Genomic DNA, 57671 nt, shown 5'->3' with positions numbered 1-57671 from the left:
GTCGGTCGTCAGCGCCTCGCGCAGCGTGTCCTGCATCTTGTCGACATCATAGGTGCGGTCGATGTGGCGCAACCATTTGACGCCCATGCCTTTCACCGCCTCGGTGATCGGATGCTTGGTCGACTTGGTTTTGTTGCCGGCGCGGGACGAGAGAATATCCTGTCCCCCCGTCGCAGCCGAATAAAAATTGTCGACGATGACGATGACGCCGTCATTCTTGTTGAACACCGCATTGCCGATCGAGGAAGTCAGGCCGTTGTGCCAGAAGCCGCCATCGCCGACGAAGGAGATCGAGCGGCGCTTGGCGTCAGGCGAATTGAAGGCCGAGGCCGAGGCCGGCCCCAGCCCATAGCCCATGGTGGTGGCGCCGAGCTCGAAGGGCGGCATGATCGAGAACAGATGGCAGCCGATGTCGGAAGCGATGTGATGCTTTCCAAGCTCCTGCTCGACCAGTTTTGTCGCGGCGAAGATCGGCCGCTCCGGGCAACCGATGCAGAAGCCGGGCGGACGGCCCGGAACGACGTTGATCAGGTCGGCGGTGTCGACGCCCTCGCCTGACTTGTTCGGCGCCCGTACCTCGCCCGGCAGCAGATACGGGGCTTCAGTGCGCAGGAAGGAGCCGATGCCGTCGAGCATGACCTGGCCGGTGTATTCGCCGGCCATCGGCAGGTGCTCCTTGCCGACGAGCCTGGTGCCGCGTCCGGCCTTGTGCAGCATCGCGGCAAAGGCCTGCTCGATATAGTTGGGCTGGCCTTCCTCGACGACGAGCACGGCGTCCTTGCCCTCGCAGAAGGACAGGAACTCGTCGTCGATCAGGGGATAGACCGCATTGAGCACATAAAGCGGCACGTCAGTGTCGCCATAGGTGTCGGCGAGGCAGAGACGCTGCAGGGCGCGGATGACCGCATTATACATGCCGCCCTGCATGACGATGCCGACCGAGCCATGATCCGAGCCGAAGAATTCGTTGATCTTGCGGCTCTTGATGAAATCCACCGCCGCCGGCCAGCGCTTCTGCACCTTCTCCTTCTCATGCAGGAAGGAGGCGGGCGGCAGCACGATGCGGCCAGTGTCGCGGCGCGGCGCGTCCAGCGCATCGGCTACCGACATTGGCGGCCGCCTGTTGTCCTTGGCGATGAAATGGCCGTGCACATGGCAGCAGCGGATGCGGACCTGCAACATGACTGGCGTGTTGGAGGCCTCGGAGAGCTCAAAACCGTCCTCCACCGCCTTGACGATCGACGGCAGATTGGGGCGCGGATCAAGCAGCCAGACCTGGCTCTTCATGGCGAAGGCATGGCTGCGCTCCTGCATGATCGAGGAGCCCTCGCCATAATCCTCGCCGACGATGATCAGCGCGCCGCCGGTGACACCGCCCGACGCCAGATTGGCCAGCGCATCGGAGGCGACATTGGTGCCGACCGTCGACTTGAAGGTGGCCGCACCACGGATCGGATAATGCACCGAGGCGGCCAGCATCGCCGTGGCGGTGGCTTCCGAGGCGCTGGCCTCGAAATGGACGCCGAGCTCGCCAAGGATATCCTGCGCGTCAGCCAGCACGTCCATCAGGTGGCTGATCGGCGCGCCCTGGTAGCCGCCGACATAGCCGACGCCGCATTGCAGCAGCGCCTTGGTAATGGCGAGGATGCCTTCGCCGGCAAACTCCTCGCCGGCGCCGAGCCGGAGTTTTTCGACTTCCTTGGCAAAAGACCGTTCGGCCATGGTGGCCTCCTTCCGTTGCCGCCCGGCAGGGCGGCGCGTACTTCAACTCAAATCTCGTGCTTTCGAATGTTTGTCAGCATCTTCAGCAGCGTGGCGATAAGGGCGGCGTATTCGGCATCGTCGATGCCATCGAACATCGCCTCGAACGCGTCATGCATGGCCGGCCAGGCGCGGGTGAACTCGGCGCGGCCATCGTCGGTCAGGAATACATGGCGAATGCGGCTGTCGGTGACGCCCTGCTCGCGGCGCACAAGGCCTTGCCCTTCCAGGGTGTCGAGCGTGCGGCTCAAGGTCGACTGCTCGATCACCGTATAGACCGAGAGGTCGTTGACGGTAACACCGTCGGTGACCGACAGCACGGCCAACGTGCGAACCTGCGGAATGGTCAGGCCCTGCTTGCGGAAATCGTCGCGCAGGGTGGCGTTGTAGCGGCCCATGATGCGGTTCATCAGATAGGGCGCGAATTGCTGCAGGCCGATCTGGCCGAGGGTCGAGATGCGCTGGCGTTTTTCGGGAACGCTCTGCTCCATCACAGCCTCCCCGCCAGCAGGAAGCCGGAGCCGCCGCCAAGCCCGGCGCCGGGATGGGTCGAGGCGCCGATATGGTAGAGGCCCTTGATGCCGGTGTCGTGATTGCGGCTCGCCTTGAACGGACGCCACAGAAACGACTGGTCGATGGTCGAGGAGCCGCCATAGGGATCGCCGCCGACCAGGTTGATGTTCATGGCTTCGAGATCGGCCGGCGAATAAGCGCGGCGCGCGATCACGCTGTCCTTGAAGCCATCGATATGGTTGCCGAGTATCGCTTCGACGCGATCGGCATAGGCCTCGCGCAGCTTCTCGGTCCATTGCCCGTCGGCCGGTGCCTCAAGTTTGCCGGCGGCATCGCCCTTGATGTGGCGTGGCGCCTCGGGCAGTTGCAGCCACAGAATCGCCTTGCCGTTGGGACAGCGCGACGGGTCGAGCGCATGCGGCTGGCCGACGCAGATGGTCGGCACCTCCGGCAACAGGCCGCGCACCGCCTCGTTGCAGGCCTTGGACACACCGTCGAGTCCCGGCGTCAGATGCAGCAGCGCGACATTACCCAGGCCGTTGCCGCGCCATGCGGGCGGCCGGTCCAGCGCATAGTGGATCTGGAAATTGCCCTTGCCGTAGCGGTATTTCCGGGTCGCCTCGACGGCAGCCGCCGGCGCGTCCTTGCCTAACAGCCGGCCGTAAAGCTGTGTCGGCGTGACCGAGCAGATGATGCTTTTTTTTGCCGTGACGATTTCGCCTGACGCAAGTCGCACGCCCGTGGCCCGGCCTTCACTCTGGACAATGGAGGCAACGTCGCCTTCAGTCCGGATCACGCCGCCGCGCTCCTTGATCAGTGCTTCGAAGGCAGAAAGCAGATTCCTGGCGCCGCCCTTGACGATCGGCGCGCCGGCAGCTTCCAGCGCGAAGGCGATAACCTTGGCGATCTGGCTGGAGAAGGCATCCTCCGGCCCGAGGCCGGCGTGCAGCACCCAGGGCGCCCAAAGCGCACGGACGGTTTCGGATTGGTAGCTGTTTTCAAGCCAGCCCCGCGCTGGCGCCAACGCGTCGCCGAGGAAGGCGGCGAGATTGCGCGGACCACGCCGCCAGGCCTCGCCTGCCATGAGCCTGGTTGTCGGATAGGACCATAGGCTGCCGCCGAGCAGGCCGAACAGCAGGCCGGCATTGCGTTCTATCTCGCTTACATCGTTTGCGTGCCTATCGCCATCACCGGACGCAATCTCATTGAGCGCGGCGACATTGGCGGCACGGTCGGTGCTAAGCACAGCATGGCTGCCATCTGGCCTGAGCACACCAGTAGGCGTGGCGGTGTGGCAGAACTCCAGCCCGTGGCGCGCCAGATCCTTGCCAAGTGCGGCAAAGGCCGGCGAGGTGATGAACAGGACAAAGGTCGTCGCCATCACATCATGGACGAAGCCCGGCGCGGTGATTTCCTCGGTGCGCATGCAGCCGCCAATGCGGTCGTTGCGCTCAAGCACCAGCACCTTCGCGCCCTTGCCGCCCAGCATCGCCGCGCAGACCAGCGCGTTGATGCCGCTGCCGACGATGATGTGATCGGGGGCGGTCATGGAGGGGTGCTCCTCGTCCCCGGAAGCTGAGATTCAATCGCGCGCGGTTGCGTTCCTTCGCGCCCCCCTCTGTCCTGCCGGACATCTCCCCCACGAGGGGGGAGATTGGCAGTTTCGGCGCCCGGCTCATTCCTGCGACGTTGGAGATTGGCGAAGGCGGCAGTGACGTCCGATCTCCCCCCTCGTGGGGGAGATGTCCGGCAGGACAGAGGGGGGCGCCGTAGAGCGCCGGCGTTGCAAGGCTGCCGCTCCCAATCCATCACTACAGCGTTGCCTGCGAGCATGATCTTCTCCCGAAGACCGCCAACTGCCCTATTTCCCTGGCACCAGCGCCAGCGCGCGGATCGGGCTGCCGGTGCCGTGCTCGATCTTGAGCGGCGCGGCGATCAGGATCGCGCCCTTGGGCGGCAGCCGGTCGAGATTGCAGAGGCTGGCCAGACCATAGCGGTTGGCCTTGTGCATCAAGGTGTGCGCCGGGAATGGCGGCTCCATGCCTCCGGCCTTGCCGGCATCGGTGCCGATCGTCTCGCTGCCCCAGCCCTTGATGTCCTTGCTGATCAGGAACTGGATGGCTTCCGCCGTCGGGCCGGGCGTGTGCGGGCCTGTCTCGTTGGCATTGAGGAATTCGGCTTCCGAGCCGTTGCGCTTGTACCAGTCGGTGCGCATCACCACCCATTCGCCGGCGTTGATCGCGCCATGCTTGGCTTCCCACGTCTTGATGTGATCGACGGTGAGCAGGAAATCGTGGTCGGCGGCGGCTTCCCCGGAGCAGTCGATGACATTGACCGGGCCGACGAAATTCTGCGCCGGAATGGTGTCGGTGGCGCCGTCGGGATAGTCCTTGCCGGTGATCCAGTGCTGCGGCGCGTCGAAATGCGTGCCCGAATGCTCGCCGAGCTTCAGCCAGTTCCAGGCCCACCACGGGCCGTTCTTGTCATAGCGGGAGATCGAGTGGATCTCGACCTTCGGCGTGTCGACGGCCAGCTCCGGCGGCAGCTTGATCAGCGGCGTGTCCGGCCCGAGCGGCGCCGACAGGTCGACAACCTGGATGGCGCCGGAAAGCAGCTGGCCGGCGACCTCGCCGAGGAGTTTTTGCGTGTCCATGGTCTCTGTTCCCTCTTTGTCGAAGATGCTGAAGGCTCGTTGCGGCCCTTAATATCCTACTAGACGAAAACATATGCATCTGCAATTATCTTTAAGCATAAAGGAAATGGGTTGGGTGGGCGTGAGCGAGTTTGACGCCATATTCGTCGGGGCGGGCCATAACAGTCTGGCTTGCGCCGCGCATCTGGCGCTCAAGGGTTGGAAAACGGGAGTTTTCGAGCGCAGCGAAACGATCGGCGGCGCCGTCCAGACCCGTGAATTCACGCTGCCCGGCTTCCGGCACGATTTCGGCGCGATGAATCTGAGCTTGTTCGCCGGCTCGGCCTTCCACCGGAAATATGCAAATGAATTGAAAAGCCACGGGCTGGAATTCTCACCAGTGGCCGATTGCTTTGCCAGCGCCTTTCCGGACGGGAAATGGTTCGGTGTCAGCAATGATCTTGACAAGACCGCCTCGCGTTTGGCGGCGTTTTCCGCGGCCGACGCCGCCACATGGCGCCGGTTGGTCGCGGGGTTCATGCCCGAGGCCGAGCATCTGTTCAGGCTGCTGGCTTCGCCGATGAGCGGCCGCGCTCTCGCCGGCACTGCGTGGAACCTGTGGCGCAAGAAGGGCATGTCCGGCGCTCTCGATACCGGCCGTCTGCTGCTGTCCTCGCCACGCGCCTGGCTTGAGGAGACCTTCGAGACGCCGCATGTCAGGACGACGCTCGCCGCCTGGGGCATGCATCTCGACTTCGCCCCCGATATCGCTGGCGGCGCCGTGTTCCCCTATCTGGAATCGATGGCCAACCAGTGCTTCGGCATGGTGCTCGGCAAGGGTGGCGCCGACACCATGATCCGCGCGCTCTCGGGCATGGTCACGGCAGCCGGCGGCAAGATCGTCACAAGCGCCGAGGTGGCCGAGATCACTGTTGCCGCCGGCAAGGCGACCGGCGTACGGCTTGCGTCAGGCGACTTCCATATCGCCAGCAAGGCAGTCATCGCCGGCGTTGCACCAGGGGCGCTGCCAGGCCGGCTTTTGCCCGATGGTTCCGGCGATGGCGGCTTTGACGCAGCGATGAAAAAATTCCGCCACGCGCCGGGCACGATGATGATCCACCTGGCGCTGGACGATTTGCCGGACTGGCGCGCCGGGACTGAGCTTCGGCAATTCGCCTATGTGCATCTGTCGCCATCGCTCGACGCGATGTCGCGCACCTATCAGCAGGCGATGGCGGGCATGTTGCCGGATGAGCCGGTGCTGGTCGTCGGCCAGCCGACCGCGATCGATCCATCACGGGCGCCTGGAGGCAAGCATGTGCTGTGGGTGCAGGTGCGCATGCTGCCGGCCGAAATATCGGGCGATGCGGCTGGCCAGATCGCCCCGGGACAGTGGGATTTAGTCAAGGAGCAATATGCCGAGCGCGTGCTCGACATCATCGAGCGCTACGCGCCCGACCTGCGCCAGAAGATCCTCGGCCGCGCCGTGTTCTCGCCGCTCGACCTCGAGCGGGAAAATCCCAACCTCGTCGGCGGCGACCAGGTCTGCGGCAGCCACCATCTGGCGCAGAATTTTTTGTTTCGCCCGGCACGTGGTTACGCCGGCTGGAAAACGCCGGTCGCCAAGCTGCATCTCACGGGCGCGGCGACTTGGCCGGGCGCCGGCACCGGTGCGGCCTCGGGCTACATGCTCGCGCAACAACTTGGCGGGAGGTAGAAACAGGATTCTTCCGGGTGAAGGAAACTTCTGGTGTGAAGGGGGGCGAGGCGCGGTCGCCCAAGGAGCCTGAACCCACTGACCAGTCACAGACGCCGCGCAAAGAAAATACAACCAACAGGGGAACGACCATGACAATCAACAGACGTGAATTGCTCGGATACAGTGCCGCAGCGCTTGGTGCGGCCGCCATCGGCCTGCCGCAGATCGCCAAGGCGGCGGGGGAACTGACCATCGCCTACAATGTCAACCTGCCATCCTGGGACCCGACCACGGGGCCTTCGGCGGTCAACCCGACCATTCAGGGTCTCTACCAGTCGGTGTTCGACCAGTTCATCCCGCAAAAGCCGGACCTGTCCTTCGCACCCGGCCTGCTTACAGAATGGGGCTGGAACGAGGACCGCACCAAGATCATGATGACGGTGCGCGAGGGCGTGACCTGGCATGACGGCTCGCCCTTCACGGCCGAGGACGTGGTGTGGTCGCTGCAGCGGGCCGGCGACGAAAAGACCGGAAACCCCATCCAGTTCGTCTGGAAGAACGTCAACAACTTCAAGATCGACGGCAACAAGATCACCGGCGACGTGGTGCAGTTCGACCCGGTCTATTTCAAGTGGATGTCGTTCCTGACCGGCTACATCATGCCGAAGGCCTATTACGAGAAGGTCGGCGCCGAGGGCTTCGAAAAGGCGCCGATCGGCACCGGCCCCTACATGGTCGACAAGTTCGAGCGCAACGCCTTCCTGCGGCTGAAGGCCAACCCGAACTATTGGGGCGGCAAGCCGGCCTTCGAGAATGTGACGATCAAGTTCGTCACCGACGCGGCGAGCCGTGTCGCCGAAATCGAATCCGGCTCCTCGCAGGTGACGCTCGAAATCCCCTATGAGGAGTATGACCGGCTGATCGCCAAGGACGGGCTGGCCGGCTCGTGCAAGAACGTCTCCGACATCGGCATGATCTTCTTCAACGACATCGAGGTGATGCTGGACAAGAATGTCCGTCAGGCCGCGGTGATGGCCGTCGACAAGAAGCTTTTGGTAGACCGGCTGCTGCGCGGCTACGGCCAGCCGATCGACACGCTGGAAACGCCGGAATACGCCGCCTACGATCCCTCCATCAAGGTCGAGCACAATCCGGAAAAGGCCAAGGAATTGCTCGCCGCATCCGGCTATTCGACGGAGAAGCCGGTCAAGTTCACGATCCAGACGACCAAAGGCTTCAAGCCCAAGGATTACGAGATGATCCAGGCGATCGTCGGCATGTGGCGCAAGGTCGGCATCGAGGCCACGATCGAGGTCTACGAGATCGCCAAGCACTATGAGTTGCGCGCCGCCGACAAGCTGGCGCCGGCCGCCTTCTACAATTGGGGCAATGCCATCGGCGATCCGACGACGTCGACCGGCTTTGCCATGTACGGGCCGAGCCCGCATTCGGTGTGGGACAGCCAGGACCTGATCGACATGATCAACCCGCTGTGGGGCGAGAAGGACGAGGCCAAGCGCATTGCCGGCTGGAAGGCGGTCGACAAATACATCGCCGAGCAGGCCTACGTGCTGCCGCTGATGCAATATGCGCAGCCGATCGTGCATGCCAAGGGCGTCAATGTGGTGCAGCATGTCTCCGGCGCGCTGCTGCCGGCGCTGATGACCCCGGCCTGATAGACTGCATGCGCGCCACCGCAAAAAGGTGGCGCGCCCCTTTTCGCCGGATGTACAGGCGACCATGCTTCTGCAAAGATTTCTGATCCGCCTGCTGACGATGGCGATCACGCTGTTTGGCGTGGCCGTCGTGGTCTTCGTCGTCATTCGCGTCGCGCCCGGCGACCCGATCGCGATGATGTTGCCGCCAGGCGCCACCGATGCCGACATTGCCCGGTTGCGCGCGCTTTATGGGCTCGACAAGACCATCGTGCAGCAATTCTTCATCTGGCTGTCCGGCGTCATCAGAGGCGATTTCGGCACATCGATCTCGCTGCGCCAGGATGTGCTGGGGCTGGTGTTCAACCGGCTGCCGGCGACGCTGGAGCTCGCCATCACAGCGCTTCTGATGGCAGTGGCGATCGGCGGCACTGCGGCGATCCTCGGCGCGCGCGAACGCGGCACCGCGGTCGAGGCCGGCATCGACATAGCCAGCGGGACGGCGCTTTCCATTCCCGACTTCCTGTGGGGCCTGGTGCTGATCCTGCTGTTCGGCGTGCTGATCCCGGTGTTCGACATTTCCGGCCGCGTGTCGCCGCAGCTCGACCTGCCCTTCGTCACCCAGTTTTATCTCTTTGAGAGCATTCTGCGGCTGCGCTTCGACCTGACATGGGATCTGTTGAAGCACATGCTGATGCCGGCAGTGGCCTTGGCGCTGCCGCTCGCGGCAATCATCGCGCAACTGCTGAAACAGTCGCTGAAGGAGGTGCTCGACCTCGACTATGTCGTGCTGGCGCGCGTGAAGGGATTCTCGGAAACGCAGGTGGTCCTGCGCGAGGCACTGAAGAACGCGGCGCTGCCGACACTCACCCTGGTCGGCGTGCAGTTCACTTTCCTCATCGGCGGCACCGTCATCGTCGAGCGGCTGTTTTCCTATGAGGGTCTCGGCAACATGGCGATCGACGCCGTGATCAACCGCGACCTGCCGCTGATCCAGGGCATCGTGCTGGTCTTCGCGCTGCTGTTCGTGCTGATCAACCTCACTGTGGACATGATGTACGCGCTGCTCAATCCGAGGCTGCGCCATGGATGAGGCACGCATCGCCAGGCGTGGCCTGGGGCCAAGGCTGTGGCTTGCCGGCGGCTGGTTGCTGCTCGCGCTTCTTGCAGCGATCTTCGCACCGCTGGTCGCGCCACAGGATCCGCTGGCGCAGGATCTGATGCTGGAGCGGCTGCCGCCGTTCTGGATGAGCGGCGCCGAGCCCGGCTATTGGCTCGGCGCCGACAGCCTCGGCCGCGATCTGCTGTCGCGACTGATTTTCGGCGGCCGCATCGCCTTTGTCGTCGCCTTCGCAGCGGCCATTGCCGCCTGCCTGGTCGGCTCGACGCTCGGGCTGATCGCCGGCTATTTCGGCGGCTGGGCCGACCGTATCATCTCGCGCATCGTCGACATCTGGATGGCGTTCCCGCCGGTGCTGTTCGCCATCCTTCTCGTCGCCGTGCTCGGTACCGGCCTGAGCTCCGTCATCATTGCCATCGCCGTCATCGACTGGACGCGCTTTTGCCGGGTGATCCGTGCCGAGGCGATGGGGCAGGCGCGCATGGACTATGTCGAGAATGCACGTATCGCCGGCTATGGCCGCATCGGCATCATGCTGCGCGAAGTGCTGCCCAATGTGGTGCCGTCGATCGTGGCGCTGCTGTCGCTGGAAATGGGCATTGCCGTGATCGTCGAGGCGATCCTGTCCTTCGTCAATCTGTCGATCTCGACCGACGATCCGACCTGGGGCGGCATCATCGCCGAGGGCCGGTTGTCGATCCATCAGGCCTGGTGGGTGCTGGTGTTTCCGCTGATCACGCTGATCCTGACCGTGCTGTCGTTCAGCCAGTTCGGCGAGGCGCTGAAGGCTCGTTTCGATCCGGTGCTGCGATGAGCGCCGCCTGCCTCGATATCCGAAATCTCAGCGCCGTGCTGGCGAACGGACAGCGCGTGCTGCGTTCGGTGTCGCTCGCCGTCCAGCCCGGCGAGGTGCGCGCGCTGGTCGGCGAGAGCGGCGCCGGCAAGACGATGATCGGCAAGGCGGTGCTCGGCGTGCTGCCGTCCAGCGTACGCATCGTCGAAGGCGAAATGCTGCTGGAAGGCGAGGATCTCGGCCGGCTTCAACCGAAGGCGCGGCGCACGCTGATCGGCGCCCGCACGGCGCTGATCCCGCAAGACCCGCTGACCGCGCTCAACCCGTCGCGCCGCATCGGCCCGCAGATGACCGACCGGCTGGTGCGCATCCTTGGCTGGAGCGGACAGAGGGCGGACGCCCGCATCCGCCAGTTGCTGGACGAGGTGCAGATCCGCGACCCGGACCGCGTGCTGAGAAGCTATCCGCACGAGCTTTCCGGCGGCATGCGCCAGCGCGTGCTGATCGCGGCTGCCTTTGCCGCCGAGCCCCGGCTGATCGTTGCCGACGAGCCGACGACGGCGCTCGACGTGACCGTGCAGAAACAGATTTTGCGGCTGATCGCGCAATTGCAGCGCGACCATGGCACGGCGATCCTGTTCGTCACCCATGATCTCGGCGTCGTCGCCAAAATCAGTCAGAAAGTGTCGGTGCTCTATGCCGGCAAGGTGGTCGAAGAAGCCGACACGGCGGCTCTGTTCGCAGCACCTCAACATCCCTATACGCGGGCGCTGATTGCGGCGACGCCGCGCTACACCGATCCGCTCGCCTCGCTGAAACCGGTGGATGAGGCGGTGCTGGCCGGACTGGCAGCGGAGATCGCCACCGCCGACCAGGCCTGGAGGCCGCCGCATGGCTGAACCGCTCATCTCCGTGCGCGGGCTGAAGGTCGCGCTGCCCGACATGACGCGCAAGCCGCTGATCGGCCGTGCGCCTTTGGCCGAAATCCTGAAAGGCCTGGATTTCGACCTGCCCAGCGGATCGGTGACCGGCATCGTTGGCGAATCCGGTTCGGGCAAATCGACGCTCGGCCGCGCCTTGGTGCGTCTTTTGGAACCCAGCGCCGGCAGCATCAGCTTCGACGGCCGCGACATAACGCATCTGCCGGAGGCGGAGCTCAGGCCGCTGCGCCGCGACCTGCAAATGATCTTCCAGGATCCGATGTCGTCGCTCAACCCGCGCCGCACCATTGCCAGCATCATTGCTGCACCGCTCAAACAGAACGGCCTTGGCGACAATCTGAAGACCCGCGTTGCCGACGCATTGCAGCGCGTCGGTCTGCCGCAGAGCTTCGCCAAACGCTACCGCCACGAACTTTCGGGCGGCCAGCGCCAGCGTGTCGGCATCGCACGCGCCTTGGCGCTGTCGCCAAAATTCGTGCTGGCCGACGAGATCGTCTCCGGCCTCGATGTGTCGACGCAGGCGCAGATCCTGACCTTGTTGGAGAAGCTGGCGGCAGAGATGAGCCTGACCGTTGCCTTCATCAGCCATGATCTGTCGGTGATCCGGCGGCTGTGCCAACAGGTGATCGTCATGCGCGAAGGCAGGATCGTCGAAGCCAGCGCCACCGATGTCTTGTTCGAAAATCCGCAGCAGGCCTACACGCGCGATCTCATCGCGGCCATTCCGCTGCCCGAGATCGATGCTGATTGGCTGCGACCAGCCGCGAAATCCTCGGCATGAGAAAGCTCAACGCATCCGCACGCCGAAAAAGCGGGCCCCGGACGTGCGCCGACAAGACAGCCCGCGAAACGGAGGGTGACTGGAATGAAATACGCGATCAGAAACACGATGCTTGTGGCCGCCTTGCTTGGCTCAATGAGTGCGGCCTCGGCTGATACGATACCCGGCATGCGCGGCCACGACCACACCGGCATCACCGTGCCCGACATGAAGCAGGCCGTCGACTTCTTCACCGAAGTGGTGGGTTGCAAAAAGGCGATGTCCTTCGGCCCGTTCGCCGACGACAAGGGCACGTTCATGCAGGATCTGCTTGGCGTCGACCCCAAGGCGGTGATCGAGGAGATCACCCTGGTGCGCTGCGGTTACGGATCGAACATCGAACTGTTCAAATACACCGCGCCGGACCAGAAGGACGCGACACCGAAGAACAGCGATATCGGTGGCTATCACATCGCCTTCTATGTCGATGACGTCGCTGCGGCCAAGGCATATCTCGACGCCAAGGGCGTGAAGACACGGATGGGGCCCCTGCCAGTCAAGGAGGGGCCCGCCGCCGGGCAGACCATCCTCTATTTCCAGGCGCCCTGGGGACTGCAACTGGAAGCGATCAGCTACCCGGACGGCATGGCCTACGAGAAGGGCGCCGAGACGGTGCTGTGGAGCCCCAAGAGCCCGGAAAAGTAATCCGGGAGGGTGCTTGGGGCCAGCCGCAAGCACCCTCCAGATACGCGCCAGAATCGTTTCGATATGAAACTTTAAGCTTGAAATAATTCCGACGGCACGATACTGAAAGTCGGGATCATCGGCCTTGCCGGTGGCCCTAGGCGAAGAGGAGATCGCAGGCATGAAAGTTGCGGTTCTCGGCGGCGGACCGGCCGGGCTCTACTTTGCCATTTCGATGAAGCTCAGGGATGCCACTCACGAGGTGACGGTGTTCGAGCGCAACCACGCCGACGACACATTCGGCTGGGGCGTGGTGCTGTCGGCCGAGACGCTCGACAATCTGACCAGGAACGATCCGGTCAGTGCCGTCTGGATCAAAAAACACTTCGCCTATTGGGACGACATTGCTGTCATCCATGACGGCGTGCGCACGGTCTCGACCGGGCACGGCTTCTGCGGCATCGGCCGCAAGCGGTTGCTTATCCTGTTGCAGCGTCGGGCGCGCGAACTCGGCGTCAAGCTCGTCTTCGAGACCGATATCGCCGACCCCCGACCCTATATGGAGAGCCACGATCTGGTGGTTGCGGCGGATGGGCTGAACTCCAGGTCACGCGCGACCTTCGTCGACATCTTCAAGCCCGACATCGACAACCGCAAATGCAAGTTCGTCTGGCTCGGCACCCACCAGAAATTCGACGACGCCTTCACCTTCATCTTCGAGAAGACGGAGCATGGCTGGGTGTGGGCGCACGCCTACCAGTTCGACAGTGAGACAGCGACCTTCATCGTCGAATGCAGTGAGCAGACGTGGGACAGCTTCGGCTTCGGCGCGATGACGCAACAGGAATCGATCGCCGTCTGCGAACGGATCTTCGCCAAGCATCTCGGCGGTCATGCGCTGATGACCAATGCCAATCACATCAGGGGGTCGGCCTGGATCAATTTTCCGCGGGTGTTGTGCGAGCGCTGGTCGTACAAAAATCTGGCGCTGATGGGTGACGCGGCGGCATCGGCGCATTTCTCGATCGGTTCAGGCACCAAGCTGGCGCTGGAAAGCGCGGTGGCGCTGGCCGACTATGTCAAATCCGAGCCCGACCTCGAGGCGGCGTTCCGCAAATATGAGGATGCGCGGCGCACCGAGGTGCTGAAGCTGCAATCGGCGGCACGCAATTCGCTCGAATGGTTCGAGGAGGTCGAGCGCTATCTCGGCCTTGATCCGGTGCAGTTCAACTATTCGCTGCTGACGCGCTCGCAGCGCATCAGCCACGAGAATCTCAGACTGCGCGACGCTGAGTGGTTGGCCGGCGCCGAGGAATGGTTCCAGCGCCAGGCCGGCGCCGGCGGCAACAGCTTGCGCCGGGCGCCGATGTTCGCGCCGTTCAAGCTGCGCGACATGGCGCTCAACAACCGCATCGTCGTCTCGCCGATGGCGCAGTACAAGGCCGTCGACGGCTGTCCGACCGACTGGCATTTCGCCCACTATGCCGAACGCGCCAAGGGCGGCGCCGGCCTTCTCTATATCGAGATGACTTGCGTCAGCCCGGAAGGCCGCATCACACCCGGCTGTCCCGGTTTCTACGCGCCCGAGCACGAGGTGGCCTGGAAGCGGCTGGTCGACTTCGTCCATGCCGAGACGGAAGCCAAAATCTGCGCCCAGATCGGCCATTCCGGCGCCAAGGGCTCGACCCGGCTCGGCTGGCAAGGAACCGATGTGCCGCTGCCATCCGACAACTGGCCCGTTATGGCCGCGTCGGCGGTCGCGTGGTCGCCACAGAACCAGGTGCCGAAGGCAATGGACCGCGCCGACATGGATCTGGTGCGCGACCAGTTCGTGGCCTCGGCCGAGATGGCCGATCGTTGCGGCTTCGACATGCTGGAGATCCATGCCGCGCATGGCTATCTGCTCTCCTCCTTCATCACGCCTCTGACCAACCGGCGCACCGACGCTTATGGCGGTTCGCTGGAAAACCGCATGCGCTATCCGCTGGAAATTTTCCGTGCCGTGCGCACTGTCTGGCCAGCGGAAAAGCCTGTTTCCATGCGCATCTCAGCCAACGACTGGGTCGGCATTGAAGGGGTGATGCCGGCCGATGCAGTCGAGATCGCGCGCATGTTGCACGAGGCCGGTGTCGACATCTGCGACGTGTCGGCCGGCCAGACCTCGGCCAACGCCAAGCCGGTCTATGGCCGCATGTTCCAGACGCCGTTTTCCGACCGCATTCGCAACGAGGTCGGCATGGCGACGATGGCGGTCGGCAACATCTATGAGCCGGACCATGTCAATTCGATCCTGATGGCCGGCCGCGCCGATCTGGTGGCCTTGGCACGACCGCATCTCACAGATCCCTATTGGACGCTGCATGCGGCGGTGACGCTTGGCGATCGCGGCGTCAAATGGCCGGATCCCTATCTGCCCGGCCGCGACCAGATTTATCGTCTGGCCGAACGCGATGCGGCAGCGGGGCTGAAGGTATGAGCGCGGCCGGAGCAATCACGGGCACGCACGCGCTGGTCACCGGTGGCGGCTCCGGCGTCGGCCGGGCCATCGCATTGGCATTGGCAAGGGCCGGCATCACTGTCACCATCTGCGGCCGGCGCGAGGCGGTGCTTGCCGAGGTCGCGGGGGAAAGCGACCGCATCTTCGGCATTGCCGCCGACGTCACCGATGAGGCCTCGATGGCGTCGCTCTACAGCAACGCGGAAGCGGCGCGCGGACCTTTCGACATTGTTGTCGCCAATGCCGGCATGTCCGGCAGCGCCCCGGCGCATAGGACTTCCCTGGCGGACTGGCAGCGCACGCTCGACGTCAACCTCACCGGGGCGTTCCTGACGGTGAAGCCGGCGCTGGCCGGCATGGCGGCGCGAAAGGCGGGCCGGATCGTCTTCGTCGCTTCGACGGCCGGGCTGAAGGGCTATCCGTATGTCACGGCTTACGTCGCGGCCAAGCATGGCGTCGTCGGGCTGATGCGAGCGCTGGCCGCCGAGAACGCGAAATCCGGTGTGACAGTCAATGCCGTCTGCCCGGGCTTCGTCGAAACCGAGATGCTGGAGGAATCCATCCAGCGCATCGTCGAAAAGACCGGCCGCTCAGTCGAGGAAGCGCGGAGGAGCCTTGCCTCGACAAACCCGCAGGGACGTTTCATCCAGCCAGAGGAGGTCGCCGCCGCGGTGTTGTGGCTGTGCGGCGATGCGGCCGGGTCGATCACCGGCCAGGCGATCTCTGTTTCGGGAGGCGAGACATGGTAGCCGGCCCCCTGCCCGCGCGCTCCGGACCCGGCAAGGATCGGCTGCGCCTGTGGATACGGCTGCTGCGCGCCTCGCGCACGATCGAGGCGGAACTGCGCGAGCGGTTGAAGAAGGAATTCAACACGACGCTGCCGCGCTTCGATGTGATGGCGGCGCTCTACAGGTCGCCTGAAGGCATGCTGATGAGCGACCTGTCGCGTTTCCTTCTGGTCTCCAACGGCAATGTGACGGGCATCGTCGACCGGCTGGTCTCGGAAGGATTGGTCGCCCGCGCCCGGCGCAACGGCGACCGTCGCACTTCGATGGTGCGGCTGACCGAGGAAGGCTCGAAAGCCTTCGCCGTAATCGCCGCCGCGCATGAAGGCTGGGTCGGCGAGCTGCTGGGCACTGTGAGCGAGGAAGAGGCGCGCCGGCTGACCGGCATGCTGAATTCCTTCCGCAGCAATTGGGAGGGACGGGAATGACAAGGATGGCAAACCGCAAGCCGAAGCATTTCCTTTGGCAGGTCGAAGGCAAGGTCGCAAGGATCCGACTCGACCGGCCGGAGCGCAAGAACCCGCTGACCTTCGACAGCTACGCCGAGTTGCGCGATACATTTCGCGACCTCGTCTATGCCGAGGATGTCGACGCGGTGGTGTTCCTGCCCAATGGCGGCAATTTCTGCTCCGGCGGCGATGTGCACGACATCATCGGTCCGCTGGTCAAGATGGACATGAAGGCATTGCTCGCCTTCACCCGCATGACCGGCGATTTCGTCAAGGCGATGCTCAATTGCGGCAAGCCGATCATTGCGGCGGTCGACGGCGTGGCGGTGGGCGCCGGCGCCATCATCGCCATGGCGTCGGACATCCGCATCGCCACGCCCGAGGCGAAGACCGCCTTCCTGTTCACTCGCGTCGGCCTTGCCGGCTGCGACATGGGTGCGTGCGCCATCCTGCCACGTATCATCGGCCAGGGCCGCGCCGCCGAACTGCTTTACACCGGCCGCACCATGAGTGCCGCCGAAGGCGAGCGCTGGGGTTTCTACAACCGGCTGGTCGACGCCGCGGCGCTCGAAGCCGACGCGCTCGACATGGCGGCGCGCATCGTCTCCGGGCCGACCTTCGCCCACGGCATCACCAAGACGCAGTTGAACCAGGAATGGTCGATGGGGCTCGACCAGGCAATCGAGGCGGAGGCGCAGGCGCAGGCGATCTGCATGCAGACCGCCGATTTCGAGCGGGCGTACGAAGCGTTTGTGGCCAAGGGAAAACCAGTGTTCGAGGGGAATTGAGGATGGCCCTTTTTACGGAGACGTTGACGGGACAGCGCGCCCCTCTGTCCTGCCGGACATCTCCCCCTCTAGGGGGGAGATCACCCTTCCTCTCGGCCTTCGCTAATCACCAACGTCGCAAGACGAGCACCGCAGGCGGAGCTGCCAATCTCCCCCCTGGAGGGGGAGATGTCCGGCAGGACAGAGGGGGGCGCCGTAGAGCGCAAGGGCTGAAGAACAGCGGGTGCACAAATGCCTGACCGTTCCTTCCTTTTCTGGCCCTTCTTCGACGATCGTCATCGCGCGCTTTCCGAAAAGCTGGAGGCATGGTGCGCGAAGAACCTGCCGGTCGATCATCACGACGTTGATGCCGCCTGCCGCGAACTGGTGGCGAAGCTCGGCAAGGACGGCTGGCTGAAGCCGACGGCAATCGACACCGACAATCCGGGACCACTCGACGTGCGTGCGCTGTGTATCACGCGTGAGACGCTGGCCCGGCATGACGGGCTGGCCGATTTCGCCTTCGCCATGCAGGGGCTCGGCACCGGTGCGCTCAGCCTGTTCGGCACGCCTGACCAGCAGCGCTGGCTGGCAAAGACCCGCGCGGGCGAGGCGATTTCGGCCTTCGCGCTATCGGAGCCGCGATCGGGGTCTGATGTCGCCAATATGGAGATGACGGCCACGCGCGACGGAGACGACTATGTGCTGTCGGGCGAGAAGACCTGGATCTCCAATGGCGGCATTGCCGACCTCTACATCGTCTTTGCCCGTACCGGCGAAGCGCCGGGCGCCAGGGGTCTCTCGGCCTTCATTGTCCCAGCGGAGACGAAGGGGCTGACCGTCACTGAACGGCTGGAGGTGATCGCGCCGCATCCGCTTGCCCGCCTGTCCTTCGATGATGTGCGCGTTCCGGTCTCGGCACTGATCGGCAAGCCCGGCGACGGTTTCCGCATCGCCATGTCGGTGCTCGACGTGTTCCGCTCGACCGTCGGCGCGGCAGCGCTCGGCTTTGCACGGCGCGCACTGGATGAAAGCATCAAGAGAGTGGCCGAGCGCAAATTGTTTGGCGCTGCGATGGCCGAGCTGCAGATGGTGCAGGGCCATATCGCCGACATGGCGCTCGACGTCGATGCCGCAGCGCTGCTGGTCTACCGCGCCGCCTGGACCAAGGACATGGGCGCCGCGCGGGTGACACGGGAGGCGGCCATGGCGAAACTTTTTGCAACCGACCACGCCCAGAGCGTCATCGACAAGGCCGTGCAACTGCATGGCGGCGACGGCGTGCGCAAGGGCCACATCGTCGAGAGCCTCTATCGCGAGATCCGGGCGTTGCGCATCTATGAGGGCGCGTCGGATGTGCAGAAGGTGGTGATCGCCAGACAAGTGATGGGAGCGGCTTGAGGGCTGCTCAGCGGATTTACAGACCGGGCTATTTTTCAAACCTGACATTTGAGAAGCAGATTGAATATCGGGAGGCCAGACATGCACACCATCCTGCAGCCGGAAGGCTGGGCCAAGCCCATCGGTTACGCCAACGGCGTCGCCGCGCGTGGCCAGCTCGTGTTCGTCGGCGGTCAGGTCGGCTGGAACGAACAATGCCGGTTCGAGACCGATGATTTCGTAGGCCAGGTGCGGCAGACGCTCGCCAACATCGTCGCCGTGCTTGCCGAGGCTGGCGGCAAGCCTGAGCATATCACTTCGATGACCTGGTATTTTACCGACAAGGCGGAATATCTGGCGAACCTTAGAGGTATCGGCGAAGCTTATCGCGCCGTCATCGGCCGGCATTTTCCGGCCATGGCCGCCATGCAGGTGGTGGCACTGGTCGAGGATCGCGCCAAGGTGGAGATCCAGGCGACGGCAGTGATTCCGGAGTAATGATCGACCTCTTGAGGTAGCCAATTGTCGAAATAGGCGCCGCCCCTCACCTGCCTGCCGGCATCCTCTCCCCGTGAACGGGTGCAAGGGACGCTTTCACCAGCGATCTCACCAATCACCAGCGCTGCGGAATCAAGGCCGAAGCTGCGGCCAGCTTGGCTCTTTGCACATTTTGTGATCAGATGATCACACTGCTTCGGAAGGTGAGTCCGTTTGCACATAGCTTTTGTCGGAACCCAAGGAAAGCGAAACCGTGGCTCTGGGATTTGAACCTGTATCGGGACGTGTGACCGTCCAGGACGGCGTCTACCAGCAGCTTCGGCATGCGCTGATGGTCGGCAGTTTCGATCCGGCTCAGGTGCTGACCATTGCTTCGCTGGCGGAAGCCTTCGGCACCTCGAACATGCCGGTGCGCGAGGCCTTGCGGCGGCTCGCCGCCGAAAACGCGCTGGAGATCTCGCAGAACGGCTCGGCCTGCGTGCCGGTCGTCACCCGGGCGCGGCTCGACGATCTCTGCCGGGCCCGCGTCGCCGTCGAGGGGCTGGCGGCCGAACTGGGGGCGCCACGCCTGGCCGCTTCCGATATAGCCACATTGGAGAAGATAACCGCCGACCAGCAGGCGATCGGGCGCAATGGCAGCATCTACGAACTGATCGCCAAGAACCAGCAGTTCCATTTCACCATCTACCGTGCCTCCGGCTCCGACGTGCTGTTCCAGTTGATCGAGACGCTGTGGCTGCGCTTCGGCCCCTATATGCGGTTGTTGTCAAACCATGTCGCGCCGTTGATGCGCGCCGGCACCATGGAGCCCTCCGGGCGGCACACAGCGATCATCGCAGCACTGAAGGATGGCGATTTTGCCCGTGCCCGCGAAGAGGTGGTTGCAGACATCCAGACAACGCATGAGACGCTGCGCGCGATCTGCCCCGACGTGCCGGAGCCCAAGCCCGTCGAGTTCGCCGGTTTCGGCAAGGCCTCCTGAGGCTCCGGGGCGGTCGAACGACAAATCGGCGCCGAAAGGTGCCGCTCCGCGATCGTTCGCGGTCGCAAAAGGCGCGCCTCTATTTTCCCATTGAATCGCATTTCTTCTCAGGCAGCGATTGATCCGTATTCCATTTTGTGATCACATGATCACAGGGAGCAAAAGCGCAGTGTCTGGTTATTTTCTCTACCATTCAATCGGGACGTTTCCCGGCAAGGCGGAGCGTATGGCTGTTGCCCTGGCGGAATTCTCCGAGACCTGGGCGGCGGAAGATGACGGCCAGTGGCCGGCGGCGCTTGCCGCGCGGCAGCGCTTCATCGATGCCTGGAACTCGCTGATCGATGCTCCACAAAATACTCTCACCAACGCCGAGAATGTCACGTCAGCCCTTTACAGCCTGATCGGCGCCTTGCCGTCCGAGCGCCTGACGGGAAAGCGCCTGCTGATCGCCGCCGACTGTTTCCCGAGCCTGCACTTCCTGCTCGCTGGTCTGGCCGAACGCTTCGACTTCACCCTCGACACAGTGCCGCTGCGTCCCGGCGAGAGCTGGGTGCGCGACGAGGATTTCATCGCCCGCTGGCAGGACGATGTCGGCCTGGCCTTGCTGACCTTCGTCACCTCGACGGCCTCGCACCGCTGCGACGTGGCGCGGCTTGCCGCGCACGGCCGGGAGATGGGCACCATCGTCGGCGTCGATATCACCCAAGGGATCGGCGTGGCGCCCTTCTCGGTCGCGAAGACGCCGGTCGATTTCGTCGTCTCGACCTCGCTGAAATGGCTGTGCGGCACTTCGGGCGCCGGTATCCTGCAGGTCACACCCGATCTCTTGGCAACATGCCGGCCCGAGCTTCGCGGCTGGTTCAGCCAGCCAAACCCGTTCTCCTGGGATCTCGACAGTTTCGCCTATGCCGACGATGCACGCCGGTTCGACCATGGCACGCCGGCCATCCTGGCCAGTGTCGCATCGCTGCCCGGCCTCGAATGGGTCGCCGACACAGGCGTCGACGCTATCCGCGCACAGAACGCCAGCATGACCGGGCGCATTATCGGCTGCGCACTGGACAATGGCTGGGCGGTTCGCTCGCCGCTCGATCCAGACAAGCGCGGCGGCAGCGTCATGTTGACCTTGCCGCAAGGCGTCGACCCGGCGAAGACAGTGTCGACGCTGCGCAGTGAGCGACTTTACTGCGACGCGCGCGGCGCGACGCTCAGGTTGTCGCCCGGCATGGTCACATCAGGCGACGCGGTCGATGCCCTGCTTGCGCGTCTGCAAGACGTTATCGGCGCGCGGCAACGCCGCGCATCCTGATTTCAGGTCGCCTCGCCTGCAGCGTCCGAAAAATACGGCGCTGAAAAGGGGCGGAAGTGGAAAACGCCACAGGGAGTGGCCAAACCAGAGGGAACAAAAATGAGCTTCACTCGTCGCAACCTGCTTCTTCTCGCTGCCACCATCGGCATCGCCGTCGGCCCAGCCGCCGCCTATGCCGCGGACGTGCTGAATGTCGGTGCCTATCCGACCAATCCGCCCTTCGAATACAAGAATGAAAGCGGCACTTTCGAAGGTTTTGAAGTCGATATCGTCAACGAGGCGGCGAAGCGCATCGGCATGACCACGGAAATCGCCGACCTCGGATTTCAGGCGCTGTTCGCCGCCACGACATCGAAGCGGATCGACGTGGCCATCTCGTCGATCACGATCACGCCGGAACGGCTGAAGTCGCAGGCGTTCACGCAGCCCTACTACGATTCCGACATGGGCATCGCCGCAAAGGCCGACAGCCCGATCAAGGCCGAAGCCGACCTCAAGGGCAAGATCATCGGCGTGCTGTCCGGCTCGACCGGCGAAGCCTGGACCAAGCAGCACCAGGAGGCCGACGGGTTCAGCGAGGTGAAGGGCTACGACACGCAGCAGAACCTGCTGCTCGATCTCAGCGCCGGCCGCGTCGACGCCGCGGTCAGCGACGTTCCAGGCCTGGAATACTCCTTCACCAGGATGAAGGATCTCGCTGTGAAAGAGCGCATCAAGACCGGCGAGCAGTACGGGCTGATGATGGCCCAGGACCACCCGCTGCTCGGCAAGCTGAACGACGCGCTGACCGCGATGAAGAAGGACGGCACGCTGGCCGCGATCCACAAGAAGTGGTTCGGCAGCGACGCACCCGCCGATTCTTCGACCGTCAAGGAAATGCCTATGCCGAAGGCCTGAACGGCAACTGCTGAAATCGTGCCGGCTTTTTCACGTCGGCACGATTTCACGGAATAGCGTTGCGCTCCTGGACGCGCACAGCGGACGCCGTGACCCTTCTTTCACGCATGAACCGCTCCGAAGGCCGAGTTCGGGGTTTCGAAGTCATGCTTTAGCGTCGCGGGACGCCAATCTTGCGGGAATGCTCCCATGTCGCTGATCGAGACCTTCTTCAACGCCGATGTCATGATCTCCAGCCTGCCGGCGCTGCTGCGCGGCTTCCTGAACACGCTGCTGCTCGGGCTCTTCAGCATCGGCATCGGTATCCCCGTCGGCCTGGCGATCAGCCTGATGCGGCTCTATGCGCCAAAACCGCTGCGGCTGCTGGCGGTCGGCTATATCGATATTTTCCGGGCGATGCCGGTGCTGGTCGTGCTGATCCTGATCTACTACGCGCTGCCTTTCCTCGGCATACGCCTGTCGTCCTGGGCCTCGGCGGTGACGGCATTCGCCATCATCATGGCGGCTTATTCGGCCGAGGTGTTCCGCTCCGGCATAGAGAGCATTCCGCGCGGCCAGTTCGAGGCGGCGCAGGCGCTCGGCCTGCCTTTTCTGCTGACCTTGCGCAAGGTCGTGCTGCCGCAGGCGGTCCGCGTGGTCATTCCGCCGATGACCAGCAACTGCGTTTCGATGTTCAAGGACACCTCGCTAGCCTCGACCGTAGCGCTGCCGGAGCTGCTCAAGGAAGCAACCAACGCGCAGTCGCTCTATGCCAACCCCTCGCCGCTGATCGGCGCGGCGCTGGTCTATCTCCTCTTCCTCTGGCCGATGGTCCGCCTCGTCAGCCTGCTGGAACGCCGCTTCAAAACCGAAAAGACCCGCTGACGTCGCCAGTTCCCCCATCTGTCAATCTCGCAGGAGACCATCTTGAACAAGCATCAGACCCACAGTGCAAGCACCGTCTCCGCAGCCTTCCCGGTCGATACGATCCGCACCATGTTCCCCGCCTTGCTGCAGGCCGGCGACTTCATCTTCATGGACAATGCCGCCGGTGCGCAGATCCCGCAGAGCGTGCTCGACGCGGTGACAAACCATCTGGTGGCGCACAATGTGCAGCGCGGCGGCCGCTATGGCCGCAGCGTCACGGTCGATCAATCGGTCATTGAGGCGCGCGAGAGCGTGGCGCTGCTGATCAACGCCTACAGTCCGTCGGAAATCTGCTTCGGCATGAACGCCACCTCGTTCATCCGCCTCGTCAGCCTCGGCATCGGCCAGATGCTGCAGGAGCGTGACGAGATCGTCATCACCGACATGGACCATGACGCCAACATCGCGACCTGGCTGGCGCTTGAGCAGGCCGGCGCGAAGTTCCGGTGGTGGCGCATGCGCGAGGACGGCAATCTCCATGTCGACGACCTCAGGCCGCTGGTCTCGGATCGCACAAGGCTCGTCGCCTGCACGGTGACGGCGCATTCGATCGGCTCGATCGTCGACGTCGCTTCGGTTGCCAGGATCGCGCACGGGGCGGGTGCGGAAGTGTTCCTTGACTGCGTCCATTACGGACCGCACGGGCTGATCGACGTGCAGGCTTGGGACTGCGACTACCTCGTCTGTTCCGGCTACAAGAATTTCTCGCCGCATATGGGCTTCCTGTGGGGCCGCTTCGAAACGCTGAAGCGGCTGCCGACCTTCCGCGAGGATTTCATCCCCGACGAGCCGCCCTACAAGGTCGAGGCCGGCACCTTCATCTACGAGAACGTTTCCGGCATGGATGCCGCGGTGCAATATTTGGAATTGATCGGCCGCAATCTCGCGCCTTCGAACAACCGCTCGCGACGCGAAAACATCGTCGCCGGCATGGGTGCCATCCGCGCCTACGAGCTGGTGCTGGCGCGCGAGATGCTGAAGGTGCTCAAGGATTGCGATGCCACGATCTACGGCGTCGCCGATGAGGCCCGCATCAACGAACGCGTGCCGACCTTCTGCTTCAACATCGGCAAGCTGTCGCCGCAACGCATCGTCGAGGAGATGGCCGAGATGCAGATCGGCATCCGAGACGGCCACATGTACGCGCCGCGGCTGATGAAGCGCCTTAACCTCTCGATGGACAGCGGCGCCATCCGCGCCTCGCTGGTGCACTACAACACGGTCGATGAGATCCACCGTTTCGGCGAGGCGCTACGCGCCATCATCGCCAAGCTGTCCTGATCGTTCCGGCGCCGGCCTGACGGTCGCGGCGCGGGCGTCAGGCCGCCTTCTTCTTCGCCAGCCTGGCCTTGATCGAGGCGACGTCGGCGCGCGGCGTCGCCGCGAACAGCGTCCTGGTGTAGTTGTGCTTGGGATCGGCAAAAACCTCGTCGCGGGAGCCGTATTCGACCGCCTCGCCGAAATACATCACCATCACGTCGTCGGCGATGTAGCGCACCACCGACAGATCATGGCTGATGAAGACATAGGTCAGCTGGAACTCGTCCTGCAGGTCGGCGAGCAGATTGAGCACCTGCGCCTGCACCGAAAGATCGAGCGCCGAGACCGGTTCGTCCAGCACCAGCAGGCTGGGGTTCAGCATCAGCGCGCGGGCAATGGCGATGCGCTGGCGCTGGCCGCCCGAGAACATATGCGGGTAGCGGTTGTAGTGCTCGGGGCCGAGGCCGACCTTCTTCAGCATCTTCATGGCGAGGTCGCGGCGTTCCTCGGCCGGCTTGTCGGTGTTGATGATCAGCGGCTCACCGAGCACATCGCCGATCTTCTGGCGCGGGTTGAGCGAGCCATAGGGGTTCTGGAAGACGATCTGCACCTTGCGGCGCATCTCCTTCGTCAGCCCGTCCTTGGCGATGTCGACCTTGTTGCCGTCGATGAAGAGTTCGCCTGATGTCGCCGGATCGATCAGCGTGATGATGCGGGCGAGCGTGGACTTGCCGCAGCCGCTTTCGCCGACGATGGCCAGGGTCTTGCCCTTTTGCACGGTGAAGGAGACCCCCTTGACCGCATGAACGGTGCGGCTGGGGCGAAACAGGCCGCCGCCGACATGATAGTCGCGCACGATGTTCTTGCCTTCGAGAACCGTCACGCTCATGAGGCGGCCCCCGTTGGCGACCCAGATCTCGCGGCAGAGGGGGCCGGCTCGAACAGCATGTCGGAAACGGTCGGAAGCCGGTCGCCGACGGCGTTTTCCGGCAGCGCCGACAGCAGCGCGCGCGTGTAGTTGCTCTTCGGGGATTCGAAGAGCGAAAGCACGTCGGCCTCTTCCATCTTGCGGCCCTTGTACTGGACGATGACGCGATCGGCGGTCTCGGCCACCACGCCCATATTGTGGGTGATCATGATCAGCCCCATGCCATACTTGGCCTGCAGGGAGACCAGCAGGTCGAGGATCTGCTTCTGGATGGTGACATCAAGGGCTGTCGTCGGCTCGTCGGCGATCAACAGCTTCGGATTGCAGGCGATGGCAATGGCGATCATGACACGCTGGCACTGGCCGCCCGACATCTGGTGCGGGAACGAGTTCAGCCGTTCCTCCGGATCGGCGATGCCGACCAGCGTCATCAATTCGATGGCGCGGGCCCGGCGCTGGGCGCGATCCATGCCCATGTGGAAGCGCAGCACCTCCTCGATCTGGAAGCCGGCGGTGAAGCACGGGTTGAGGCTGGCGATCGGCTCCTGGAAGATCATCGAGATGTCCTTGCCGACGATCCTGCGCCGTTGCGAGGGGCTGAGCCCGAGCAGGTCGACGCCGTCGAAGGCCATGCGGTCGGCCTTCACCGTTGCCGTGTTCGGCAACAGTCCCATCACCGCCAGCATCGCCACCGACTTGCCGGAGCCGGATTCGCCGACGATCGCCAGCACTTCGCGCGGTTCGATCGACAGGTCGATGCCTTGCACGGCCATGAACGGACCGGCGGCGGTGTCGAAGGAGACGGTCAGGTTCCTGATCTCGAGAAGAGGCATGGTGCTCACGACCTCTTCAGCTTGGGGTCGAAGGCGTCGCGCAAGCCGTCGCCGATCAGGTTGATGGCCAGCACCGTGATCAGGATGGCAAGGCCGGGGAAGGTCACCACCCAGGGGGCGCGCAGGATGAACTCGCGGGCCGAAGCCAGCATGGTGCCCCATTCCGGCGTCGGCGGCTGAGCGCCAACGCCAAGGAAGCCGAGCGCCGCGGCCTCGAGGATGGCGTTGGAGAAAGACAGGGTCGCCTGGACGATCAGCGGCGCCACGCAGTTCGGCAGGATCGTCACCAGCATCAGCCTGATGTGACTAGCGCCAGCGACCTTGGCGGAAACCACATATTCGCGGTTCTTTTCGGCCATCACCGCCGCACGGGTGAGCCGGGCAAAATGCGGCTGCAGCACCAGCGCGATCGCCAGCATGGCGTTGAACAGGCCAGGCCCAAGGATCGCCACCAGCACCAGCGCGAGCAGCAGCGACGGGAAGGCCAGGATGATGTCCATGACGCGCATGATCAGCGTATCGACCCAACCGCGGAAATAGCCGGCGAGCACGCCGAGGATGATGCCGCTGGTCAGCGAGAAGACGACGACCACCAGGCCGATGAACAGCGAGAAGCGCGCGCCGAAGATCAGCCGCGAAAGCATGTCGCGGCCGACCGCATCGGTGCCCAGCAGGAACATCGATTTGCCGCCCTCCTGCCAGGCCGGCGGCGACAGCAGCGCATCGCGAAACTGTTCGTCGGGCGAATGCGGCGCGACCAGCGGCGCGAAGATCGCCACCAGCACGAGCAGGGCGAAGACGACAAGGCCGATGACGGCGCCGGTGTTCATCGAATAGTAGTGCCAGAACTCGGCAAAGGCGCGTTGCCGGCCGCCGGGCTGAACGGATGCAGAAGTGGCTTCGGCCGCGGACTGGTCGGTCATCTCACTGCACCCTGATGCGTGGATTGATGACGGCGTAGAGCACGTCGACGATCAGGTTCACCGCCATGACGATCAGCGCGATGATCAGCAGGCCGCTCTGGACGACGACATAGTCGCGCTTGCCGATCGCATCGATCATCCATTTGCCGATGCCGGGCCAGGAAAAGATCGTCTCGGTGAGGATGGCGCCGGCCATCAGCGTGCCGACCTGCAGGCCGATGGTGGTGACGACCGGGATCAGCGCGTTGCGAAAGGCGTGAAGCCCGATGACGCGGCGCGGCGCCAGGCCCTTGGCGCGCGCGGTGCGGACGTAATCCTCACCCAGCACCTCCAGCATCGCCGACCGCGTCTGGCGCGCTATGACGGCGAGCGGAATCGTCGCCAGCACGATGGCCGGCAGGATCAGGTGACTGGCGGCGGACCGGAAGGCGCCGCTCTTGCCGGAGATCAGGCTGTCTATGAGCATGAAACCCGTGGTCGGCTTGAAGAAATACTGCAGGCCGATGCGGCCGGAGACCGGGGTCCAGCCGAGATAGCCGGAAAAGAAGATGATGAGCAGCAGGCCCCACCAGAAGATCGGCATGGAATAGCCGGTCAGCGCCACGCCCATCGTCGCCTGATCGAACCATGATCCTCGCTTGATCGCTGCGAAGATGCCGGCGGGAATGCCGAGCAGGACGGCGATGATCAATGCGATCGTCGCCAGTTCCAGCGTTGCCGGAAACAGCGCCTGGAACTCGCCGAGCACCGGCCGCTTGGTGGCGATCGATATGCCGAAGTCGCCGGTCAGGACCCTGCCGATATATTCGAGATACTGGATGACATAGGGCCTGTTATAGCCAAATTGCTCGATAAGCTGCGCGTAGCGCTCGGGACTGACACCGCGCTCGCCGGCCAGGGCGAGGATCGGATCGCCCGGCAGCAGCCGAACGAAGGCAAACGCCGCCAGCGATATGCCGAACACGGTCGGAACGATCAGGGCGAGCTTATGGAGGAGATAACGGAGCATCTTACTTCATAGAACGGCGGCGCTGGAAGTCCAGCGCCGCCGCCCAATTTCTTATGGACTTATTCGGTGACGTCGACGCCGTCAAACCGGTGAATGCCGAGCGGATCCATGACGAAGCCCGAGACCCTCTTGTTCATCGGCATGAAGACCTTGGAATGGGCGATGGTCAGCCACGGGGCCTCACGCTTGAACACGACCTGAGCTTCCTCGTAGATCTTGGTGCGCTCGGCAACGTCCGTGGTGGCCTTGCCCTTCTTGAGCAGGTCCTCGAACTCCTTGTTGCACCAGATCGCGTAGTTGGACTGGCCGATGGCGTCGCAGCCGAGCAGGAACAGGAAGTTGTCCGGATCGCCATTGTCGCCGGTCCAGCCGAGCTGGAAGGCGCCGTCACGATCCTTCTGTTTGCCGCGTTCGCGATACTCGGTCCATTCGTAGCTGACGATCTCGGCCTTGACGCCGACGGCGGCATAGTCGGCCTGGATCATTTCAGCGACGCGCTGGGCGTTCGGGTTGTACGGACGGCTGACGGGCATCGCCCAGATCTTCATCGACAGATCCTTGACGCCTGCGTCGGCCAGCATCTTCTTGGCCGCTTCGGGATCATAGGGGTCGTCCTTGATGTCCTTGTTGTAGGACCACATGGTCGGCGGGATCGGGTTGATGGCCGGCTGGCCGGCGCCCTGATAGACCGCGTCGATGATCGCCTTCTTGTTGACCGCCATGTTGAGGGCCTTGCGGACCTCGACCTTGTCGAAGGGCGGCATCGTGGTGTTGTAGGCCAGGTAGCCGATGTTGAGGCCTTCCTGCTCGTCGACCTTGAGGTTCGTGTCGGCCTGCAGGCCGGCAATGTCGGCCGGCGCCGGGTACGACATGATATCGCACTCGCCTGCCTTCAGCTTCTGCGCGCGCACGGCCGGATCGGTCGTGATTGCGAAGATCAGATCGTCGATCTTCTGGCGGCCGCCATAGTAGCCATCCCAAGCCGCATAGCGCACGACCGCATCGACCTGATAGTCGACGAACTGGAACGGACCGGTGCCGATCGGCTTCTGGGTGAACTGCTGCCTGGTGCCGGCCTTGTCGAGTTGGTCGGCATATTCCTTGGAGACGATCGAGGCGAAATCCATGCCGAGATCCGGCAGGAAGGCGACTTCAGGCTTGTTCAGCACGAACTTCACCGTCAGGTCGTCGACCTTGACGATTTCCTTCAGGAGATCCGGGAAGCCCATGCCGGTGAAATATTCCCAGCCGGTGCCTTCCAGATAGCTGTACCACGGGTTCTCCTTCTTCCACTGCCGTTCGAAGGAGAAGATCACGTCGTCGGCGTTGAGGTCGCGCGTCGGCGTGAAATAGTCGGTGGTCTGGAACTTCACGCCGGGCCGAAGCTTGAACGTGTATTCGAGACCGTCGTCGGAAACCGTCCAGCTCTCGGCGAGGCCGGGCGAGATGGTCGTCTTGCCGTGGTCGAACTCGACCAGACGCGAATAGATGGTACGTGACGACGCGTCGAAGTCGTTGCCACCGCTCCACGGCGACGGGTCGAAACCGGCCGGCGCCGCCTCCGAGCAATAGACCAGCTGCTTGGCGTTAGCCATGCCGCCGATGACGCTTGCGGCCAGCAACGCGGCCGCAAAAGTCAGTTTCTTTTTCATTGAGCACTCCCTGATGTTCTTCCAAGCCCCTCTATCAGGCTCGCGAAGCGCGCATATAAGCACCGTTTCTCCGGCTTTGGAACTCCCCGTTTGCCTAACCCACCGTAAGCAAAAAATAATTCTTTGGTTTTGCCAAATTTCAGAAAAAAATAGCAAAACCTGCTAATCACACTATTATTAACGACCGCATTTTTTTATTGATCGCCGATCTCGCTGATACAATAATCCACTGACTTCGAGTTCGCCGCCACCAGAACAGGAAGCAGCTTCCCAAGGCGTTGTCGGCGAAAGATTTTGACGGCAAATCTTTCCTGCCTTGCCGCAGGGGCAAGACTTGCACGGTCGCCGATAGTCGCAATACATAGATGGTACACTGGATTTCTTGGGGAATCCGCAACGCCGCCGTCCCTGTCATCCGGGAGGTGACGCGACATCCGGCAAGCAGCCATAACAAGAAGAACGACGAGGGAGGGACAGATGGCAAAATCCGCAAACACTCCGGCGAAAGCCAAAGCCGGAGCAAAACAGACCGGCGCCGACACGCCAAAAGCGCCATCTCCCAAAGCTGCCGCCAAAGGGACTGCCAAAACAGTCGCAAAGCCCGCCGCGAAAGGCGCGGCCAAGGCTGCGGGTGGCAAGACCGTGCCGGCGGCAAAGCCCGTTGCCGGCAAACAAGCGACGCCGGCAAAACCAACGTCGGTCAAGAGATTGCCGAAGGCGCTAACGGCGCTCGCCGCCGGGCTGCCGGAAAAGCCATGGCTCAAGAACTATCCCAAAATCGTTCCGGCCGAGATCGGCCCGCTGCCCCATAGTTCGATCGGCGACTTTCTTGTCGCCGCCTGCAAACAGTTCGCCGGCCAGCCAGCCTTTACCTGCATGGGCAAGGCCATCACCTATGCGGAACTCGAGCGGCAATCGGCAGCCTTCGGCGCCTATCTGCAGTCCAGGGGATTGCAAAAAGGGGCGCGCGTGGCGCTGATGATGCCGAACGTGCTGCAATATCCGGTGGCGATGATGGCGGTGCTGCGCGCCGGCTATACGGTGGTCAACGTCAACCCACTCTACACGCCACGCGAACTGGAACACCAGCTCAAGGATTCAGGCGCGCAAGCCATCGTCATTCTCGAGAACTTCGCCAGCACCTTGCAAGCGGTCATCGCCAGGACGGCGGTCAAGCATGTCGTGGTGGCCTCGATGGGCGACATGCTTGGCGGGCTGAAAGGGACGATCGTCAATTTCGTCGTGCGCCGGGTGAAGAAGATGGTGCCGGCCTGGTCGCTGCCCGGCCACGTCAAGTTCAACGCGGCACTGAAGGCTGGTGCCGGGATAAGCTTCAAGCCCGCCAAGGTCGCGGCTGATGATGTCGCCTTCCTGCAATATACTGGCGGCACCACCGGCATCTCGAAGGGCGCGACGCTGTTACATAGCAATGTGCTGGCCAATGTCGCGCAAAATGCGCTCTGGATCGAAGACGCCTACGCGGTCAAGCCGAAACCGGCGCATCCCAACCTTGTCTGCGCACTGCCGCTCTATCACATCTTCGCGCTGACGGTGAACGCGCTGATGGGGATGCAAATGGGTGGCCAGAACATTCTCATCCCCAACCCGCGCGATATTCCCGGCTTTGTGAAGGAGTTGCAGAAATACCCGGTCCATATCTTTCCGGGCCTCAACACGCTGTTCAACGCGCTGCTCAACAATGAGGATTTCCGCAAGCTCGACTTCAAGCCGCTGATCCTGACGCTGGGCGGCGGCATGGCGGTGCAGAAGGGGGTGGCGGAGCGCTGGAAGGCGCTGACCGGCTGCCCTGTCACCGAGGGCTACGGACTTTCGGAAACCTCGCCGGTGGCCACGGCCAACAAATTCAGCGACGGCAATTTCACCGGCACGATCGGCCTGCCGCTGCCATCGACCGAGATCGCCATCCGCGACGACGACGGCAACAACCTGCCGCTCGGCGAGGTCGGCGAGATCTGCATTCGCGGACCGCAAGTGATGGCCGGCTATTGGAACCGGCCGGACGAAACCGCCAAGGTGATGACCAAGGACGGTTTCTTCAAATCGGGCGATATGGGCTTCATGAACGAGGGCGGCTACACCAAGATCGTCGACCGCAAGAAGGACATGATCCTCGTGTCCGGCTTCAACGTCTACCCGAACGAACTCGAGGAGGTCGTGGCTATGCATCCAGGTGTGCTCGAAGTGGCCGCGATCGGCGTGCCGGACGAGCATTCAGGCGAAGCGCCGAAGCTGTTCGTGGTCAAGAAGGATCCGATGCTGACCACTGAGGCGCTGGCCGCCTATTGCCGCGAGAACCTGACCGGCTACAAGCGGCCCAAATATATCGAGTTCCGCACCGAACTTCCGAAGACGCCGGTGGGCAAGATCCTGCGGCGGGCGTTGCGGGAATAGGCGCGATTTTGAACGATTGCCTTGCCGGCGGCGAAGCGGTCGACCCGCGTGCCGGCCCTGACCCGGCGGCGTTCATCAGGGCGAACATGCGCCTGATGCCGGTGCCTTCGCTTCCCGAAATCCGGCTTTACACGGCCCATCCGGGGAGCGGTCTCAGACGGCTCTCCGATCCACAGGAAGAAGAAACCGAAGCCGACGAGAACGAACCGCAGCCACCCTATTGGGCCTATGCCTGGGCCGGCGGCGCGGTGCTCGCCCGCTACATTGTCGATCGGCCGCAGACAGTGGCGGGTCGCCGCGTGCTCGACCTCGGCGCCGGTTCGGGCCTCGTCGGCATCGCCGCGGCAAAGGCCGGCGCCAGCGAGGTGATCGCCGCCGAGATCGATCGCAACGGCGTTGCCGCACTCGGCCTCAATGCGGCGGCCAACGGCGTTACGATTACGGTCATCGGCGAAGACATCACCGCCGGACCACCGCCCGCGACCGATCTCATTGTGGCCGGCGACGTTTTCTACGACCAGCATGTCGGTGAGCGGCTCATGCCTTTCCTCGACCGCTGCCTGGCGGCCGGTATCGATGTGCTGGTTGGCGACCCTGGCCGCGCGTGGCTGCCCCGGTCACGGCTTCAACTGCTCGCCGAATATATCGTGCCGGATTTCGGGGAGGCCAGGCACGCCGCAACGAAACCGAGCGGCGTCTTCTCGCTCGAGCCGGTCAAATCGTTTCCTTGACCCGCGTCGAGAGAAAATCGGGCAGATCGGCCACCGAATCCAGAATGACGTCGGCGATTTGCGACAGAGATTCGCGCGTGCCGGTGCCGGAGAGGACGCCGATCGCCAGCCCGCAGCCGCCAGCCCGCGCCATCTCCAGATCGTGACGGTTGTCGCCGATCATGGCGATCTCGCCCGGCTTCAGGCCAGTCAGGTCACAAAAGGCGAGGATCGTATCCGGCGCCGGTTTCGGGTTGGCCACCGCGTCATAGCCATAGGCGGCGTCGAACAGCTGTGCGACACCGAGCGTAACCAGCGTCTTTTCCGCGCCGCTGGTCGAATCGTTGGTGGCGACGCCGAGCCGGTAGTCTTTCTTGTGAAGAACGCCAAGCGTGTCGACAATGCCAGGCAGCGCCACGGCCAATGCCGAACCCTTCATCGAGGTAATCTCGTTGAAATGCGCAACGGCGCTCATCTGATCTTCGTCGGACAGCCTGGGAAACCACAGTTCGACGACGTCGAGGTTGGAGCCGGAGGCGAAGATCGAGTCGGGCTTGAAGCGCTTGGCGGCGAAATCGAAGCCCGCCGCGGCGAGCAGCCTGTCGGCCTTCCAGCGATCGCCCTCGGCCGCTTCCATCGCCATGAAATCGGCGATGCCGAGCCAAGTCGCGTTGAAGTCGACAAGCGTTCCATCCTTGTCGAACAAAATTCCCTTGATGTCGCCCAAGCTTTTACTCCGATGCACGCAAATGGTGGATATGCCCCACTAGGCCAGCCGTCGAAGCGTCCCGCTTTGCGGCACTCTCCTTGCCTTCCACGACAGGCAGCAGTCCGGTCGCCAGTTCCTTGCCGAGTTCGACGCCCCACTGGTCGAAGGAATTGATGTTGAACAGCGTGCCTTCGACGAAGACGCGGTGCTCATAAAGCGCGATCAGACGCCCGAACGTATGCGGATCAAGCTTCTTGTAGAGGATCGTCACCGAAGGACGGTTGCCGGAGAAGACGCGATGCGGAGCGATCCTGTCGACATCGGCAGGCTTCATGCCCTTGGCCAGCATCTGCGTGCGCGCCTCCTCAAGCGTGCGGCCCTTCATGAAGGCTTCCGACTGCGCCAGGCAGTTGGCGAGCAGCAGGTCGTGTTGGTGCTTGAGATCGGGCTCATGGCCGATCGCCGCGGCAAGGAATTCGACCGGAATGAAATCGGTGCCCTGATGCAGCAACTGGAAGAAGGCGTGCTGGCCGTTGGTGCCGGGCTCGCCCCAGACCAGCGGGCCGGTCGGCGTCGTCACCGCGCCGCCGTCGAGGGTGACGCTCTTGCCATTCGATTCCATGTCGAGCTGCTGCAGATAGGCCGGCAGCCTGGACAGCCGCTGGTCGTAGGGAATGACCGCGCGGGCGGGATATTTGCAGATCACCCGATGCCACCAGCCGATCAGCCCCAACAGCGCCGGCAGGTTCTTGCCCAGCGGCGCGGTGCGAAAATGTTCGTCCATCTCGTGGGCGCCATCGAGGAAGGCGCGAAAATTTCGCGGACCGACAGCGATCATGACCGGCAGACCGATCGCGCCCCAGACCGAATAGCGGCCGCCGACCCAGTCCCAGAAGCCGAAGACGCGATCAGCCTCGATACCGAACTTCGCCACCAGATCGAGCGCCGTCGAAACGGCGGCGAAATGCTTGCCGACGGCTTCCTTGCCGAGCGCCTTTTCTATCCATTTGCGCGCCGTCTCGGCATTGGTCATCGTCTCGACCGTGGTGAAGGTCTTCGAAGCGACGATGAACAAGGTGGTTTCGGCGGAAAGGCCCTTCAGCGTGTCGTGGATGTGGGCGCCGTCGATGTTGGAGACATAGTGCGCGCGCGGCCCGTCGTGATAGGGCGCCAACGCCAGCGTCGCCATGGCCGGGCCAAGATCGGAACCGCCGATGCCGATATTGACGATGTCGGTGATCTTCTTGCCGGTGGCGCCAGTCGCCTTGCCTGAACGCACGGCGTCGGCGAAGGCGCCCATGGCGTCGAGCACGGCGAGGACCTCTTTTTTTACATCCTGCCCGTCGAGCACCACGCCCTTGCCGCTGAGGTTGCGCAGCGCCGTGTGCAGCACGGCGCGATCCTCGGTGATGTTGATCTTCTTGCCCTCGAACATCGCGGCGCGCCGGCCCTGGAGGTCGGCCGCTCCCGCCAGCTTCTCCAGCAGGTCCATGGTGCGCGCGTCGACGGCGCATTTCGACCAGTCGAGCAGCAGGTCGCCGTCGGTGGCGGAGAATGTCTGGAAGCGCTTGGGATCGGCGGCGAAAGCCTCGCGCATGCTGCCGGACGCGCTCGCGCGGTGATCGCGCAACGCGGCGAGCTGTTTTTGAAAGGACGATTGATCCACTGCCGAACTCCGAGCCTTAACATGTCATCACTAGAGGCCGGATGTTTCCGGCGCATGTCGTCGCGCCACTGTATCGAGCCGATTTCCCTTCGTTTCAATATGGAGCGATGCCGCATTGGCATCACACTCCTGTGTTGCGGCGCAGCAAAAAAGCCGTGAAAGATCACTGGCATAAATCCCAGCGATCAGAAAAATTGATTGGCGCAATACCTTGTGCCACCGTTACATTTGACTGGGCCAGCCAAGCGAAAAAAGCTGGCCATCGAGGAACCATCTTCCATGCCACAGCGAAACGATACGGCCATATGGTCTGGCCTGTTCCGGATTTCGGCGGAATCCGGCCAGACCTTGCAGGCACAGATCCGTCAGGCGATCGTCGCCGCCATCCTGGACCGGCAGATTGCCGCTTCGATGCCGCTGCCATCGTGCCGGATTCTGGCTGAAAAACTCGGCGTTGCCCGCGGCACCGTGGTGCTGGCTTTCCAGCAACTGGTCGACCAGGGGTTCCTGGTGGCGCGCGAACGGCGCGGCCATTTCGTCAATCCCGACGTGCTGGCGACTCCGGCCAAGCCGCACCAGAAGGCGCCCGACCAGGCCAATGAGATCGACTGGAAGGCGCGCCGGCAGATCGCTGCCAGCGACATGCCCCCGCCGGCAAAGCATGACAACTGGATCAAGTCGTCCTACCCCTTCGTCTACGGCCAGTTCGACCCGGCGCTGTTCCCGACCGCCGAATGGCGCGAATGCAACCGCATGGCGCTGGCTGTGCTCGAAATCCGCAACTGGGCGTCCGACATGGTCGACCGCGACGATCCGCTGCTGATCGAGCAGATCCAGGCACGGCTGTTGCCGCGGCGCGGCATCTTTGCCAATCCGGACGAGATCATCGTGACGCTCGGCGCCCAGAACGCGCTCTATATGCTCGCCACCCTGCTGATGACCAAGGGCTCCAAAGTGGCGATGGAAGATCCGGGCTATCCAGACGCACGCTCGATATTCCGGCTGGCGGGCGCCGATATCGCGCCGGTTCCGGTCGACCAATCCGGCATCGTAACCGCTTCCATCCCCAATGATTCCGGCTTCGTCTTCGTGACGCCCAGCCATCATTGCCCGACCATGGTGCCGCTGTCGGCGGAGCGCCGACAGGATCTACTGTCGCGGGCCAACCGCTACAACCAGATCATCATCGAGGACGGCTATGACAGCCAGCTTCTGGACGAGGCGCCGCAACAGGCGCTGAAGAGCCTCGACCGGTCCGGCCGCGTCGTCTATGTCGGCTCGATGTCGAAAACGCTGGCTCCCGGCTTGCGGCTCGGCTACATCGTCGCCTCCGCCGGATTGATCTCGGAGCTTCGCGCGCTGCGCCGCTTCATGCTGCGGCATCCGCCGGCCAACAATCAGCGCGCGGTGGCGCTGTTCCTGTCGCTGGGCCATCACGAGGCGCTGGTGCGTCGGCTCTCTTCCGCCTTCGACGAGCGGCGCAAGCGTCTGGTCCATGCGATTTCCGCCTTCCTGCCGGAGTGGCGTTCGACCGACTCGGCCGGCGGCACATCGCTCTGGCTCGAAGGGCCACGCGGCACCGATTCGCGCGGCCTGGCCGAGGCTGCCGCCTCGCGCAGCGTCATCATCGAGCCCGGCGACCGCTTCTTCGACCGCACCGAAAAGCCTTCGCGTTTTATGCGCTTGGGCATTTCCTCGATCGCGCTGCAGCACATCGAGCCCGGCATCCGCGAACTGGCGACAGCTGCGGGCCGCAGGCCAGCGGCGGCCTGACCCTTCTCCCGAACGGAGCCGGAACCGGCTCCGTTCCCTTGGAGAGGTCCTTTAGCACTCTGGCATATGCGACCATGTCGGCTGGCCCATAGGCTGTGCCAATGCCGGCGGCATAGTCGAGGGATAAAGGGGACGAAGCAGGCCGATGGTGGACCAACCGCCGCCGCCCGCTTCGCAGCTAAAGGTGGAGTGCCTCGATGTCAGTGGCTCTTGAGAAGCCGGATTCGCCCGCGGACCAGCGTTCGCGGCGATCAGGCGGGCGCGAAGCGCGCCGCGCCATGCGGGCGGCACCACTTGCCGACGACATCAAGCCGGTGCGCGCCGGCCTCGAAGGCGGCAGCTACGGACCGCTCAGTGAAAACGACCGCGAGCGCATCCACGAGGCGGTGCTGACGCTGCTCGAGACGGTCGGCTTCGCCAACGCCATCCCCTCCTGCATCGAGGCGCTGACCAAGGCCGGCGCCACCTATGGCGACGACGGCCGCGTCCGCTTCCCGCGGGCGCTCGTTCTCGACACCATCAAAAAGGCGGCACGGCATTTCACCTTGCACGGCCAGGATCCGAAGCACGACATGCTGATCAAGGGCAAGCGCGTGCATTACGGCACGGCAGGGGCCGCCGTGCACCTGGTCGATGTCGAGAAGCGCGAATACCGCGAGTCGCTGCTGCAGGACATCTATGACGCCGCCCGCATCGTCGAAGGGCTGGACAACATCCATTTCTTCCAGCGGCCGATGGTGCCGCGCGACATTCCCGATCCGCTCGAGATGGATTTCAACACGCTCTATGCCTGCGTGATGGGCACGTCGAAACATGTCGGGACCTCGTTCACGGTGCGCGAGAACGTCAAGCCGGCGCTCGACATGCTCTACGCGATCGCCGGCGGCGAGGAGAATTTCCGGGCACGGCCGTTCGTCTCCAATTCGAATTGCTTCGTCGTGCCGCCGATGAAATTCGCCGAGGATGCCTGCGGCGTGCTCGAAGCCTGTGTCGAAGGCGGCATCCCGATTCTTTTGCTCTCCGCCGGCCAGGCCGGCGCGACCGCTCCTGCTGCAATCGCCGGTGCGGTTGTGCAGGCGGTGGCCGAGGTGCTCGTCGGCCTCGTTTATGTCAACGCCATCAAACCCGGACATCCGGCGATCTTCGGCACCTGGCCGTTCGTGTCGGATCTCAGGACCGGCGCCATGTCGGGCGGTTCGGCCGAGCAGGCGGTGCTGACCGCGGCCTGCGCGCAGATGGCGCAATTCTATGACCTGCCCGGCGGTTCGGCCGCTGGCATGACGGATTCGAAATTGCCCGATATCCAGTCCGGCTACGAAAAGGGCATCACCGACGTGATGGCCGGTCTTGCCGGCCTCAACCTCGTCTATGAATCGGCCGGCATGCATGCCTCGCTGCTCGGCTTCTGCCTGGAAAGCCTGATCATCGACAATGACATGCTCGGCCATTGCCTGCGTTGCGTGCGCGGCATCGAGGTGACCGACGAAGCGCTGTCTATCGACACCATCGCCGAGGTTTGCCTGAATGGACCGGGTCACTATCTCGGCAACGAACAGACGCTAAGGCTGATGCAGACCGAATATTTCTATCCGGCCGTCGGCGACCGCTTTTCGCCGAAGGAATGGAATGAGAAAGGCAGGCCCGACATCCTGCAGCGGGCGATCATCGAGAAGAAACGCATTCTCGCCGAGCGCTTTCCCCGCCATGTGCCGAAGATGATCGACGACAAGCTGCGCGCCCGCTTCGGTGAGATCATCAAGCTGCCGCGCGGCAGTATGGGCGGGTGAGCTTACCTGCCGAGGCAGTCAATCCGCGCTGAGGCCATAGCGTTCGACGACTTCGGCGCTGATCAGCTTGGCATGCAGCGTCATCAGCACGATCTGCGCATCGAAGCTGTCGCCGGTCTCAAGCGCCGCCTCGATCCGGCGCTCCGCGTCCAGCATGTCTTCACGGCCATTGGACCGTTCGAACGCTTCCCGTCCGGCAATACAATAGCCGAACAGCCGCGCCACCGATGGATAGGCCTGCGGTGGCGGCTCGTCGGGCCAGTGATCCTTCATCAGATTGACGATGGTGAGTTTTACGCCCTCCGGCACAAGAGCGGGATGGAGGTCGGCACCGCGCAACGCCGCGTCGAGTTGCCTGAGATCGCCCGAGCGGCCGAACATTCCGAGGAAACCTGGAGAAGAGCGCCGTCGGGCCATCATGTTCCTATCCGTTTCCAGTCATATGGCACCGCGATCATTGTTATGCACGCGCAGGCTGCGCGCGGCGAAGCGCCTCTATCCGCTCACGGCCAGCAACAGGACACCGGCGAGGACCGATCCCGCCAGCGTCGGCAGCATGCCGACCTTGAGCTTCAGGATGGCGATCATGGCGGCGCATGACAGCAGCGCCGCGCGCCAGTCGATGGATAAGAGTACAGGAACGTTCATTCCACCCATGCTGCGCACCTCACCGAAGATGACGTGCAAGGCGAACCATAGAGCGAGATTCATGATGACGCCGACGACGGCGGCGGTGATCGCACCGAGCGCCGCCGACAGCGCCTTGTTGCCGCGCAGCGCTTCGATGTAGGGCGCACCGAGGAATATCCAGAGGAAACATGGGGTGAACGTGACCCAGAGCGTGAGCAACGCCCCAAGCGACCCGGCAAGCAGCGGGCTCAGCGCGCCGGGTTGGCGGAACGCGGCAAGAAAGCCGACGAACTGCAGGACCAGAATGAGCGGACCGGGCGTCGTTTCCGCCAGCCCAAGGCCATCGACCATCTCACGGGGCGCCAGCCAGCCAAAAGAGCCGACCGCTGCCTGCGCGACATAGGCAAGGACTGCATAGGCGCCGCCGAAGGTGACGACCGCCATGACGCTGAAGAACCTGCCGATCTCACTCCAAACGCTGGCGGATCCGGTGAACACCCAGATGAGAAGCACAGGCCCGAGCCAGATCGGCAGCCAGATCGCCAAGGTGCGCGGCGCATGCCATTTCGTCGGCCTGGTGTGGTTCAGTTCACCGCGCTCGAACATCAGGTCGACCGCGCCCTTGATATCGGGAGCATCGCCCTTGCCGTGCGCAGAACCGGAGAAAAGGCCCGGCGCAACGCGATTGCCGATCCAGCCTGTCAGGCCCGCAAGCAGGATGATGAGCGGAAACGGCATATTCAATGCGTAGATGGCGATGAAGGCGGCGAGCGCGATCGACACCATTGCCCGGTTCTTCAGGGCACGCCGTCCGATCCGAATGACCGCCTCGATGACGATAGCGAGCACGGCCGCCTTCACCCCGAAGAACAGCGCCTCCACAAGCGGCGCGTCGCCATACAGCGCATAGAGGGTGCTCAAGGCGAGCATCACAATCGCGCCCGGCACGACGAACAGGATGCCGGCGACCAGACCGCCGAGCGTCCGGTGCAGCAGCCAGCCGATGTAGACGGCAAGCTGCTGGGCCTCCGGGCCGGGCAGCAGCATGCAGTAATTCAATGCATGCAGGAAACGCTGTTCGCCGATCCAGCGCCTTTCCTCGACCAGTTCCCTGTGCATGAGCGCGATCTGCCCGGCCGGCCCGCCGAAGGAGAGCAAGCCGATTTTCGCCCAGACCTTCACGGCCTCGCTGAACGTCGGCACCGGCGGCGCCAGGGCGGTCTCGCCCGTTTTTTCGGAAGCCCCTGTTTTGCCAGAAGTCTGGACACTCATGCTGGTTTGCCCGCGCTTGGCCAATTGTGCGTCTCTTCGGTGGCGTCGCGGCACCAGCGAAAAAACGCGTCGTAAAGCAGCATCCCTGCCTGCAACTGTTCCAGATCGTCGCGAAACATTCGCGACAGGCCAAGCGAGGCGGCCAGGAATCCGGCCGCCTGGGGGGCCAGATCGAGGCTTGCCGTATCGGCCGCGCGCACAATCATGGCGAGACGGTCGAGCGGCTCGGATTCGAGCCCGAACTCTTCGATCATCGTGTCAAAGGTGCAGCGTTCGCCCCGGTGCGACCAGAACACATCGTCGATGTCGAAAGGCACGGCCTGAAAGCGATCCGCGGCGGCCGCGACTTCGGCGGCCTCGACAAAGAGAAAAACCGCGCCCGGATCGATGAAACGCCGGATCAGCCAGGGACAGGCGATGCGATCGACCTTGGGGCGAGCCCGCGTCACCCACACGGTGCGGCCTTTGTCGTCGCGGGGCGGCATCTTGTCAGTGCGGACCAAGAGCCCCTTGGCCTCGCGCCAGGCCTCGAAGCCGCCTTCGAGGGATTCGGCGGCAATGCCCTCATGCCGCAGCCAGGCGGCCACACCTTGCGAGAGCTTTTGGCCTTTCTGGCAGACGACGGCCACCCGGCTGCCGGCGAAGTCGGCCGCCCAGGCCGGGACGGTTTTGAAATCACGCCGGCAGGATGTCGGCAGCAGGCGCGGATCGGCGTTGTAATCATCATCGACGCGAACATCGATGATCGCGGGCGCGCCCGGCAGACCAATCAAACGGGACAATTGCGATACGGTGATAGCGGTTGTTGACGGCATGGCGTCCACCTCCTTGAAAGAGAAGCTTGGACGCGAACGTTGGGCTGACGCCTCACGGGGTCGTCGCGATGCACCCCTTGCTATGATGGTGGGTTTGTCGCGCCCGCTTGTCAAGCATCATCCGTCGCCCTTGTCCCATTCCGTCGCCAAGCGGGTTCAGGAAAAAGGACACAGCTCGATTGCACTGGCTCTTGCGTTGGGTTGACAGGCGGATAGGTCCACTATATTTAACTTAGAGGTTAATTAACTTCAAGGCTAATCGACATGCCAATGGACCACCTCTCGACGACATTCGCCACGCTGGCCGATCCGACGCGGCGCGCCATATTGGCAAGGCTGGCACTGGGTGAAGCGACCGTGAATGAGCTGGCAGCCCCATTCGCCATGAGCCTGCCGGCAGTTTCCAAGCACCTCAAAGTGCTGGAACACGCCGGACTGATCACGCGCGGACGGGAGGCGCAGTGGCGGCCGTGCCGGCTGGAAGCTGGGCCGCTGAAGGACGTTTCCGGTTGGCTGGAGCACTATCGCCGTTTCTGGGACGACAGTTTCGATCGCATGGCCGTCTATCTCAACGAAATCCAGACCAAGGGAGACCCGGATGGCCGCAAGAACTGAGACAGCTGAAGCAGCGCAATACGCACTGGAGATTTCGCGCCTGTTCGATGCACCGCCGGATCTGGTGTTCGAGCTGTGGACGACGCCGGAGCATCTGGTGCGCTGGTGGGGGCCAAGGAATTTCTCCTCGACCACGGAAATATTCGAATTCCGCGAAGGCGGACGCTACCGCCACCTTATCCACGGGCCTGACGGCCAGACCTATGCCATGTCGGGGATCTTTCGCGAGATTGTCGTGGCAAAGCGCATCGTGTTCACATTTGCTTGGGACGAAGGCGACGTCCAGGGTCGATTTGAGACGATGGTGACGGTGACCATGGCCGCCGAGGGCGACCGCACACGGCTGACTTTCAGACAGGAGCCGTTCGCCGACGTCGAAACCCGGGATTCTCATATTGAGGGCTGGAGCGAATGCCTGGACAAGCTCGGCGTCTGTCTGGCGAGCATTTGAGAAGAAGTCTCGCTCGGCGGCCTGTCGGGCGCAGCCGGCACAATTCAAGAACCACGAGGCAAGACGATGAAAAAGACCTATCACGGCAGCTGCCATTGCGGCGCGGTGCATTTCGAGGCCGATATCGACCTCGCCGAGGGTATCCGCAAATGCAATTGCAGCTTCTGCTGGAAACTCGGCTACCGAAAGTCGTTCGCAGCCTATGAAGCCGTAAGGGTGACGGATGGACGCGACCGTATGCGGGAATACAAGGCGACCCCGTCCAACTGGCCGGAAGGCGACATCAACCACTATATGTGCCCGAACTGCGGCGCGAATTTTCTCTCGCGCGGCTATCTCGACTTCATGGGCGGCAATTTCTGGGCGGTGAACGTCGCCTGCCTCGACGACGTCACCGAAGAGGAGCTCGCTGCGGCACCAATCGTCTATGAGGACGGCAAGCGCAACCGGCAGATGGAAGCGCCTGCGATCACCAGCTATTTGTAGAGCAGCGACGCACCGGCGGCGGCTCGATCCGGACCAAGCCGCCGTTTGTGCAGCCGCGGCGCTCCAGCGTTCAGTGATTGTCCCTCGGCACGCCGCTGGTGTGCGCGACATCCTGATATTTTACCGCCGGCTTCAGCACCATGCCAGCCGAAAACTGGTCGACCATGCCGCGCTGGATCTCCTGCCAGGGCGTCTGGTGCTTGGGATAGTGATAGCCGCCATTGTTCTGCAGCTCGGCGCGGCGCCGCGTGATCTCGTCATCGGTGACGAGGATGTCGGCGGTGCCCTTGCGCAGGTCGATGCGGACGCGGTCGCCGGTCTTCAGCAGCGCCAGCCCGCCGCCTATTGCCGCTTCGGGCGAAGCGTTGAGGATCGACGGTGAGCCCGATGTGCCCGACTGGCGGCCGTCGCCGATGCAGGCCAGCGCGTGGATGCCCTTCTTGATGAGATAGGCCGGCGGCTGCATGTTGACGACCTCGGCGCCACCGGGATAGCCGATCGGGCCGGCCCCACGCATGAACAGAATGGTATGCTCGTCGATGCCTTGCGCCGGATCGTCGATGCGGGCGTGGTAATCCTCCGGCCCGTCGAAGACCATGGCGTTGCCCTCGAAAGCCTCGGGGTCCTTCGGATTGGACAGATAGCGCTCGCGGAATTCCGGCGAGATGCCGCTGGTCTTCATGATCGCCGAATCGAAGAGATTACCCCTGAGATTGATGAAGCCGGCATTGGCTTTCAACGGCTCCGCGACGGTGCGAATGACATCGAGATTCTCGTTGACGGCGCCTTTGCAATTGTCGCCCATGGTTTTGCCGTTGACAGTCATGGCATCGGGATGAGGCAACAACCCGGCTTTCATCAGTTCGGCGACGACGGCGGGCACGCCGCCTGCGTGATGATAGTCCTCGCCGAGATACTCGCCCGTCGGCTGCAGATTGACGATGAGCGGCACCTTGAGGCCGATCTTCTGCCAGTCGTCATTGTCGAGCGGCACGCCGAGATGGCGGGCAATCGCGTTGAGATGGATCGGTGCGTTGGTCGAGCCGCCAATGGCCGAATTGACGACGATGGCGTTCTCGAAGGCCTTGCGGGTCATGATGTCGGACGGCTTCAGGTCCTCGTGCACCATGTCGACAATGCGCTTGCCTGTCTCATAGGCGATCTGGCCGCGCTCCCGATAAGGCGCCGGAATCGCGGCCGAGCCCGGCAATTGCATGCCGAGCGCCTCGGCCAGCGAATTCATCGTGGTGGCGGTGCCCATGGTGTTGCAATAGCCGGTGGACGGCGCCGAGGAGGCGACAATGTCCATGAACTCGTCATAGTCGATCTCGCCGGCCGACAGGCGCTGGCGCGATTCCCAGACGATGGTGCCGGACCCCGTACGCTTGCCCTTGTGCCAGCCGTTCAGCATCGGGCCGACCGAGAGCGCGATCGCCGGAATGTTGACCGTGGCGGCCGCCATCAGCAGCGCCGGCGTGGTCTTGTCGCAGCCGATGGTGAGCACGACGCCATCGAGCGGATAGCCGTAGAGCACCTCGACCAGGCCGAGATAGGCGAGGTTGCGATCGAGTGCGGCGGTCGGACGCTTGCCGGTCTCCTGAATCGGATGGCACGGGAATTCGAAGGGGATGCCGCCCATCGAGACGATGCCCTCGCGCACGCGCTTGGCCAGTTCGATATGATGGCGATTGCAGGGCGACAGATCCGAGCCGGTCTGGGCGATGCCGATTAGCGGCTTGCCCGACATCAGTTCGGCGCGCGTCAGCCCATAATTCAGGTAGCGCTCGAGATAAAGCGCCGTCATGCCCGGATTGTCGGGGTTGTCGAACCACTCCTGCGAGCGAAATTTCTTCTTTCCGGTGGGGGCGCCTGCCATCATGGTCTCCGTATTTGTAGGACAAATCGATATGACAATGCGCGAGTGCAGGCAAGGGGCTCGCGCAATCCTGACCCGCACTTTGGTGCGATAGACATGTCCGCACCCCTGCGCTAGAGCGACGTGCGTCCACTTGGACGCACAAAGTACGCTCTAGCATTTTTGAGTCTTCGCATCGTGCTTTCCGAAAATCGATTCTGATTTTCGGGCCGATGCGATAAGCTTCGGGCCTGTCTTTTCCGGGGAGATTTAGATGGCTTTGGTGATTGAAGGCGAGGAGCGCATCGCCGCACCCTTGCAGAAAGTGTGGGAAGCGCTGAACGATCCGGACATTCTGCGGCAAACCATTCCCGGCTGCCAGAGCCTGGAAAAGAAGTCGGATACAGAGATGGCGGCGACCGTCGTGCTGAAGATCGGGCCGATCAAGGCGACGTTCAACGGCGAGGTAACCCTGAAGAACCTCAAGCCGCCGCACTCCTACACGATCCAGGGAGAGGGCAAGGGCGGCATTGCCGGCTTCGCCAAGGGCGGCGCCGACGTTACGCTGACATCAGATGGGGAGGATACCACAATCCTCAAATACGCGGCCAAGGCCGATGTCGGCGGAAAGATCGCGCAGCTTGGCAGCCGGCTGATCGAATCGACCTCGAAGAAACTGGCGGGACAGTTTTTTTCAAGCTTCGGCGAAAAGGTGGGTGGCTGAGCCTCCCCTTTAGCGATTACTCGAACACGATGCTTGGCACCGCCGCTTCGGCCGCTCCGCGTTCCTCATTGACCCGGCCCCAGACCTTCGATGCGATGTCGCGGTAGATTCTCGCTTCGGCGCTGTCGGGTTTCGAGACGACCACTGGTGTGCCTGCATCCGAGCTCTCGCGGATGCCCATTTCGAGCGGCACTTCGCCGAGGAAGGTGACGCCGAGACGTTCGGCCTCGCGGCGGGCGCCGCCATGGCCGAAAATGTCGTAGCGCTTGCCGGTGTCGGGGGCGAGGAAGTAGCTCATGTTCTCGACGATGCCCAGCAGCGGCACGTCGACCTTTTTGAACATGTTGAGACCCTTGCGCGCATCGATCAGCGCCAGATCCTGCGGCGTCGAAACGATGACGGCCCCGGCCAGCGGCACCTGTTGGGCCATGGTGAGCTGAGCGTCGCCGGTACCGGGCGGCATGTCGACGACGAGCACGTCGAGCGGGCCCCATTCGACCTCGCGCAGCATCTGCGTCAGCGCCGACATCACCATCGGCCCGCGCCAGATCATCGGCGTCTCCTCGTCGACGAGAAAGCCCATCGACATCACCTTCAGGCCGTAATTCTGCATGGGTTTCAGGATCTTGCCGTCGACGGTCTGCGGGCGGCCGTGGATATTGAGCAGCCGCGGCATGGACGGGCCGTAGATATCGGCGTCGAGCACGCCGACCTTCAGGCCGTTGGCGGCGAGGCCTAACGCGAGGTTGACGGCGGTGGTCGACTTGCCGACGCCGCCCTTGCCGGAGGCCACCGCGATTATCGCCTCAATGCCAGGCACGCCGCGCTTGCCCTGGCTGTGTGAGGCGGGCGCCTGGGGCGCCGGTCGCGTGGGTGCGGCTGGCGGCGCGGGCCTGGGTGCAGGCCGCGGCGGAACAGGGGCCTCCATGCCGCCACCCTTCTTCTCCGCCGTCAGCGCAACCACGGCGCCGGCGACACCTGGAATCGCCTTCACCACCCGTTCGGCAGCGGCGCGCAGCGGCTCCATTTCCTGGGCGCGGGCTGCAGGAACGGTAATGGAGAAAAAGACCTTGGCGTCGGCAATGAAAATCTCGGAAACCATGCCGAGATCGACGATGTTGCCGGTGAAGTCCGGGCCGTTGACCGTCTTCAGGCGCTCGGTGACGATTTCCTTGGTGACGTTTTCCTGGAGGGCGGGCATCAGCTTTTTCCTCTGCTTTTGCGCATGAGATAATGCAGTTCCCGAGCAGAACCAAGCGGCGGAACGACACGCCGGGTGGCGTGCGCCCAAAAACCTGCATTGGCTTGTAGGGTTTTGCGGGAGCCGAACGTCCTTGGGGTAGGACGCACGCCGACCGCGCAGGCAGTGGTCGCCAGAAGACGAAGCGACCCTATTTCCTGGGCTTTCGGACGTGCCCAAGCAGGAAAGGAGACTGTCATGCTGGCAAATAGCAACGCAACAGCAAACCTCGCAGTGAAGGACCTGACCAGGGCCAAGGCCTTCTACCACGGCATCCTGGGTTTGACGGAGGTTCACAATGAGGGTGGCGAACTGATCGTCTACAAAAGCGGCGACACCAGCATCAATGTGTATCACTCGGAATTCGCCGGCACCAACAAGGCGACGGCGGTGACCTGGATGGTCGGCGACGAGATCGGCAACATCGTCAAGGCGCTGAAATCGAAGGGTGTTGTTTTCGAGCACTACGACATGCCTCGCACGACGATGGAAGGCGATATCCACGTCGGTCACGGCATGAAGGTTGCCTGGTTCAAGGATCCGGACGGCAATATACTGAACCTTGTGGACAGGTAGTTCCTGGCGACGGCATCAGACGCGAGGTCAGCTTGCGAGGCTGACCGCCAGGTAGGTGAGCGCCGAGATCGCGGCGGTGGCAGGCAAGGTCACCACCCAGGCGATGACGATGTTGCCGGCGATACCCCAGCGCACCGCGGAGACGCGGCGGGCAGCACCAACGCCAATGATGGCGCCGGTGATCGTATGGGTGGTGGAAACGGGGATACCAAGCCATGTGGCGGCGAACAGCGTGATCGCGCCGCCGGTCTCGGCGCAGAAGCCCTGCATCGGGTTCAGCCGCGTGATTTTCGAGCCCATCGTATGAACGATGCGCCAGCCGCCAAACAATGTGCCCAGGGCCAATGCCGACTGGCAAGTGAGCACGACCCATAGCGGCACATGGAAACTTCCACCCAGCATGCCTTGCGAATAGAGCAGCACGGCGATGATGCCCATGGTTTTCTGGGCGTCGTTGCCGCCGTGCCCGAGCGAATAGAGCGAGGCGGAGACGAACTGCATGACACGGAAAGTACTGTCCACGGCAAACGGAGTCTGACGCACGAACAGCCAGGAAACGAGAAGGACCAGGAGCAGAGCCAGCAGGAACCCTGTCGCTGGCGACAGCACGATGGCCGCAATGGTCTTGCCAAGACCAGACCAGACGATGGCGCCGGCGCCAGCCTTGGCAACCCCGGCGCCGACCAGGCCGCCGATCAACGCATGCGAGCTGCTCGAAGGGATGCCGGCAATCCAGGTGACGATGTTCCAGACAATGGCGCCGACAAGGGCAGCGAAGATCACAGCCGGCGTGACGATGCTGGCATCGATGATGCCCTTTCCCACTGTTTCTGCAACATGGAGGCCGAAGAACATAAAGGCGATGAAGTTGAAGAAAGCCGCCCAGAACACGGCATAATGCGGCCTCAGCACCCGGGTGGAGACGATGGTGGCGATGGAGTTGGCGGCGTCGTGCAGGCCGTTGAGAAAATCGAAGAAGAGCGCGACGGCGACAAGGCCGATCAGCAGGGGAAAGGCGATTGTCGCTTCCACTACACGTTCTCGATGACGATGCCGCTGATCTCGTTGGCGACGTCCTCGAAACGGTCGACCACTTTCTCGAGCTGACCATATATCTCACTGCCGATCAGGTAGGCCATGGGATCGCTGCGGCCATGCCTTTTGAACAGGTCCTTCAGGCCTTGCTCGTGCAGATCGTCAGCACGGCCTTCGGCACGCATGACCTCCTCGGCGATGGCGTTGAGGCGCGCGCTGTTGGCGCCGACCTTGCTGAGCAATGGGATCGCCTCGGCGACCAGCTTGGCGGCATCGACAATGACGCCGCCCATCTCCTGCATCAGCGGATCGAACTCCCTCTTCTCGAACAATCTTACCGTCTTGACGGTCTTGTGCATCATGTCGATGGCGTCATCCATCGACTGAATCAGATCCTTGATGTCGCCGCGATCAAACGGCGTGATGAAGGAGCGGCGCACGGAAAGCAGGACTTCGGCGGTGATGTGATCGGCCTCGTCCTCGAGATCGATGATCTTCTGGCACCAGCGGTCGATGTCCTTGCCCTGGAGAAGCTGCTGGAGCGCTTCAGCGCCGCCGACCACGGTACGGGAATGCTGCTCGAACAGATCGAAGAAGCGATCTTCGCGCGGCAGCAGCTTGCGGAACCAGCCCAGCATGTTCGATCTCCCGTCGTGCCGTTTCATCCACATAGCGCCGCATTCCGCCGCGGGAAACAGCAAGCCGGCTAAAAGATGTGGATGTGAGCCGATTGCAGGTGCGGCTTGCGGTGGGACACAATTTCCCCGACCTTGGGCGAAAGGATCGGAAAGATGGCATGATCGACAAGCTGGAGTTCTTCATCGCGCTGGCCAGGGAAGAGCATTTCGGCCGGGCGGCCGAGTTGTGCGGCGTCACCCAGCCGACGCTGTCGGCGGGGATCAAGCAGCTCGAGGGCCAACTCGGCGTGATGCTGGTGCTGCGCGGCTCACGCTTCCAGGGCCTGACGCCGGAAGGCAAGCAGGTGCTGGTGTGGGCGCGCCGCATCGTCGGCGATAGCAGGACGATGCGCGAGGAGATGCGGGCGGCGCGCCACGGCCTGTCGGGCCGCATCCGCATCGCCGCCGTACCGACCGCGCTCGCCATGGTGGCGCGGCTGACGACGCCGTTCCGCGAGAAGCATCCGGGCGTCACTTTCTCGGTGCTGTCGCGGACCTCGATCGAGGTGCTGACCCTGCTCGGCAATTTCGATATCGACGCCGGCATCACCTATCTCGACAACGAACCGCTGGGCCGGGTGACCAGCGTGCCGCTCTATGACGAGCGCTACCAACTGATCACCGCGACCGGAAACACCTATTCCGACCGCGACAAAGTGACATGGGCCGAACTCAGCCAGCTGCCGCTCTGTCTTTTGACGCCAGACATGCAGAATCGCCGCATCATCGACCAGCATCTGGCCGAAGCCGGCGTTCAGGTGCGGCCGACGCTCGAATCCAATTCGATGATCGTGCTGTTTTCACATATCCGCACCGGCAAGTGGTCGTCGATCATGCCGCTCAACCTCGCGGAAACATTCGGCTTTTCCGAGCCGATCCGGGCCATCCCGATCGTCGAGCCGGATGCCAGCCACACAGTCGGGCTGGTGGCGACGCCGCGCGAGCCGCACACGCCGCTGGTCTCGGCGCTGCTGGACGAGGCGATGGCGCTGGCGGACGATTTCCGCGCCCAGCACTAGGCTAAACAATGCGTGTCGAAACGGCTTGATAGAAGATTTCTATCAAGCGACGAAACAGCTTTATTGATTCCACGGGTTTCCTCTGATTTTGTAAAGACTTAGCGACAAATCGCTATCGACCAGGGAGGGCGCTGCATGACGATGCAGCTAGCAAGTACCGAGATCGCGTCGCGCACGGCGGCGATCGTCCAGGAGATGAAGGGCCTCGAAGGCCCGCTGCTGCCGATCCTCCACGGCATCCAGGAAGAGTTCGGCCATGTGCCGCAGGAAGCACTGCCCGTCATCGCCGATGGGCTGAACCTCTCCAGGGCCGAGGTGCACGGCGTCGTCACCTTCTATCATGATTTCCGCGCCCGCCCGGCCGGCCGGCACGTGCTCAAGCTCTGCCAGGCAGAGGCTTGCCAGTCGATGGGTTCGGACGCCGTCGCCGCCAAGATCAAGCAGTTGCTCGGCATCGGTTTTCACGAGACCACCCGCGATGGCTCGGTGACACTCGAGCCGGTTTATTGCCTCGGGCTTTGCGCCTGTTCGCCATCGGCGATGCTGGACGGCGAGGTGATCGGGCGGCTCGATGACGAGAAGATCGAAGAGATCGTCGCGGAGCTGCGCTCATGATCCCCCGCATCTACATTCCCGGCGATTCCGGCGCGCTGGCGCTCGGCGCGGAAAAGGTCGCCAAGGCGATCGCGAAGGAACTCGCCGACCGCGGCATCGAGGCCAAGATCGTGCGCAACGGTTCGCGCGGCGCCTATTTCCTCGAACCGATGGTCGAAGTGGCAACCGCCAATGGCCGCGTCGCCTACGGACCGGTCAAGCCATCGGACGTCAAGAGCCTGTTCGATTGCGGCTTTCTCACCGGCGGCCATCACAAGCGCTGGCTGGGTGCGCCCGACAAGATCCCGTTCCTGGCCAAGCAAACGCGGCTGACCTTCGCGCGCTGCGGCATCAACGACCCGCTGTCGCTCGATGCCTACAAGTCGCTTGGCGGGCTGAAGGGGTTGCAGAACGCGGTGGCCATGGCGCCGGCCGACATCGTCAAGCAGGTGACGGAGTCAGGCCTGCGCGGCCGCGGCGGCGCCGGCTTCCCGACCGGCATCAAGTGGAAGACGGTGCTCGATACGGCGGGCGACCGCAAATACATCGTCTGCAACGCCGATGAGGGCGACAGTGCCACTTTCGCCGACCGCATGATCATGGAGGGCGACCCCTTCGTGCTGATCGAAGGCATGGCGATCGCCGGCATCGCCACCGGCGCGACCAAGGGCTTCGTCTATATCCGCTCGGAATATCCGCACGCGGTGGCGACGATGAACAGGGCTGTCGAGGTCGCCCGCAAGGCGGGCGTGCTCGGCGTCAATGTGCTGGGTTCGCCCAACGTTTTCGACATGGAAATCCGCGTCGGCGCCGGCGCCTATGTCTGCGGTGAGGAAACCTCGCTCTTGAACAGCCTGGAGGGCAAGCGCGGCGTGGTGCGCGCCAAGCCGCCGCTGCCGGCCATCCAGGGGCTGTTCGGCAAGCCGACGGTGATCAACAACGTCATCTCGCTGGCCTCGGTGCCCATCATCATGGACAAGGGTGCGGCCTTCTACAAGGATTACGGCATGGGCCGCTCGCGTGGCACGATCCCGATCCAGATCGCCGGCAACGTCAAGCATGGCGGCCTGTTCGAGGCGGCCTTCGGCATGACCCTGGGCGAGATCGTCGACGATATCGGCGGTGGCACGGCCTCGGGGCGTCCGGTCAAGGCAGTGCAGGTCGGCGGGCCGCTCGGCGCCTATTTCCCGCGCGCGCTGTTCGACACGCCGTTCGACTATGAAGCCTTCGCCGCCAAGGACGGGCTGATCGGCCATGCCGGCATCACCGTATTCGACGACACTGCCGACATGCTGAAGCAGGCGCGCTTCGCCATGGAGTTCTGCGCCATCGAGAGTTGCGGCAAGTGCACACCCTGCCGCATCGGTTCGACGCGCGGCGTCGAGACCATCGACAGGCTCGCGGCCGGCATCGAGCCGGAGAAGAACCTCGCTCTGGTCACCGACCTCTGCAACACGATGAAGTTCGGATCGCTGTGCGCGCTGGGCGGCTTCACGCCTTACCCGGTGATAAGCTCGATCACGCATTTCCCCGAGGATTTCAAGCCGGCGCCAACGCGCGTGGCTGCTGAATAGGAGCTGGCAGATGAACGTCAAGGCCGACTTCCCATCGCTCATCGAAGAGATCGACTTCGGAACCCCGCAATCCAATGCGGAAAAGCAGGTCACGCTGACCGTCGACGGCCGCAGCATCAGCGTGCCGGAAGGCACGTCGATCATGCGTGCGGCGATGGAGGGCGGGGTCGAAATCCCGAAGCTCTGCGCCACCGACATGCTGGACTCGTTCGGCTCCTGCCGCGTCTGCCTGGTCGAGATCGAAGGCCGCGGCGGCACGCCGGCGTCCTGCACGACGCCGGTCGGCGAAGGCATGGTGGTCAACACGCAGTCCGAGCGACTCGACGCCATTCGCCGCGGCGTCATGGAACTCTACGTATCCGACCATCCGACCGGATGGAATGAGAAGGCCGGAACCGGCGCCAGCGAATTCGACGCGGTGGCGAAGTCGGTCGGCCTGGCCGAGAACCGCTACGGCGTCGAAGGCCGCAACCACGTCAAGCAGGAAAACGGCGTGGCGCCCGGCCACGGCTCGCTGGCGGTCGACTATATCGCCCGCGATGAGTCCAATCCCTATTTCACCTATGATCCGGCGCAGTGCATCGTCTGCTCGCGTTGCGTGCGGGCCTGCGAGGAGGTGCAGGGCACCTTCGCGCTGACCATCGAGGGCCGCGGTTTCGAATCGCGCATGGTCGCCGGCATGCACGAGGATTTCATCGCTTCCGAATGCGTGTCCTGCGGTGCCTGCGTGCAGGCCTGCCCGACCGACGCGTTGCGCGAGAAAACAGTCCTTGCGAAGGGCCTGCCGGAGCGCTCGGCCGTCACCACTTGCGCCTATTGCGGCGTCGGCTGCTCGTTCAAAGCCGAGGTGAAGGGCGACGAGGTGATCCGCATGCTGCCCTACAAGGAGGGCAAGGCCAACCACGGCCATTCCTGCGTGAAGGGGCGTTTCGCTTACGGCTACGCCACCCACAAGGACCGCATCCTGTCGCCGATGATCCGGGAAAAAATCTCCGATCCCTGGCGCGAAGTGACCTGGGAAGAGGCGATCGCCCATACCGCCAAGGAATTCCGCCGCATCCAGTATCAGTACGGACGCACCGCGATCGGCGGCATCACTTCCTCGCGCTGCACGAATGAGGAGACCTATCTCGTCCAGAAGCTGGTGCGGCAGGGCTTCCGCAACAACAATGTCGACACCTGCGCGCGCGTCTGCCATTCGCCGACCGGCTACGGGCTCGGCCAGACCTATGGCACCTCGGCCGGCACGCAGGATTTCGACTCCGTCGAATTCACCGACGTCGCCGTGGTCATCGGCGCCAATCCGGTTTCGGCCCATCCGGTGTTTGCCTCGCGGCTGAAGAAGCGGCTGCGCCAGGGCGCAAAGCTGATCGTGCTCGATCCGCGCCGCACCGAGATGGTCAAGTCGGCGCATGTCGAAGCAGCTTATCACCTGCCGCTGAAGCCCGGCACCAATGTGGCTGTGCTGACGGCGCTGGCGCATGTCGTCGTCACCGAAGGTCTGTTCAATGAGGCTTTCATCCGCGAACGCTGCGACTGGGCGGAGTTCCAGGACTGGGCCTCCTTCGTCGCCTTGCCGGAAAACAGCCCCGAAACCGTCGGCAAATTGTCCGGCGTCGATCCCGAACTGATCCGGGGTGCTGCGCGTCTCTACGCCACCGGCGGCAATGGTGCGATCTACTACGGCCTCGGCGTCACGGAACACAGCCAGGGCTCGACCACGGTGATGGCGATCGCCAACCTCGCCATGGCCACCGGCAATATCGGCCGACCGGGCGTCGGCGTGAACCCGCTGCGCGGCCAGAACAACGTGCAGGGCTCATGCGACATGGGCTCTTTCCCGCACGAGTTGCCGGGCTATCGCCACATCTCCGGCGAAGCCGTGCGCGACATTTATGAGAGCCTGTGGGGGGTGAAGCTCGACGACGAGCCCGGCCTGCGCATCCCCAACATGCTGGATGCCGCCGTCGACGGCAGCTTCAAGGGCATCTACATCCAGGGCGAGGACATTCTGCAGTCCGACCCTGATACCAAGCATGTCGCGGGCGGCCTTGCGGCGATGGAATGCGTGGTCGTGCACGATCTCTTCCTCAACGAGACCGCGAACTACGCGCATGTGTTCCTGCCGGGCTCGACCTTCCTGGAGAAGGACGGCACCTTCACCAATGCCGAGCGCCGCATCAACATGGTGCGCAAGGTTCTGGAGCCGAAGGCGCGTTATGCCGACTGGGAGGCGACGCAGGAGCTTGCCCGCGCGATCGGGCTGGACTGGAACTACCAGCATCCTTCCGAGATCATGGACGAGATCGCCAAGACGACGCCGAGCTTCGCCAACGTCTCCTTCGAGCTGCTCGACCGCGTCGGATCGGTGCAGTGGCCGTGCAACGAGAAGGCGCCGCTCGGCACCCCGATCATGCATGTCGACGGCTTCGTGCGCGGCAAGGGCAAGTTCATCCGCACCGAATATGTGGCGACGGACGAGAGAACCGGGCCGCGCTTCCCACTGCTGCTCACCACCGGCCGGATCCTGTCGCAGTACAATGTCGGCGCGCAGACGAGGCGCACCGAGAATGTGATGTGGCATGCCGAGGACCGGCTGGAGATCCATCCGCACGACGCCGAGAACCGCGGCATCCGCGAAGGCGACTGGGTGCGGCTGGCGAGCCGTTCGGGCGAGACGACGCTGCGCGCGCTGATCACCGACCGGGTGTCGCCAGGCGTCGTCTATACGACGTTCCATCACCCCGACACGCAGGCGAACGTGATCACCACCGACTTCTCGGACTGGGCGACCAACTGTCCGGAATACAAGGTCACTGCCGTCCAGGTGACGCCGTCCAACGGCCCGACCGACTGGCAGAGGGACTATAACGAGCAGGCCCGCCAGAGCCGGCGCATCGCCCCGCTGGAAGCGGCGGAGTAAGTCTTGGCCGCGCGCCGCAAAGCAACGACGCAGGTATCGCGGCTGGCGCTCCGCGCCAGCGGCACCATGGCCTCGAACCGCATGGTGCCGGAGGAGACGCCGGTGGCGTTCTCCTTCGCCGGCACCACGCATGCGGTGATGATGGCGAGCCCCGCGGATTTCGAGGATTTCGCGCTCGGCTTCTCGCTGACCGAAGGCATCATTGCCACGCCTGAGGAGGTCGAGGCGATTGAGGTCGAGGATCATGGCGCCGGCATCGACATCCAGATCCGGCTCAGGGATCAGGCCAATACGCGTTTCGAAGCGCGGCGGCGGCGGCTTGCCGGACCGGTGGGCTGCGGGCTCTGCGGCATCGAATCGATCGAGGAAGCGATGCGCTCGGTCGATGCGGTCGGTTCGTCAAAACTTACGCTTCAGGCCGACGATATCGTCCGCTCGGTCGAGCTTTTGTCGAAAGTGCAGCCGCTGCACACGGAGACCGGGGCGGTCCATGCCGCCGGTTTTTATGTTCCCGGCAAAGGCATCGTCATGGCGCGCGAGGATGTCGGCCGCCACAATGCGCTGGACAAGCTGGCCGGAGCGCTGGCGAAAACCGGCATTGCCGGCGCGTCGGGCGCGGTCGTGGTGACGTCTCGCGTGTCGGTGGAGATGGTGCAGAAGACGGCAGCCATCGGCGCCGCCGTCATCATCGCCGTTTCGGCGCCGACCGCCCTTGCCATCCGCACGGCGGACGCCGCCGGGATGACGCTGGTGGCGCTGGTGCGCGGCGATGATTTCGATATTTTCACCCACCCCGAACGGGTGGTTTGCGGAGTTGCCAAGCATGTCGCATGACGAAGACCACATCACCAGCACCAGGGAAAAGCTGGTGCGCATGGCCAATCAGATCGCGGCCTTTTTCCATTCCAAACCGCGCGAGGAAGGCATAGCCGGCGTGGCCGAGCATATCAACAAGTTCTGGGAGCCGAGGATGCGGCGGCAGTTCTTCGAGATGCTGGACAGCGGCACCGAGAATTTCGATGAGCTCGTGGTGGCCGCTTCGGCCAGGATCAAGCGGCCAAAGACGTCTGAACAAGCCGACATGAGCCTTGGTTACAGCCAGCCTACGCAGGCCGAGAGCGCGGCCCCACTGAAATAGCCTTGGCGCACCCTCCCGGCCGCCAGATATATTCCAACCTGCTAAAGTTTGTCTGCCGCAAACGGCTTGGCTCTGCTATGGTTGACGACAGGAAGTCGTCTGGCCGGGCGGGGTAATTGCGTGAGGCCGATCGAGACCCGATACGCCCGTAGCGGTGAAGTGCGGATCGCCTATCAGGTGGTCGGCCAGGGATCGTTCGATCTCGTTTTTGTGCCGGGCTTCATCTCCAATCTCGACCTGCATTGGGAAGACGAGGGCTACAGCCGTCTGTTGAAGCGGCTTTCGGCGTTCTCGCGGCTGATCCTGTTCGACAAGCGCGGCACCGGCCTTTCCGACCAAATCGACGCACCGGAACGCCTCGACGCCTTCTGCCCGGCGATGAGCGTCGGGCGGCGCTTTTGATCATCAATCGCCTGATATTGAAGGCGGGCACATGGAGGAGAAAATGTTGACGAAGTCTCAAACAGTGGATGGCGCGGCGATCAAGAAGGCGATCGAAGGCCGTGATGGAAAGATGCTGGCGAGCTTCTATGCCGACGACGCGCTGGTGCGGGTGATCGACCGCAACAATCCGCCGAGCAAGCCGCGCGAAATCCGGGGGCGCGCGGCAATCAGCACGTTCTGGGACGACATCTGCAGCCGGGCGATGACCCACAAGGTCGACACCACCATCGCCGACGGCGACAACCTCGCTTTCACCGAGGCCTGCGCCTATCCGGACGGAACCAAGGTGTTCTGCGCGGCGATGCTCGAGCTGAAGAACGGTCGGATCGCACGGCAGACCGTCGTGCAGGCCTGGGACGAGTAGATCAACCGCGAACTCAATCGCGATAATGGAGGAGAAGACAGATGTTCAGCGCCAGATGGCAGATCGACGCCAAGTTCGGGCACAAGCAGACCGTGCTCGAACTGTTGAAAAAATGGGAGCGCGAGATCGGCTCGCAAGTCGGCATCGCCGAGCTGGAGTTCCAGATCATGACCGGATCGATCGGCGCACGGGAGGCGACGGTCGAGTCGCACCATCAGGTTGAAAGCCTGGCGAAGCTGGAGGAGTTTTTCGCCAAGATCGGCAAGATCGAGGCCCACGCCAAATGGGGCAAGGAGATGGAGCCCTATGTCGTGTCGGGCACCAGCCTGTGGAACATCTATCGCATTGTGGAGTAGCATTCTTCTCCCCATGGAGCGCGGGGCAATCGCAGATGAAAAGCCAAGGCTTTCGCTCTACGATGTACCCCCACCCCTAACCCCTCCCCACAAGGGGGAGGGAGTCTTCCGTTGGCGCTGACCTCGGCAAATTGCCTGCCTTTCGGCGCCGAAGAAGGAAGGCGCGCGGCAGCGTTCCCTCCCCCTTGTGGGG

At 63.4% G+C, this 57671-nt stretch carries 54 protein-coding genes (1 of these 54 running past the window's edge); 36 read left to right on the top strand and 18 right to left on the bottom strand.

Going from position 1 to position 57671, the window contains the following annotated elements:
• The 4 genes from CN311_RS16400 to CN311_RS16380 all read right to left on the bottom strand — a co-directional run.
• A protein-coding gene (locus tag CN311_RS16400; RefSeq protein WP_097574807.1) for a thiamine pyrophosphate-dependent enzyme crosses the window boundary here: on the bottom strand, positions 1–1722 show its 5' portion. It extends 432 nt beyond the left edge of the window; the window shows 1722 of its 2154 coding nt (coding positions 1–1722); the start codon lies at positions 1720–1722; the stop codon falls past the left edge of the window.
• A gap of 47 nt (positions 1723–1769) precedes the next feature.
• Positions 1770–2252, bottom strand: a complete 483-nt coding sequence (locus CN311_RS16395; RefSeq protein ID WP_097574806.1) for a MarR family winged helix-turn-helix transcriptional regulator — start codon at positions 2250–2252, stop codon at positions 1770–1772.
• Positions 2252–3823, bottom strand: a complete 1572-nt coding sequence (locus CN311_RS16390; RefSeq protein WP_097574805.1) for a phytoene desaturase family protein — start codon at positions 3821–3823, stop codon at positions 2252–2254. Before CN311_RS16390 ends, CN311_RS16395 begins: the two co-directional genes overlap by 1 nt.
• Positions 3824–4135: 312 nt before the next feature.
• Positions 4136–4927 carry a cyclase family protein gene (locus tag CN311_RS16380; RefSeq protein ID WP_097574804.1) on the bottom strand — a complete coding sequence of 264 codons (792 nt, stop codon included), beginning with the start codon at positions 4925–4927 and terminating at the stop codon, positions 4136–4138.
• A 121-nt stretch (positions 4928–5048) separates the two neighbouring features.
• On the opposite strand from CN311_RS16380, the gene CN311_RS16375 reads away from it, so the two are divergent.
• The 18 genes from CN311_RS16375 to CN311_RS16285 all read left to right on the top strand — a co-directional run bounded on the left by CN311_RS16375 (position 5049) and on the right by CN311_RS16285 (position 24309).
• Entirely contained in the window at positions 5049–6623 is a 1575-nt protein-coding gene (locus tag CN311_RS16375) for a phytoene desaturase family protein (protein ID WP_097574819.1), read from the top strand.
• A gap of 131 nt (positions 6624–6754) precedes the next feature.
• Positions 6755–8281, top strand: a complete 1527-nt coding sequence (locus CN311_RS16370; RefSeq protein ID WP_097574818.1) for an ABC transporter substrate-binding protein — start codon at positions 6755–6757, stop codon at positions 8279–8281.
• Positions 8282–8345: 64 nt separating this feature from the next.
• Positions 8346–9353, top strand: a complete 1008-nt coding sequence (locus CN311_RS16365; RefSeq protein WP_097574803.1) for an ABC transporter permease — start codon at positions 8346–8348, stop codon at positions 9351–9353.
• On the top strand, positions 9346–10194 hold the full coding sequence (locus CN311_RS16360) for an ABC transporter permease (protein WP_097574802.1): 849 nt from the start codon (positions 9346–9348) through the stop codon (positions 10192–10194). The genes CN311_RS16365 and CN311_RS16360 overlap by 8 nt, the downstream gene beginning before the upstream one ends.
• Positions 10191–11072, top strand: a complete 882-nt coding sequence (locus CN311_RS16355) for an ABC transporter ATP-binding protein (RefSeq protein ID WP_097574801.1) — start codon at positions 10191–10193, stop codon at positions 11070–11072. The genes CN311_RS16360 and CN311_RS16355 overlap by 4 nt, the downstream gene beginning before the upstream one ends.
• A complete protein-coding gene (locus CN311_RS16350; protein WP_097574800.1) occupies positions 11065–11895 on the top strand; it encodes an ATP-binding cassette domain-containing protein in 831 nt (276 codons plus the stop codon). The genes CN311_RS16355 and CN311_RS16350 overlap by 8 nt, the downstream gene beginning before the upstream one ends.
• 84 nt (positions 11896–11979) lie before the next feature.
• Entirely contained in the window at positions 11980–12579 is a 600-nt protein-coding gene (locus tag CN311_RS16345) for a VOC family protein (RefSeq protein ID WP_097574799.1), read from the top strand.
• A gap of 160 nt (positions 12580–12739) precedes the next feature.
• Positions 12740–15034, top strand: coding sequence for a bifunctional salicylyl-CoA 5-hydroxylase/oxidoreductase (locus tag CN311_RS16340; protein WP_097574798.1), 2295 nt, complete (start codon positions 12740–12742; stop codon positions 15032–15034).
• A complete protein-coding gene (locus CN311_RS16335) occupies positions 15031–15804 on the top strand; it encodes an SDR family NAD(P)-dependent oxidoreductase (protein ID WP_097574797.1) in 774 nt (257 codons plus the stop codon). Before CN311_RS16340 ends, CN311_RS16335 begins: the two co-directional genes overlap by 4 nt.
• Positions 15798–16268 carry a MarR family winged helix-turn-helix transcriptional regulator gene (locus tag CN311_RS16330; protein ID WP_097574796.1) on the top strand — a complete coding sequence of 157 codons (471 nt, stop codon included), beginning with the start codon at positions 15798–15800 and terminating at the stop codon, positions 16266–16268. Before CN311_RS16335 ends, CN311_RS16330 begins: the two co-directional genes overlap by 7 nt.
• Positions 16265–17077, top strand: coding sequence for an enoyl-CoA hydratase family protein (locus CN311_RS16325; RefSeq protein WP_097574795.1), 813 nt, complete (start codon positions 16265–16267; stop codon positions 17075–17077). The genes CN311_RS16330 and CN311_RS16325 overlap by 4 nt, the downstream gene beginning before the upstream one ends.
• A gap of 231 nt (positions 17078–17308) precedes the next feature.
• Positions 17309–18457 carry an acyl-CoA dehydrogenase family protein gene (locus CN311_RS16315; RefSeq protein ID WP_097574794.1) on the top strand — a complete coding sequence of 383 codons (1149 nt, stop codon included), beginning with the start codon at positions 17309–17311 and terminating at the stop codon, positions 18455–18457.
• 81 nt (positions 18458–18538) lie between these two features.
• Positions 18539–18934: a RidA family protein gene (locus tag CN311_RS16310; RefSeq protein WP_097574793.1), complete on the top strand. Its 396-nt coding sequence runs from the start codon at positions 18539–18541 to the stop codon at positions 18932–18934.
• Positions 18935–19187: 253 nt separating this feature from the next.
• Complete coding sequence (locus CN311_RS16305) at positions 19188–19916, top strand: GntR family transcriptional regulator (protein WP_097574817.1); 729 nt, start codon at positions 19188–19190, stop codon at positions 19914–19916.
• A gap of 169 nt (positions 19917–20085) precedes the next feature.
• Entirely contained in the window at positions 20086–21225 is a 1140-nt protein-coding gene (locus CN311_RS16300) for an aminotransferase class V-fold PLP-dependent enzyme (protein ID WP_097574816.1), read from the top strand.
• Positions 21226–21324: 99 nt separating this feature from the next.
• Positions 21325–22122 carry an ABC transporter substrate-binding protein gene (locus CN311_RS16295; RefSeq protein ID WP_097574792.1) on the top strand — a complete coding sequence of 266 codons (798 nt, stop codon included), beginning with the start codon at positions 21325–21327 and terminating at the stop codon, positions 22120–22122.
• 189 nt (positions 22123–22311) lie between these two features.
• Complete coding sequence (locus CN311_RS16290) at positions 22312–22986, top strand: amino acid ABC transporter permease (protein ID WP_097574791.1); 675 nt, start codon at positions 22312–22314, stop codon at positions 22984–22986.
• A 42-nt stretch (positions 22987–23028) separates the two neighbouring features.
• Positions 23029–24309 (top strand): cysteine desulfurase-like protein, encoded by a 1281-nt coding sequence (locus CN311_RS16285; RefSeq protein ID WP_097574790.1) that lies wholly within the window; start codon positions 23029–23031, stop codon positions 24307–24309.
• A gap of 37 nt (positions 24310–24346) precedes the next feature.
• Here the strand turns inward: CN311_RS16285 and CN311_RS16280 are convergent, their stop codons facing one another.
• The 5 genes from CN311_RS16280 to CN311_RS16260 are packed head-to-tail and all read right to left on the bottom strand — an operon-like array spanning position 24347 to position 29633.
• Complete coding sequence (locus tag CN311_RS16280; RefSeq protein ID WP_097574789.1) at positions 24347–25177, bottom strand: dipeptide ABC transporter ATP-binding protein; 831 nt, start codon at positions 25175–25177, stop codon at positions 24347–24349.
• Positions 25174–26049, bottom strand: coding sequence for an ABC transporter ATP-binding protein (locus CN311_RS16275; RefSeq protein WP_097574788.1), 876 nt, complete (start codon positions 26047–26049; stop codon positions 25174–25176). Before CN311_RS16275 ends, CN311_RS16280 begins: the two co-directional genes overlap by 4 nt.
• A gap of 5 nt (positions 26050–26054) precedes the next feature.
• Positions 26055–26972: an ABC transporter permease subunit gene (locus CN311_RS16270; RefSeq protein ID WP_097574787.1), complete on the bottom strand. Its 918-nt coding sequence runs from the start codon at positions 26970–26972 to the stop codon at positions 26055–26057.
• A gap of 1 nt (position 26973) precedes the next feature.
• On the bottom strand, positions 26974–27981 hold the full coding sequence (locus CN311_RS16265; RefSeq protein ID WP_008872358.1) for an ABC transporter permease subunit: 1008 nt from the start codon (positions 27979–27981) through the stop codon (positions 26974–26976).
• A 59-nt stretch (positions 27982–28040) separates the two neighbouring features.
• On the bottom strand, positions 28041–29633 hold the full coding sequence (locus CN311_RS16260; protein WP_097574786.1) for an ABC transporter substrate-binding protein: 1593 nt from the start codon (positions 29631–29633) through the stop codon (positions 28041–28043).
• Between the two features lie 477 nt (positions 29634–30110).
• On the opposite strand from CN311_RS16260, the gene CN311_RS16255 reads away from it, so the two are divergent.
• A complete protein-coding gene (locus CN311_RS16255; RefSeq protein WP_097574785.1) occupies positions 30111–32045 on the top strand; it encodes a long-chain fatty acid--CoA ligase in 1935 nt (644 codons plus the stop codon).
• A gap of 8 nt (positions 32046–32053) precedes the next feature.
• Complete coding sequence (locus CN311_RS16250; RefSeq protein WP_245440848.1) at positions 32054–32776, top strand: class I SAM-dependent methyltransferase; 723 nt, start codon at positions 32054–32056, stop codon at positions 32774–32776.
• On the opposite strand, the gene CN311_RS16245 is transcribed toward CN311_RS16250, so the two are convergent.
• A complete protein-coding gene (locus CN311_RS16245; RefSeq protein WP_097574784.1) occupies positions 32760–33482 on the bottom strand; it encodes an HAD family hydrolase in 723 nt (240 codons plus the stop codon). The two genes, CN311_RS16250 and CN311_RS16245, sit on opposite strands and share 17 nt — an antisense overlap.
• 4 nt (positions 33483–33486) lie before the next feature.
• Positions 33487–35130: a glucose-6-phosphate isomerase gene (pgi, locus tag CN311_RS16240; protein ID WP_097574783.1), complete on the bottom strand. Its 1644-nt coding sequence runs from the start codon at positions 35128–35130 to the stop codon at positions 33487–33489.
• 279 nt (positions 35131–35409) lie between these two features.
• Here pgi and pdxR point away from each other — a divergent pair, with 279 nt between their 5' ends.
• Positions 35410–36903, top strand: a complete 1494-nt coding sequence (gene pdxR / locus CN311_RS16235) for a MocR-like pyridoxine biosynthesis transcription factor PdxR (RefSeq protein ID WP_097574782.1) — start codon at positions 35410–35412, stop codon at positions 36901–36903.
• 197 nt (positions 36904–37100) lie between these two features.
• A complete protein-coding gene (locus CN311_RS16230) occupies positions 37101–38690 on the top strand; it encodes a trimethylamine methyltransferase family protein (protein WP_097574781.1) in 1590 nt (529 codons plus the stop codon).
• An 18-nt stretch (positions 38691–38708) separates the two neighbouring features.
• On the opposite strand, the gene CN311_RS16225 is transcribed toward CN311_RS16230, so the two are convergent.
• The 3 genes from CN311_RS16225 to CN311_RS16215 form a co-directional block, all read right to left on the bottom strand.
• A complete protein-coding gene (locus tag CN311_RS16225; protein ID WP_097574814.1) occupies positions 38709–39107 on the bottom strand; it encodes a hypothetical protein in 399 nt (132 codons plus the stop codon).
• A gap of 78 nt (positions 39108–39185) precedes the next feature.
• Positions 39186–40592 carry a chromate efflux transporter gene (gene chrA / locus CN311_RS16220; RefSeq protein WP_165779725.1) on the bottom strand — a complete coding sequence of 469 codons (1407 nt, stop codon included), beginning with the start codon at positions 40590–40592 and terminating at the stop codon, positions 39186–39188.
• Positions 40589–41407, bottom strand: a complete 819-nt coding sequence (locus CN311_RS16215; protein WP_097574812.1) for a chromate resistance protein ChrB domain-containing protein — start codon at positions 41405–41407, stop codon at positions 40589–40591. Before CN311_RS16215 ends, chrA begins: the two co-directional genes overlap by 4 nt.
• 270 nt (positions 41408–41677) lie before the next feature.
• Here CN311_RS16215 and CN311_RS16210 point away from each other — a divergent pair, with 270 nt between their 5' ends.
• The 3 genes from CN311_RS16210 to CN311_RS16200 all read left to right on the top strand — a co-directional run bounded on the left by CN311_RS16210 (position 41678) and on the right by CN311_RS16200 (position 42959).
• Complete coding sequence (locus CN311_RS16210) at positions 41678–42022, top strand: ArsR/SmtB family transcription factor (RefSeq protein ID WP_208866513.1); 345 nt, start codon at positions 41678–41680, stop codon at positions 42020–42022.
• The gene (locus CN311_RS16205) at positions 42006–42473 is read left to right on the top strand and encodes an SRPBCC family protein (RefSeq protein ID WP_097574779.1); all 468 of its coding nucleotides are present in this window, start codon (positions 42006–42008) and stop codon (positions 42471–42473) included. The genes CN311_RS16210 and CN311_RS16205 overlap by 17 nt, the downstream gene beginning before the upstream one ends.
• A gap of 66 nt (positions 42474–42539) precedes the next feature.
• Positions 42540–42959, top strand: coding sequence for a GFA family protein (locus CN311_RS16200; protein WP_097574778.1), 420 nt, complete (start codon positions 42540–42542; stop codon positions 42957–42959).
• Between the two features lie 70 nt (positions 42960–43029).
• Here the strand turns inward: CN311_RS16200 and CN311_RS16195 are convergent, their stop codons facing one another.
• A complete protein-coding gene (locus CN311_RS16195) occupies positions 43030–44835 on the bottom strand; it encodes an IlvD/Edd family dehydratase (protein ID WP_097574811.1) in 1806 nt (601 codons plus the stop codon).
• A gap of 253 nt (positions 44836–45088) precedes the next feature.
• Between CN311_RS16195 and CN311_RS16190 the strand changes: the two genes are divergently transcribed.
• Positions 45089–45538, top strand: coding sequence for an SRPBCC family protein (locus CN311_RS16190; protein ID WP_097574777.1), 450 nt, complete (start codon positions 45089–45091; stop codon positions 45536–45538).
• 16 nt (positions 45539–45554) lie between these two features.
• Here the strand turns inward: CN311_RS16190 and CN311_RS16185 are convergent, their stop codons facing one another.
• Entirely contained in the window at positions 45555–46739 is a 1185-nt protein-coding gene (locus tag CN311_RS16185; RefSeq protein ID WP_097574776.1) for an Mrp/NBP35 family ATP-binding protein, read from the bottom strand.
• 237 nt (positions 46740–46976) lie between these two features.
• Between CN311_RS16185 and CN311_RS16180 the strand changes: the two genes are divergently transcribed.
• Positions 46977–47354: a VOC family protein gene (locus tag CN311_RS16180; protein ID WP_097574775.1), complete on the top strand. Its 378-nt coding sequence runs from the start codon at positions 46977–46979 to the stop codon at positions 47352–47354.
• Positions 47355–47381: 27 nt separating this feature from the next.
• On the opposite strand, the gene CN311_RS16175 is transcribed toward CN311_RS16180, so the two are convergent.
• Positions 47382–48386 carry an inorganic phosphate transporter gene (locus CN311_RS16175; protein WP_097574774.1) on the bottom strand — a complete coding sequence of 335 codons (1005 nt, stop codon included), beginning with the start codon at positions 48384–48386 and terminating at the stop codon, positions 47382–47384.
• The gene (locus CN311_RS16170) at positions 48386–49027 is read right to left on the bottom strand and encodes a DUF47 domain-containing protein (RefSeq protein ID WP_097574773.1); all 642 of its coding nucleotides are present in this window, start codon (positions 49025–49027) and stop codon (positions 48386–48388) included. The genes CN311_RS16175 and CN311_RS16170 overlap by 1 nt, the downstream gene beginning before the upstream one ends.
• 158 nt (positions 49028–49185) lie before the next feature.
• On the opposite strand from CN311_RS16170, the gene CN311_RS16165 reads away from it, so the two are divergent.
• The 9 genes from CN311_RS16165 to CN311_RS16125 all read left to right on the top strand — a co-directional run bounded on the left by CN311_RS16165 (position 49186) and on the right by CN311_RS16125 (position 57478).
• Positions 49186–50085 carry a LysR family transcriptional regulator gene (locus CN311_RS16165; RefSeq protein WP_097574772.1) on the top strand — a complete coding sequence of 300 codons (900 nt, stop codon included), beginning with the start codon at positions 49186–49188 and terminating at the stop codon, positions 50083–50085.
• Positions 50086–50220: 135 nt separating this feature from the next.
• The gene (locus tag CN311_RS16160) at positions 50221–50700 is read left to right on the top strand and encodes a formate dehydrogenase subunit gamma (RefSeq protein WP_097574771.1); all 480 of its coding nucleotides are present in this window, start codon (positions 50221–50223) and stop codon (positions 50698–50700) included.
• Entirely contained in the window at positions 50697–52253 is a 1557-nt protein-coding gene (locus CN311_RS16155; RefSeq protein ID WP_097574770.1) for a formate dehydrogenase beta subunit, read from the top strand. The genes CN311_RS16160 and CN311_RS16155 overlap by 4 nt, the downstream gene beginning before the upstream one ends.
• Positions 52254–52263: 10 nt before the next feature.
• On the top strand, positions 52264–55176 hold the full coding sequence (fdhF, locus tag CN311_RS16150; protein ID WP_097574769.1) for a formate dehydrogenase subunit alpha: 2913 nt from the start codon (positions 52264–52266) through the stop codon (positions 55174–55176).
• 3 nt (positions 55177–55179) lie between these two features.
• The gene (fdhD, locus tag CN311_RS16145; protein ID WP_097574768.1) at positions 55180–56010 is read left to right on the top strand and encodes a formate dehydrogenase accessory sulfurtransferase FdhD; all 831 of its coding nucleotides are present in this window, start codon (positions 55180–55182) and stop codon (positions 56008–56010) included.
• Positions 56000–56314, top strand: a complete 315-nt coding sequence (locus CN311_RS16140) for a formate dehydrogenase subunit delta (RefSeq protein ID WP_097574767.1) — start codon at positions 56000–56002, stop codon at positions 56312–56314. Before fdhD ends, CN311_RS16140 begins: the two co-directional genes overlap by 11 nt.
• Before the next feature lie 120 nt (positions 56315–56434).
• Complete coding sequence (locus CN311_RS16135; RefSeq protein ID WP_245440847.1) at positions 56435–56716, top strand: alpha/beta fold hydrolase; 282 nt, start codon at positions 56435–56437, stop codon at positions 56714–56716.
• A 43-nt stretch (positions 56717–56759) separates the two neighbouring features.
• A complete protein-coding gene (locus CN311_RS16130) occupies positions 56760–57122 on the top strand; it encodes a nuclear transport factor 2 family protein (RefSeq protein WP_097574810.1) in 363 nt (120 codons plus the stop codon).
• A 41-nt stretch (positions 57123–57163) separates the two neighbouring features.
• Positions 57164–57478, top strand: coding sequence for a hypothetical protein (locus tag CN311_RS16125; protein WP_097574766.1), 315 nt, complete (start codon positions 57164–57166; stop codon positions 57476–57478).
• The last annotated feature ends 193 nt before the right edge of the window (positions 57479–57671 follow it).

Origin of the sequence: Mesorhizobium sanjuanii (genome assembly GCF_002529485.1) — a bacterium.
GTDB lineage: Bacteria > Pseudomonadota > Alphaproteobacteria > Rhizobiales > Rhizobiaceae > Mesorhizobium > Mesorhizobium sanjuanii.
The sequence above is the reverse complement of the archived record's forward strand: the minus strand, read 5'-3'. Positions and strand labels throughout refer to the sequence as shown.

Coding starts and splice junctions, on each gene's coding strand:
- CN311_RS16395 (WP_097574806.1), bottom strand. CDS start 2,252: ATGGAGCAGAGCGTTCCCGAAAAACGCCAGCGCATCTCGACCCTCGGC.
- CN311_RS16390 (WP_097574805.1), bottom strand. CDS start 3,823: ATGACCGCCCCCGATCACATCATCGTCGGCAGCGGCATCAACGCGCTG.
- CN311_RS16380 (WP_097574804.1), bottom strand. CDS start 4,927: ATGGACACGCAAAAACTCCTCGGCGAGGTCGCCGGCCAGCTGCTTTCC.
- CN311_RS16370 (WP_097574818.1), top strand. CDS start 6,755: ATGACAATCAACAGACGTGAATTGCTCGGATACAGTGCCGCAGCGCTT.
- CN311_RS16365 (WP_097574803.1), top strand. CDS start 8,346: ATGCTTCTGCAAAGATTTCTGATCCGCCTGCTGACGATGGCGATCACG.
- CN311_RS16360 (WP_097574802.1), top strand. CDS start 9,346: ATGGATGAGGCACGCATCGCCAGGCGTGGCCTGGGGCCAAGGCTGTGG.
- CN311_RS16355 (WP_097574801.1), top strand. CDS start 10,191: ATGAGCGCCGCCTGCCTCGATATCCGAAATCTCAGCGCCGTGCTGGCG.
- CN311_RS16350 (WP_097574800.1), top strand. CDS start 11,065: ATGGCTGAACCGCTCATCTCCGTGCGCGGGCTGAAGGTCGCGCTGCCC.
- CN311_RS16345 (WP_097574799.1), top strand. CDS start 11,980: ATGAAATACGCGATCAGAAACACGATGCTTGTGGCCGCCTTGCTTGGC.
- CN311_RS16340 (WP_097574798.1), top strand. CDS start 12,740: ATGAAAGTTGCGGTTCTCGGCGGCGGACCGGCCGGGCTCTACTTTGCC.
- CN311_RS16335 (WP_097574797.1), top strand. CDS start 15,031: ATGAGCGCGGCCGGAGCAATCACGGGCACGCACGCGCTGGTCACCGGT.
- CN311_RS16330 (WP_097574796.1), top strand. CDS start 15,798: ATGGTAGCCGGCCCCCTGCCCGCGCGCTCCGGACCCGGCAAGGATCGG.
- CN311_RS16325 (WP_097574795.1), top strand. CDS start 16,265: ATGACAAGGATGGCAAACCGCAAGCCGAAGCATTTCCTTTGGCAGGTC.
- CN311_RS16315 (WP_097574794.1), top strand. CDS start 17,309: ATGCCTGACCGTTCCTTCCTTTTCTGGCCCTTCTTCGACGATCGTCAT.
- CN311_RS16310 (WP_097574793.1), top strand. CDS start 18,539: ATGCACACCATCCTGCAGCCGGAAGGCTGGGCCAAGCCCATCGGTTAC.
- CN311_RS16295 (WP_097574792.1), top strand. CDS start 21,325: ATGAGCTTCACTCGTCGCAACCTGCTTCTTCTCGCTGCCACCATCGGC.
- CN311_RS16290 (WP_097574791.1), top strand. CDS start 22,312: ATGTCGCTGATCGAGACCTTCTTCAACGCCGATGTCATGATCTCCAGC.
- CN311_RS16280 (WP_097574789.1), bottom strand. CDS start 25,177: ATGAGCGTGACGGTTCTCGAAGGCAAGAACATCGTGCGCGACTATCAT.
- CN311_RS16275 (WP_097574788.1), bottom strand. CDS start 26,049: ATGCCTCTTCTCGAGATCAGGAACCTGACCGTCTCCTTCGACACCGCC.
- CN311_RS16270 (WP_097574787.1), bottom strand. CDS start 26,972: ATGACCGACCAGTCCGCGGCCGAAGCCACTTCTGCATCCGTTCAGCCC.
- CN311_RS16265 (WP_008872358.1), bottom strand. CDS start 27,981: ATGCTCCGTTATCTCCTCCATAAGCTCGCCCTGATCGTTCCGACCGTG.
- CN311_RS16260 (WP_097574786.1), bottom strand. CDS start 29,633: ATGAAAAAGAAACTGACTTTTGCGGCCGCGTTGCTGGCCGCAAGCGTC.
- CN311_RS16255 (WP_097574785.1), top strand. CDS start 30,111: ATGGCAAAATCCGCAAACACTCCGGCGAAAGCCAAAGCCGGAGCAAAA.
- pdxR (WP_097574782.1), top strand. CDS start 35,410: ATGCCACAGCGAAACGATACGGCCATATGGTCTGGCCTGTTCCGGATT.
- CN311_RS16230 (WP_097574781.1), top strand. CDS start 37,101: ATGTCAGTGGCTCTTGAGAAGCCGGATTCGCCCGCGGACCAGCGTTCG.
- CN311_RS16225 (WP_097574814.1), bottom strand. CDS start 39,107: ATGGCCCGACGGCGCTCTTCTCCAGGTTTCCTCGGAATGTTCGGCCGC.
- chrA (WP_165779725.1), bottom strand. CDS start 40,592: ATGAGTGTCCAGACTTCTGGCAAAACAGGGGCTTCCGAAAAAACGGGC.
- CN311_RS16215 (WP_097574812.1), bottom strand. CDS start 41,407: ATGCCGTCAACAACCGCTATCACCGTATCGCAATTGTCCCGTTTGATT.
- CN311_RS16210 (WP_208866513.1), top strand. CDS start 41,678: ATGGACCACCTCTCGACGACATTCGCCACGCTGGCCGATCCGACGCGG.
- CN311_RS16205 (WP_097574779.1), top strand. CDS start 42,006: ATGGCCGCAAGAACTGAGACAGCTGAAGCAGCGCAATACGCACTGGAG.
- CN311_RS16200 (WP_097574778.1), top strand. CDS start 42,540: ATGAAAAAGACCTATCACGGCAGCTGCCATTGCGGCGCGGTGCATTTC.
- CN311_RS16195 (WP_097574811.1), bottom strand. CDS start 44,835: ATGGCAGGCGCCCCCACCGGAAAGAAGAAATTTCGCTCGCAGGAGTGG.
- CN311_RS16190 (WP_097574777.1), top strand. CDS start 45,089: ATGGCTTTGGTGATTGAAGGCGAGGAGCGCATCGCCGCACCCTTGCAG.
- CN311_RS16185 (WP_097574776.1), bottom strand. CDS start 46,739: ATGCCCGCCCTCCAGGAAAACGTCACCAAGGAAATCGTCACCGAGCGC.
- CN311_RS16180 (WP_097574775.1), top strand. CDS start 46,977: ATGCTGGCAAATAGCAACGCAACAGCAAACCTCGCAGTGAAGGACCTG.
- CN311_RS16170 (WP_097574773.1), bottom strand. CDS start 49,027: ATGCTGGGCTGGTTCCGCAAGCTGCTGCCGCGCGAAGATCGCTTCTTC.
- CN311_RS16165 (WP_097574772.1), top strand. CDS start 49,186: ATGATCGACAAGCTGGAGTTCTTCATCGCGCTGGCCAGGGAAGAGCAT.
- CN311_RS16160 (WP_097574771.1), top strand. CDS start 50,221: ATGACGATGCAGCTAGCAAGTACCGAGATCGCGTCGCGCACGGCGGCG.
- CN311_RS16155 (WP_097574770.1), top strand. CDS start 50,697: ATGATCCCCCGCATCTACATTCCCGGCGATTCCGGCGCGCTGGCGCTC.
- fdhF (WP_097574769.1), top strand. CDS start 52,264: ATGAACGTCAAGGCCGACTTCCCATCGCTCATCGAAGAGATCGACTTC.
- CN311_RS16140 (WP_097574767.1), top strand. CDS start 56,000: ATGTCGCATGACGAAGACCACATCACCAGCACCAGGGAAAAGCTGGTG.
- CN311_RS16130 (WP_097574810.1), top strand. CDS start 56,760: ATGTTGACGAAGTCTCAAACAGTGGATGGCGCGGCGATCAAGAAGGCG.
- CN311_RS16125 (WP_097574766.1), top strand. CDS start 57,164: ATGTTCAGCGCCAGATGGCAGATCGACGCCAAGTTCGGGCACAAGCAG.